Here is a 57,671-nt window from a genome sequence, read left to right on the forward strand (position 1 = left end):
GAGGCGCGCGATCGACCATGTCCCGGCCGCCCGCCGACGGGCCCCCGCGAGGAGATGCTCCCCGGGGGCCCGTTCGCCGGTGGCCCGGTGGGGCCGGGACGCCGGTCGCTGGGTCACGCGCCCCGGTCGCGCAGGGCCGTGCGGGCCGGGAGGGTGACGGCGGCCAGGCCGAGGGCTGCCGCGGTGGCCGCGAAGGCGGCGTACAGCAGCGGCGGGACGTGCGGGAGCTCGCCGGTCAGGCCGCGCATCATCGGGGTCAGCGTGATCATCGCGATGGCGGTGCCCAGGGCCACCCCCGCCGCCGACACCAGCAGGCTCTCCCAGCCCAGCATGCGCAGCACCTGGCGCCGGGTGGAGCCGACGAGGCGGAGGGTGTTCAGTTCGCGGCGGCGGTCCAGGACCGTCATCACCAGGGTGTTGACCGCGGCGACGGCGGCGAACCCGCCCAGGACGGCGGCCATCATGTAGTTGGCCCAGGCGCCGAACTCGCGGTCCACGTTCTGCGCGAGTGCGTAGCCGGAGGCGTCGGTGACCTCGCCGAGGGGGGCGAGCGGCCCGGCGTCGCCGCCGCTGACCAGCAGGGTGTCGGCGAAGGCGGACGTGACGTGCCCGTCCAGGGAGGCACGGTCCATGGTCACGGCCGGCAGGCCCAGACCGCGGCCGTAGACGGCGACGATTTCCGGGGCGGCCTTCGTGCCGTCGGGGAGGTAGAGCGACAGCTTGTCGCCGAGGCCGGTGTCCGTGGCGGTGGCGAGGGTCCGGTCGACGGCGATGCGGCCCGGTCCCACCCGGTCCAGGCTGCCCTCGCGCACGTCCAGGTCCTGCACCTTCGCGAGCTGTGCCCCCGAGCCCGAGATGCCCTGGGTCGCCGTCCCCTGCAGCGACGTCTCGCCGCCGCCCCGGACGGGCACCAGCACCTGCGTGTCCAGCAGGCTCACGGCCGCGTCGACGCCGGGCGCGCGGGCGGCCCGGTCGGCGGCGTCGGCGGGCAGGCCGGCCGGGTCGGTGACCACGTGGTCCGCCGTGATGCCGTCGCGGAGCTGCTCCGAGGCGACGTGGCTCTCGCTGGTGTGCATGAAGACCAGCGTCGAGGCGAAGGCCATCGCCAGCACGATCGGAGTGATCGCGGAGGCCAGCCGGCGCGCGTTGGTGCGGGAGTTGGCGGCGGCCAGCGACGCGGAGGCGTCACCGCCGCGCAGCAGCAGGCCGAAGACGGCAGCGCACGCGCGGGCCAGGATCGGGCCGAGCAGGGCGACGGCCAGCATGAAGAGCATGACCACGCCGAGGGAGGCGTTGGCCGCGTCGGAACCGGCGGCGGAGGCCGCCACACCGGCGAGCGCCGAGCCGCCGCCGACCGCGGCGATGCCGAGGACGGTACGGACGACACCCGGCCGCAGCCGCTCCACCGAGGCCTCGGCGAGCGCCTGGCCCGGCTTGATCTTCGCGGGCCTGCGCCCGGCCGCGAGCCCGGCGCCCAGCGCCGTGAGCAGTCCGACGCCGACGGCGGCCAGCAGCGGGAACCCCGAGACATGCAGTTCGACCGCCTCGGGAACCGCCCCGCGGTCCTGCATCTGCCCGAACCACCAGTGCGCGAGCCCGATGCCCGGCAGGCAGCCAAGCAGCCCGGCGAGCGGGGCGACCAGGAGCGCCTCGGAGGCGACCGCGCGCCTGATCTGCCGCGGGGTGGCGCCGACGGCGCGCAGCAGCGCGAACTCGCGGGTGCGCTGGCCGACGGAGAGCGCGACCGTGCCGGCCGCGGTGAAGACCGCGACCAGGGTGGCGATGCCGCCGAAGGAGCCGCCGATCGCGAAGAGCGTCTCCTTGCCGTAGGCCAGCCCGTGGTCCTCGACCTCACCGCGGTCGTCCCCGGTGAGCGTCTGCGCGCCGGTGCCGGTGAGGGCCTTCTCGACGGCGGCGGCGAGGGCGTCCGTGTCGACCCCCGCCTTCGCCATCACGGCGATGGCGTCGGCCTTGCCGGGGTGCCCGGCCAGCACCGGCGCCTCGGCGTCGGCGAACCAGGCCGTGGCCCCGCCGCCCGCCCTCTCGCCCGCGGTGTCCCCGGCACCGGCCTCGGCCAGCCCGGACACCCGGAATCCGGTCCGGCCGTCGGCCGTCTCCAGTACGACGGTGTCACCCACGCCCGCCTTGGCGGTACGGGCCGCGTCCGCGCCGAGCACGACCTCGCCCGCGTGCGGTGCGGCGCCCTTCGACAGCGCGGTGCCGGTGAAGGCGTGCGAGCCCCAGCCGTGGCCGGTGAGCGCCCCCGACGCGTCGTCGCCGCCGTGCACCGGGAAGGTGAAGTCCGGTACGGCGGCGGCCGCGCCCGGCACCCCGGCGGCCTTCGCCGCGAGCCCCGCGTCCACGCGGGCGGTGTCGGGCAGCGGGTACTCGGTCTCCTCGGGGCCGTCGACGGTGTCGGCGACGACGCGTGCGGACTGGTCGGCCGCCGCGACGACCGGCGCGTTCGCGTACCGCTCGGCCGGCACCGAGGCGCGGATGCTGGTCTCCAGCAGGACCCCGCAGGCCGCGACGATCAGCGCCGACATCATCAGCGCGACGAACGTGCCCGCGAACGAGGCGGGCTTGAAGCGTACGGCCGCGCGGGCCAGGCCGTTGGGCTTGAGGCTCATGCCGCCACCCCCGCCCCGGCCATCGCCCGCGCCCGGCCGGTGAGCGCGGTCATCCGCGCCGCGATCTGCTCCGCCGAACCCCGCTCCAGGTGGTCGGCGAAGGCCCCGTCGGCAAGGAACAGCACCCGGTCGGCCCAGGCGGCCGCGGCCGGGTCGTGGGTGACCATGACGACGGTGGCGCCAAGGGTGTCCACCGCCTGCCTGAGCAGACCGAGGACCTCGGCCGCGGTGCCGGTGTCGAGGGCGCCGGTGGGCTCGTCGGCGAAGATCACGTCGGGGGTGGTGACCAGGGCGCGGGCGACGGCCACGCGCTGCTGCTGGCCGCCGGACAGCTCGCCGGGCCGGCGCCGCGCCTTGTCGGCGAGGCCGACCTGCGCGAGCACCTCGGCCGCCCGGCGGTGGTCCTGGCGCTGACCGGCCAGGCGCATGGGCAGCAGGACGTTCTGTTCCACGGTCAGCGACGGCAGCAGGTTGAACGCCTGGAAGACGAAGCCGAGGCGGCTGCGGCGCAGCTCGGTCAGCTCGTTCTCGTTCATGCCGGTGATCTCCGTGCCGCCGAGGCGCACCGATCCCGCCGACGGCCGGTCGAGCCCGGCGGCGCACTGCAGGAAGGTGGACTTGCCGGACCCGGACGGGCCCATGACGGCGGTGAAGGTGCCGCGCGGCAGGGCGAGGTCGATGCCCGCGAGGGCGTGCACGGTGCCCGCGCCGCGGCCGTACTGCCGCCGGACCCCGCGCAGCTCGACGGCGAGCCCGGGCGTGGCGGCCGGAACCTCGGGGCGCTGGTCACGGGGGTCACGGTGGTCCGCCCCCGCCCGGCCGTCCGCCTTCTGCCGCTTGCCCTTGCGTAGCCTCATGGTGCCGTCTCCTCGTCCGTGCGCTGGTGCGTCCTGGTGACGAGGTGAAGAGTGCGGGGACGGCTCGGCGCCGGGCGTCATACCGGAGAGCCAATGTGGAGGTGCTACCCCGGTAGGGGGCTACTCTCCCGGGGCCACCAGCCCCGACTCGTACGCGAAGACCACCGCCTGGGCGCGGTCGCGCAGGTCGAGCTTGGTGAGGACGCGGCTGACGTGCGTCTTGACCGTCTGCTCGGCCAGCACCAGGGTCCCGGCGATCTCCGTGTTCGACTGGCCGCGGGCGACCAGGGTGAGGACCTCGGTCTCGCGTTCCGTCAGCCCCTTGAGCCGCAGCGCGGGCTTGCCCCGTGACGCGGGGCGCTGCTGGGCGAAGTCCGCGATCAGGCGGCGCGTGACGGACGGGGCGAGCAGCGCGTCGCCCGAGGCCACGACCCGGACCGCCGCGATGAGGTCGGCCGGCGGCGCGTCCTTCAGCAGGAAGCCGCTGGCGCCCGCCCGCAGCGCCTCGTACACGTAGTCGTCGACGTCGAACGTGGTGAGCATCAGCACCCGCGGCCGGTGGGTCACCCCCGGCGGCGGCGAGAGCAGCCGGCGCGCGGCCTCCAGCCCGTCCATCTCGGGCATCCGCACGTCCATGAGGACGACGTCCGGATGCGTACGCCGGCTCAGCTCGACGCCCTGCGCGCCGTCGGGGGCCTCGCCCACCACGTCGATGTCGCTCTGGGCGGCCAGCAGCGCGGCGAAGCCGGCCCGCACCATGGCCTGGTCGTCGACGATGATGACGCGCGTCGTCACGTGATGTCCTCTTCCGTCAGGGGGAGTTGTGCGGCGACCCGGAAGCCGCCGTCCGGCAGCGGCCCCACGTCGAGGGTGCCGCCGACGAGCCTTACCCGTTCGCGCATGCCGACCAGGCCGTGCCCGGTGCCGCCCACTTCGAGCGGCCCGGCGGGCGGTTCGGGCGGCGGCTCGTTGACGACCAGGACGGTGAGCCGCTGCCCGCCGCGCCACTCGTACCGCTCGTCGCCCTGCCGTTCGCCCCGCCCGTCGCCCTGCTCGTCGGCGGGCCCCGACACCGACAACGACACGTGCGTCGCCGCTCCCGGCGCGTGCCGTACGACGTTCGCGAGGGCCTCCTGGACGATCCGGTACGCCGAGAGTCCCACCGCCTCCGGCACCTCGGCGTCGCAGGGGGTGAAGTCCACCGGCCCGCCCGTCCTCGCGGTCGCCTCCACCAGCTGCCCGATCTGCGCGAGGCCCGGCTGGGGCACGAGTTCGCCGTGCGCCTCCTCGTTGCGCAGCACTCCGAGGAGGCGTCGCATCTCGCCGAGCGACTCCCGCGCGGTCGCCGCGATGGACGTGAACTCCTCCCGCACGTCCGGCGGCAGCGCCGCGAGGCGGTACTCGGCGGTGTCCGCCTGCACCGTGATGACGGACATGTGGTGCGCCACCACGTCGTGCAGCTCGCGTGCGATGCGGGCGCGTTCCTCCAGGAGCGTGCGCCGGCCCCGCTCGGCCTCGCTGATCGTCTCCTGCTCGACCAGCCTGCGCTGCACCTCGGAGCGCTCGCGCAGCGCGCCGCCCAGCAGGAGCGCGACGCCCCCGAGGATGGTGAACAGCAGGTCCTTGGCGTCGGTGCCGTGCGGCGGGACGAAGCCCAGGCCGACGTTGGCGCCGGCGGTCGCCAGCCACACCAGCAGCAGCGTCCGGCGCCGCTCGCTCAGGCCCAGGGCGAGGCAGAGGCCGATGTACCCGACGATCTCCATGGGCGGGAACGGCCACAGCAGCCGCTCCTGGAAATCGACGGTGAGCAGGGCGAGCGCACCGGCGACGTCCGCGGCGAAGACCACGTACCAGGCCTGCAGCGGCCGTACGACGGCGAGCAGCAGCGGGGCGGCCTGGGCGACGGCCAGCGCGCTCGCGAGGCCGCCGTTCAGCCCGTAGTCGGCGCTGAGGACCACGATGGTCGTGGGCAGCAGCGCGACGCACAGCACGAACGCCACGGCCCACGGCAGCAGCCGCACCCACCGCCGCGACGCCCCCGCGAGCAGCGCGCGCGGGCGTTCCGCCTCCACTGGGGTCATGGGCACCAGCCTAGGTGCCCGGTGTGCGCCGCGACGGCGTCCGGAGGGGCGGCGTCCACGGGGGCGCACGGCGTCGGCTCCTCAGATGTCGGCACGCAGCGGTTCTCCCACCTCGTGCATGTGGCGCAGGGCCTGCCGGTAGGAGTCGACGAGGCCGGTCTCCGCGTAGGGGATGCCGAGGTCGCGGCAGTGGGCCTTGACCGCGGCCTGGGCCAGTCCGAGGTGCGGGCGGGGCATGCTGGGGAACAGGTGGTGCTCGATCTGGTAGTTGAGGCCGCCGAGGAACCAGTCGGTGAAGAGGCCGCCCCTGATGTTGCGGGAGGTGAGGACCTGGCGCCTCAGGTGCCCCCACTTCTGCGCGTCGGAGTCCGGGTCGGGCATGTCCATCCCCTTGTGGTTGGGCGCGAAGGCCATGCCCAGGTGCAGCCCGAACAGGGCCTGGTGGAGCGCGGCGAAGACGAGGGCGTGCGCGAGCGGCATGGTCGTCAGGAGCAGGGTGACGTATCCGGCGACGTGGGCGGCCAGGAGCGCGCCCTCCACCAGGCGCGCCCGGCCCTGCTGGCGCCGCAGGTCCTGGAAGCCGTGGAGCTTCAGGGCGAGGCCCTCAAGGAGGGTGAGCGGGAAGAACAGCCACGCCTGGTGCCGGGTGAGCCAGCCGCGGAAACCCGCGCGCGTGACGGCCTGCCCGCGGGTGAACACGAGGACGTCGGCGGCGACGTCGGGGTCCTTGTCGATGTGGTTCGGGTTGGCGTGATGGCGGTTGTGCTTGTCGTTCCACCACGCGTAACTCATGCCGAGCAGCAGATTGCCGTGGACCAGTCCGATGCGGCGGTTCACGGCACGGCTGCCGCTGATCTGGGCGTGGCCCGCGTCGTGGCCGATGAACGCCGTACGGGCACACAGGACCGCGAGGACGGGCGCGAGCGCGAGCACCCACCAGGAGCCGCCGAGCAGCGCCATGCCGGTGCCGACGGCGGCGAGACCGAGCGCGTTGACCGTTATGGTGCGCGCGTACCAGCCGGTGCGCCGTTCGAGCAGCTGCTGCTCCTTGACGTCGCGCAGCAGCGGCGTGAACTCGCTGCCGTCGCGGGATCTGCCGGTGTCCGGCGGGGCGGTGTCGCGGGGCAGGGGCATGGAAGGGCTCCTTGACGGTGTGGTCGGTTCGGATCACGTCGGGTCGGATCGCGTCGGGTCTGGCCGCGTCGGGTTGGATCGCGTCGGATCGGATCGGGTCGGATCGGGTCTGGGGGGGGGAGTCGCCGGTTCACGCCGCCAGCGCGAAGTAGCCGAAGCCCGCCGCCAGTACCGCCGCCACCGCCCGCCGGGCCGTGCCGGTGCGGTCCCACGGGGACTCCAGCGGCCGGGCGAACCTCGCGATCGCCACGAGCAGCCCCGCGAAGAGCGGCATCCAGGCCAGCCGGGCCAGGACCCAGCCGCCCGTGTCGGGTGCGGCGGTCAGCCCGGGGATCTCACCGAAGTACGAGCCGGGGACGGCGGCGGCGAGCATCGCCGTCTGGTGCCAGCACAGGATCGTCATCGCCGACAGGTTGACGATCACCACCGGCGCCCACAGGGCGGGCCGCCGCAGCAGCCGGGCCAGCCGGTCGCGCAGCAGGATCGCCGCGCCGGACTGGGCGGCGGCGAGCGCGAGGACCAGCAGGGACGGCGGGTGGGAGTTGGTCCGGGCCTCGCCGGGCACGCCCACCATCGACATCGGGTAGTGGAAGGCGAGCAGCAGCACGGCGAACAGCGCCGCACCGCCGGCCAGCAGCAGCCACGCCCCGCGTCTGCCGATCCGCCCGGCCGCCCAGGACACGCCGAGCTGATAGGCGAACATCCAGCCCGGCAGCAGGTTGAGCAGGCTCAGCCAGGACGGCATCGCGTCCGCGAAGGGCCCGTACCGCAGGAAGTCGACCACCGCGACGGACCCGATCAACGGCACCGCGGCCCGGGCGCCCAGGCGTTCGGACGCGCGGACGCAGTACGGGGTGAGGGCCGTGATCACGGCGTAGACGCCGACGAACCACAACGGCTGGACGACCAGCGTGGCGGCGGTGTGCAGGGTGTCGCCCGGCACCCCGAGGCCGTAGTGCAGAAGAGGCAGCAGCAGCGCCCATACGGCCGTGACACCGAGGACCGGCCGCCCCAGCCGCCTGAGCCGCCCGACCGTCCACTGGCGGACCGACCCCTTGCGACGCCGGTAGGAGAGGTAGGAGGAGTAGCCGCCGACGAGGAAGAAGATGCCCAGCATCTGCAGGACCCAGCTCGCCGGGGCCAGGGCGCCGAACGCGGCCAGCGGACTGGCGTTGTGCAGCCCGCCGCCGCCGTCGAGGGTGAACCCGCCGACCAGCCAGTGACCGGTGGGCACGGCCAGCAGCGCCAGCGCGCGCAGGCCGTCGACGGCGCGGTCGCGGTGGGCCGGGGTCCGCTCGTCGACCCGGGCGCCGAGCCGGGCGAGCCTGGCGGGCAGCCCCCTCATGAGCGCTCTCCGTCCGCGATCGCCGCGAACGCGGCCAGGGTGGAGGTGCCGGGCGCGAAGTACTCGTCGTGCGCCGGGACGTCGTCGGCGGGCAGGACGGTCGCACCGAAACCGGGCGAGGTGGGGTCGGCGCCGTGGCCGAGGCCCAGGAACTCGACGTTGGGGACGCGGTCGATCCAGTCGTCCGGGGACTTCGCCGCCCAGACGTGGGCGGCGGTACGGAGGTCGCCGACGTCGTCGGCGCGCATGCCGGGCGAGCCCATGACGACGATGTTCTTCGCGTCGGTGTCGTCGGCGGCGAGGCCGCAGACCACCGACCCGTAGCTGTGGCAGAAGAGGGAGGGATCGGGCAGACCCGCCGCGTCCAGCCCCTCGGTGAGACGGACCAGCCGCTCGGCACCCGCCTCGGCGAGCCGGCCCGTCGCCAGGTCGAGTCCGATGCCGGAGGGCGTCGTGTACCCGGCCCAGGCGATGACGGCGGTGTCGTCGCCCGCCTCCGCCTGGAGGTCGGCGGCCCGCTGGGCCGTACGGTCGAAGGTCCCGGCGTCGATGTCCGAGCCCGGGACGATCACCGAGACGTGGGCGGCGTTCTCCAGGTCGCCCGCGACCCGCGCGATCGTCCCGCGCCCGCGCGGGTCGTACGCCAGCACCCGGTCCCCCGCGGGCGCGTTGGCCTCGTAACGGAGGTGCACGGGGACGCCGTCGAGGTTGCCCACCACGGTGGGATGGTCCTCGGTTAGTCTCTCCCGCTGGGCGCCGCTCAGAGAGGCGAAGAACGCCGCCACCTCGGCCGGGGTGGCCGTGGCGGGGTCCGGCAGCTTTCGGCCGAGGGAGTCGTCCGCCAGCCAGGCGGCGGTACCGGGGAGCGGCCCGCCGGGCGCGCTCTCACCGCTCGCCGACGCCCAGCCGGCCGTGCCGCCGACCAGCAGCGTGGTCAGTACGGCGGTGGTCAGGACCCTCCTGAAGCGACCCATCCGTCCGCCTCCTCCGTCTCGTCGTGACGCTGACGGAGGGAAGGTAGGAAGCCGCTGCGGGCCGGGACGTCACTCCAGGGAGCCAAGCCGGGGGTAATACCCCGGTAGGGGGTTGTCAACTGCTGGTTCTCGAAGCCGGGTGAGTGAGCGTAACCATGCATGAGTGAGTGTCGTTGCTGGAGTGTGAATCTGACGGAGTGGGCGAAGGCGCAGGGTGTGCATCCGCAGACCGCGTATCGCTGGTTCCGTGAGGGGACTCTTCCGGTACCGGCGGATGGGGGTCCCCCCGGACGGAGTCTGGGGGAGGGTCGGGCCGCGCACGGTCCTGGTGAACATCGACGCTGCCGCGGCGCCGGAGGCGGTCGGTGGTCTGGGCCTGTACGCCCGTGTCTCCTCCCATGACCAGAAGGCCGATCTGGAGCGTCAGGTTGCCCGGTTGTCGCAGTGGGCGGTCAAGGCCGGTCACCGCGTCGTGCGGGTGGAAGCGGAGATCGCCTCGGGAATGAACGGTGCCCGGCCGAAGGCGAAGCGGTTGCTGACCGACCCCGCCGTGACCACGGTCGTGGTCGAGCACAAGGACCGTCTGGGCCGGGTGAACGTCGAACTCGTCGAGGCCGCCCTGTTCGCGACCGGGCGTCGCCTGGTGGTGCTGGATGACGGAGAGGTCGAAGACGACCTGGTGCAGGACGTCGTGGATGTGCTGACGTCGTTCTGCGCCCGCCTGTACGGCCGGAGGTCGGCGAAGAACCGCGCCAGGAAGGCGCTGGAGGCTGCCGGGCATGGCTGAGAAGAAACTGCTCAGGCAGATTGCCCGGCCGTTTGTCGCCGACGGTCCGTCCGGTGTCAGCATCCGGGACCGGCTCAAGGGCCTCGCTGTGCAGGATGAGCAGGTCTTGCGGGCCGTGGGCGCCCACATGGGTCGGCTGGCTTCCGCGGACTTGGCCCGCCGCTGCCGTGACGGCCTGGACCATTCCACCGACAGGTGGGCTGAGCGGAAGCGGGAGCTGACGGCCGCCTCGTCATCGCGGTGGGCGGGTTCGGTCACCTCCAACACCCACGACCAGTGGGGCCTGTCCCGCCGCGCCCAGCACGCTCACCTGCAATCGCTGGACGCCGGCATCGCGACGGTACGGCACCGGCTGTCGCTGCCGATCGGGCAGAGGGGCTGCAAGGGGAAGCCCGGCGGCTACCGCTCCAAGGGCGAGTGGTTCGCCAAGACCCGCCGCCTGGCAGTCCTCGAAGACCGCTACGAGCAGGTAAGCGCCGAGCGTGAAGCCGGGCGCGTCTCGGTCGTACGCGGCGGCAGGCGACTGCTCAACACCCGCCACAACCTGGACGCCGCCGGTCTCACCGAGGCGGCCTGGCGTCAGCAGTGGGAGGCCGCCCGCTGGTTTGTGACCGCTGACGGCGAGTCCGGCAAACGGCACGGCAACGAGACGATCCGCGTCACCCCCGACGGCGAGATCAGCATCAGACTTCCGGCGCCGCTTGCTGACCTGGCCAACGCGAAGCGCGGCCGGTACATCCTCACCGCGAAGGTGTCGTTCCCGCACCGTGGCGAGGAATGGCGCGACCGGATCGAAGAGAACCGGGCCGTGGCCTACCGAATCCACTTCGACGTGACCCGTGACCGCTGGTACCTCGACGCCAGTTGGACCCGCAAAGACCTCCCCGTGATCCCGCTGGACGCCCTGCGCCCCGACGGTGTGATCGGTGTCGACACGAACGCGGACCATCTGGCCGCGTGGCTCCTCGACGAGCACGGCAACCCGACCGGCAGCCCCCGCCGCATCGACTACGACCTCACCGGCACCGCCGACCACCGGGACGCGCAGCTCCGCCACGCCCTCACCCGGCTTCTGCACTGGGCCCAGACGACGGGCGTGCAGGCAATCGCCATCGAGGACCTCGACTTCACCGACTCCGCAACCCGCGAGAAGCACGGCCGGAAGAAGAAGTTCCGGCAGCTCATCTCCGGCATCCCCACCGGCCGCCTCCGCGCCCGCCTGCTGTCGATGTGCACGGAGGCCGGCATCAGCGTGATCGCCGTCGATCCCGCCTACACCTCGATGTGGGGCGCACAGCACTGGCAGAAACCACTGACCAGCAAAAACCGCAAGACTTCCCGACACGCCGCCGCCTCGGTGGCGATCGGTAGGCGCGCCCTCGGACACGCGATCCGGCGACGGACGACACCGCCCCCTGTACACCAGAGTGATGTGCAGGGGCATCGGAGCGCCCAGGCCCGACCACGTGACCGCAGGCGTGAGGAAACCCGCCCCCGCATCCCCGGACCACGGACACGATCCGTGCAGCCGGACGCGGAGCGAACGCGGGCGACCAGGACACCCAAAACCGTTCGGGATGTCCGCAGTGACCAGGACTGGGTCCAAGACTCACTCCTGCTCACTGACTAGGAACGGTCGGCTACGGATCGGCCAAGGATCGGCCACGTCGGCGACCGACCCGTCCGTCAGACGGCGGCCGCCGTCCACTCCCGTAGCAGCGCCAGGCGCTGGTCCTTGGTGGGGGCGACGTCCTCGGGCTCGTCCCGGCGCCAGCCGACCAGCTCCCCGACGGTGGTGGTGCCGTCGGCGAGGCGGGCGAGAAGGGAACGGGACAGGTCGTACTCGTCGGGCGTGTGGATACCACCGGTGACGGCGGCCAGCACGCTCGCCTCGACCGTGCCGTCGCCCTCGGTCTCCACGCACACCGTGAACAGCGGCGGCTGTTCGCCGTCGCCCGTGAACAGCACGACGACCGAGTCGAACGCCATGGAGGCCAGCCGCCGCCCGGCCGACCGCACGGCCACGTCGCGCACGTCCAGCCCCCGCACCTCGTCCCACCCCCAGGACCGACCGCCCTGCCCGTCCCCCAGGATCTCCACCCCCCCCTCGGTCAGCCGCACACCGGGCCCCGCACCAACAGGCTTCGCCCCCAGATACACACACCCCTCAGTGATCCAGAACAGGCCGACCATGGCCATGGGCGTCTCCCCCCGACGGGTACGGATCTCGCTGTCGCTGTCGCTGTCGTGGGTGGAGACGAACGCGCTCACGCCGAGGTTCCCGCGTCAGACCCGCCGGCCGGTGACGTAGAACTCCATCCACTCGACTCCCGCAACGGCGAAGCGGGACCCGGTGTTCGCCGAGGCGACCCCGTCGAACTCACCGTCCGTTCCCGGGGCTCCCAGCGACCAGGGCGTCGCTATCCGTGCCAGCCGGCCGACTACGCGCTCGGCCCCGCGGCGGTCACTGGCGCGTACGTGGCAACGCCACCGGATCGTCTCGAACATGCGGCAAGCATCGCGCACCGGACCCGGGTCCACCGGTGGCCCCCGGCACCGAGCCGACCCCGGCCGTTCGCACGACCGGGGCTCCTCGCCGTCGTTCGGTGATCAGGTCGCCGCGGCGCGTTCCGCCGAGGGTGTCGGTCGTGGAGCCGACCGGTCCAAGGCAGTGACGACGGAGGCGTGGAACCGTTGCACGGCGTCGTCGACGCTCCGGATGAAGCCCGACTCCGTCTTGCCGCGGGAGTTGCCCATGCCCTTGAAGAGGGAGAGCCGGAAGCCGGTGATCTGGGCTCCGTTCTTCGGGAGCATGTCCGCGGGCTCCGGGCGCAACCGCTCCAGAGTGCCCCGCGGTCCGCCCGCCTCGCCTTCGACAAGGGTTTCCACGTGCAGGTCGGCCGGTGCCTCGGCTAGCCGTCTGATGAGCCGCTTCGACCAGGTCAGGGGGTATCCCTGCTCGGGTGCCGGGATGTCGAAGGACGTGCGCAGCTTTCCGGTGCGCAGGTCGGCGGTGATCGCCAGTACGCCCGGGGTGCCTTCGATGCGCAGTTCGGCGTGCAGTCTGCCGTCCGCGCACAGTCGGTCCGCCATGTCCGCACGCCGGGCCCCGGGGTCGGCTCCGCGCTTGGCGCGCTGTACGGGGAGCACCTTGTGCCCGAGTTCGCCGCCGAGTCCCAGGCAGACCTGCCTGATGAGGCGCTCCCAGCTCTCGACCACCTCCAGCAGGCGCGGATCGCCCTGGCACAGGGTCTCGTCGTCGATGCCGCGGCGAACGGGCACCCAGGCGGCGCCCATGTTCTGGAAGCCGTGGCAGCCGGAGTTCTCGTGCTGGAGGTAGTGGAGGAGTTCCTGGAGCAGCCAGGCGTGTGCGGCGTTGCCGACGCCCTCGTGCCGCAGCAGCATCTGTGCCTGGTGGGCCACCTCGGCCCAGGACAGGTGCCACAGGGCCACCTTGTGCTTGCGCCGGCCGTCGATCTTGACGTCGACGAGCGGGCTGCCCTCCAGCGCGACGTCGTTCGAGAGCGTGATGACGGCCTCGTAGCCGCGTCTGGCGGCGATGTCCGCGTAGGCCTGCACCTGTTCGGGCTTGAGCGCGTTGCCGTTGGTCTTGGTCTCGACCAGCGCCGTCCACAACTTCCCGGCCCGCTCCACCCGGATGACGCCGTCCGGGCGGCGCGGGGTGTCGCCGTGCGGCAACGAGACCTCGGTGAAGGTCTCCATGCGGCCGGCCGGAGCACCGAAGGCGGCGGTGAGCCTCCTGCCGAACTCCGGCACCTGCGCCATCACCGAGAGCAGTACCGAGGTGGCACGTGTCTCACGGTCCCGGTCGCTCTTGAGCGCGGACACCGGGAAGAGCCTTGCCTCCCTCCAGGAGTCGTTCTCCGCAAGGGACTTCTTCACCACCTTGGGCAGGGTGACCTTCTTCTTGGCGGTGCGCGGACGGGCGGCGGTCTTCTTCGGCTGCGCGTCCTCCTCCGACCGCCGGGGAGCGGGGACCGCTTCCAACGGCGCGGACGGCACCGGATCGGCCGTCGCCACGGGTGCGGATTCCGGCTCCGCGGGGCGGGGCTGCTGCTCCTCCTCGGTGACGGTCGCGGGGCGGGCGACGTCCTCCGCCTCGTCGTCCGGCTGCCCGTCCTCGCCGGACGCGTCGTCGTCGATGTCCACGCCGAAGTCGGTCGCGAGCCCGGCCAGGCCGTTGTCGTAGCCCTGGCCGACGGCCCGGAACTTCCACTCCTCACCGCGGCGGTACAACTCGCCGAAGATGAAGGCGCTCACCGACCCGGCGTCGTCGATCGCGAACCGCAGCAGGCCGTCGCCGGTTCCGTCGGCCAAGGTCACCCGAAGGTCGTCCAGCTCTCCGAAACGGGCGCCCTCGTACCGGCTCGCGGCGACGACCACCCGTTCCACGTCCGGCGGAATCGCCGTCAGATCGAAGACGATACGGTCCTCGCTGCCCTCCCCCGTGGGAGCCTTGCCCAGGAGCTGCACACTGCCGTCGGCGGCGACCGCGTTGTTGTAGAAGTAGAAGTCGGCGTCGCTGCGCACCTTCCCCTGGCCGCCCAGCAGCAGGACGGACACGTCCGCATCGCCTTCGCCGGTCGGACTGGCCCATCCCAGGCTGACGATCACCGAGCTGACACTGTCGCTCAGAGTCGACAGGGCGACGTTGGACCCCTTGATCATTTCGTACACAGAACCCCCCAAGCACTTGCGTTCCAGCGCGGACGGACTCCCCCAGCCCGTCCCCCAGCCGTCCGCCGTGTCGCGCTGTGACTCACAGCACACTCAGCGCACGGCGGCACTCTAATGCGTGGTGGGGGCAATCGGGGGTCAACCGCACAAGGCGCCTGGAAGGGAACGGAACGCGGCCGACCGGGGGGCGATCGGCCGCGTCGCGTTACGACGCCACCGGCGTCGTCGGGCCCACCAGTTCTGTCAGGACGTCCTCCATCGTGACGAAGCCCAGGACCGAGCCCGTCTCGCCGGTGACGGCGGCCAGGTGGCTGTCCTCGGTGCGCAGGGCGGTGAGGGTGTCGTCCAGGGGGGTGTCGATGCGGACGCGGGTGACGCGGTGCAGGGCCGTGCGCGGGAAGGGGCTCTCGCGGTCGGTCAGGCCCAGGGTGTCCTTGATGTGCAGGTAGCCGAGGACGGTGCCGCCGGGGCCGGTCACCGGGAAGCGGGAGTAGCCCGCGTCGGCGGCCATGCGTTCCAGCTCGGCCGGGGTGACCGTGTGCGGGACGGTGCGCATCTTCTGGGCCGGGACCAGGATCTCGCCGACCGGGCGGGTGCCCAGTTCCAGCGCGTCGCGCAGGCGTTCGCCGTCGGCCGGGGTGAGCAGTCCGGCCTCGCTGGCGTCGACCACCATGCGGGCCAGCTGGTCGTCGGTGAAGACGGCCTCGACCTCGTCCTTCGGCTCCACCCGCAGCAGCTTGAGGAGCGTGTTGGCGAAGGCGTTGATGCCGAAGACGACCGGCTTCAGGGCCCGGGTGAGGGCGACCAGCGGCGGGCCGAGGAGCAGCGCGGTGGTCGCCGGGGCGGCCAGCGCGATGTTCTTCGGGATCATCTCGCCGATCAGCATGTGCAGGTACGTCGCCAGGGCCAGGGCGATGGCGAAGGCCACCGGGTGGACCAGCGCGTGCGGCATGTGGACCGCCTCGAACACCGGCTCCATCAGGTGCGCGATGGCCGGTTCCGCGACCGCGCCGAGCACCAGGGAGGAGACGGTGATGCCGAGCTGGGCCGTGGCCATCATCTGGGAGATGTGCTGCAGGCCCCACAGGGTCATCCGGGCGCGCTTGTCGCCCGTCTTCGCGCGCGGCTCGATCTGGCTGCGGCGCACCGAGATCATGGCGAACTCGGCGCCCACGAAGAACGCGTTGGTCAGCAGCGTCAGCGCGCCGATGAAGAGCTGTACGACGGTCATCGGGCCGGCTCCCGCTCGTCCCGCGCCGACCGCTCGCCGGCCGGCTGCTGCTGGTACGCCGACCGGGCGTCGTCCGGCACGGGGGCCGTGACGCGGAGGCGGTCGGCGCGGTGGTGGTCGACGTCGAGGACGTCGATGCGCCAGCCGTCCAGGGCGACCACGTCGCCCTTGGCGGGGATGCGCGTCAGGTGGGTGGCGACCAGGCCGGCCAGGGTCTCGTACGGCCCCTCCGGCGCGGTCAGGCCGATGCGCTCCAGGTGGTCCAGGCGCAGCGAGCCGTCGGCCTCCCAGGCCGCGCGGCCGTCGGGGTCGGCGGGGGCGGGCAGCAGGTCCGGTATCTCGACCGGGTCGTGCTCGTCGCGCACCTCGCCGACGACCTCCTCGACGATGTCCTCGACCGTCGCCACGCCCGCCGTGCCGCCGTACTCGTCGATGACGACGGCCATGGTGCGGGTGGCGCGCATGCGCTCCAGCAGGCGGTCGGCGGGCAGGCTGTCCGGCACCAGGAGCGGCGCGGTGGCCAGCTCGGTGACGGGGGTGGCCCGGCGCCGGTCCGGCTCCAGGGCCAGCACGTCGCGGATGTGGACCGTGCCGACGACCTCGTCCAGGCTGTCCCGGTAGACCGGGAAGCGGGACAGGCCGGTGGCGTGCGAGAGGTTCGCGGCGTCGGCGGCGGTGGCGTGGGCCTCCAGGGCCTTGACGTCCACGCGCGGCGTCATGACGTTCTCCGCGGTCAGCTCGCTCAGGTGGAGCGTACGGACGAACAGCTCGGCCGAGTCCGCCTCCAGGGCGCCCTCCGCGGCCGAGTGCTGGGCGAGGGCGACCAGCTCCTCGGCGCTGCGGGCGGACGCCAGCTCCTCGGCCGGTTCCAGGCCGAAGCGGCGCACGACACGGTTCGCCGTGCCGTTCAGGTGCCGGATGAAGGGGCCGAAGGCGGTGGTGAAGCCGCGCTGCGGGCCCGCGACGACCTTGGCGACGGCCAGCGGGCGGGAGATCGCCCAGTTCTTGGGGACCAGCTCGCCGACGACCATCAGGACGACGGTGGAGAGCACCACGCCGAGCAGGGTCGCCACCGTCGAGGCGGCGCCGCCCAGGCCGATCGCCGTCAGCGGGCCGCGCAGCAGCACCGAGATCGACGGCTCGGCCAGCATGCCGATGACCAGCGAGGTCACCGTGATGCCGAGCTGGGCACCGGACAGCTGGAGGGTCAGGGAGCGTACGGCCTTCAGGGCGCCGTCCGCGCCGCGCTCACCGGACTCGGCGGCACGCTCCAGGTCGGAGCGCTCGACGGTGGTGAGGGAGAACTCGGCCGCGACGAAGACCGCGCAGGCGAGGGTGAGCAGGAGGGCCAGCAGGAGCAGCAGGACCTCGGTCACCGTGCCACCCCGCTTCCCTCACGCACGTACGGGGGAACTGGCGGGCGGGCCGCGGCACGGCCGGTACTAGGGGGCTCCATTACGGAACGGGACTCCTTAACGGGGTCGATGGGCGCCGGTACCAGCCGGGCACCCGAGGGTTCTCCCTCATGGTAAAGGACGAGCAAAAAGATCGGGAGTCCTGAGACCCCTATGCTTCTACTCGCCTGTAGAGAACGGCCGGGCGGTTCCGGTTGTTCCCCACACGAACGTGAAGGAGAGAACGCCTCGATGGTGTTCAAGCGGCTGCTCGGTTCCCTCGGCGTGGGCGGACCCACGGTGGACACGACGCTCGACCCGGGCGCCGCCCGGCCGGGAGGCACCCTGTCCGGCCGGGTCCACCTCGTCGGCGGCACCACGGACCACGACGTCGAGCACGTCGCACTGGAGCTGGTGGCCCGCGTGGAAACCGAGCACGGGGAGCACGGGGGCGACGGCGAGGGCGTCGTCGTCTTCGACCGGCACACCGTGGGCGGGGCCTTCCGGCTCGCGGCGGGCGAGGAGACGAGCATCCCGTTCACGGTGACGCTGCCCTGGGAGACCCCGGCCACCGAGCTGTACGGGCAGCAGCTGGGCGTCGTGCTCGGCGTGCGCACCGAGCTGGCGGTCGCCGGCGCCCGGGACAGCGGCGACCTGGACCCGCTCGCCGTGGCGCCGCTCCCGGCCCAGGAGGCCGTCCTGGAGGCCCTCGGCGGGCTCGGCTTCGGCTTCCGCTCCGCCGACCTGGAGTACGGCCGCATCGGCGGCACCGGGCAGCAGCTGCCCTTCTACCAGGAGATCGAGCTGTCCCCGCCCCCGCACTACGCCCACCAGGTCGACGAGATCGAGCTGACCTTCCTGGCCGTGCCCGGCGCCCTCGAGGTGGTGCTGGAGGCGGACAAGCGCGGCGGCCCGTTCACCGACGGCCCCGACGGCCACGGCGGCCACGACGCGCTCAGCCGCTTCACCGTCCCGCACGAGGGCCCCGCCGGACCGCAGGACTGGAACGCCCTCGTCGACGGCTGGGTGCGGGAGCTGGTCGAGCACCGGGCGTCGTACGGCTCCCACGCGGTGTACGGCCACGACTCCGGGGTCGGTGCGGCCGTCATGGCCGGGGCCGCGGGGATCGCCGGGGGGATGGTGGCGGCCGAAGTCGTCGACGAGGTGGGGGACTTCTTCGAGGGCGACTCCGACGACGGGGAAGACTGATAGCTTCTACAGTGCTGTAGAGGTTCGGGGCCGGGTCCCGGTCTCCGCGACCAGCCCGATCACCCCTTCCCCTCACACCCCTTCCCGTCACCCCCCTTCCCGTCCGACCGGTACGGAGTACGGAGTTCTCATGGCCCTGTGGGACCGCTTCAAGGAGTCCGCGTCGCAGATGCAGACGCAGCTCGTGGCGAAGAAGAACGACCTCAAGAGCGGCGCCTTCCGCGACGCGAGCATGGCGATGTGCGCGCTGGTCGCGGCGGCCGACGGCACCGTCGACGCCTCGGAGCGGCAGCGGGTCGCGCAGCTGATCTCGACCAACGAGGTGCTGCAGAACTTCCCCGCCGACGACCTGCGCCGCCGCTTCGAGGAGAACCTGGACAAGCTGACCGCCGACTTCGCCTTCGGCAAGGTCGGCATCCTCCAGGAGATCGCCAAGGCGAAGAAGAAGCCCGCCGAGGCGCGGGCCGTGGTCCAGATCGGCATCGTGATCGGCGGCGCCGACGGGGACTTCGACAAGGACGAGCGCGCCGTGGTCCGCGAGGCGTGCTACGCCCTCGACCTGCCGCCGCACGAGTTCGACCTCTGAGAGCCCCTGAAAGCGTCCGAGAGTCACCAGGCCCCGCGGGCGCCGGGCCCGCCGGCCGTGCCGTAGATTCCGTGCGGGCCCGTGCCGCGGGCCCGCAACCGTACGTCCCCAGGAGAGCGCCGTGTTCGGACTCAGCGAGCTCGCGATCATTCTCGTCGTCGTCGCGGCCGTCCTGGCCGTCAAGAAGCTCCCCGAGCTGACCCGCTCGGCCGGCAAGTCGGCCCGCATCCTCAAGTCCGAGGCCCGCGCGGCCCGGGACGCGGACGAACCGGGGACGCCGCGCGTCATCCCGGGGGAGACGGTCAAGCGCGAGGACACCGACCCCGGTACCGACAGCGGTACCGGCACGGGCACCGGCTCCCGGGGCTGAGCCCGGCCCGCCTCACGCGCGGGGCTCGCGGTCCCCGGCGCGGGTGCGGTGCGGGCCCAGTTCGCGCAGCACCTCGCCGAGTTCGGCGGCGGTGAGCGCGGGCGCGGGCAGGGCCGCGGCGACCGGTGCGGCGCGCAGACCGCCCAGGAACAGGGCGAGAGGGCGGCGCCAGGCATCCGGCGCGGATACGTCCGCGGACTCGGCGGCCGCCGTGGCCGCGGTCGCGGCGGTCAGGGCCGGGACGGCGCGGCCGAGCGCCGCGAGCCCGAACAGTACGTCCTCGGTGGTGACGTCGGCGCGGACGGTGCCCTCGTCGCGCAGGCGGGTCAGCAGCGTGTCCACGGTCCGGCGGTTGTGCTCGTGCACCGCCTCCAGGCTGTCGACGCCCCGCAGGTGCGTGGTCATGAGGTCGTTGGAGCCCCGGTCCGCGGCCAGGGCGCCGAAGACCGCCTCCAGATAGCCGGTGAGCCCGGCCCACGCGTCCGGCGCCTTCCTGGCCCGCTCCCCGGCGTCCATCGTGCCGGTCAGCGAGTCCCGGAACACGGCGTCCACCAGAGCGGCACGGGTGGGGAAGTGGCGGTAGAGCGTCGCGTTGCCGACCCCCGCGCGGCGCGCGATCACGTCCAGCGCGGCGTCCAGCCCCTGCTCGGTGAACACCTCGTGGGCCGCCTCCAGCAGAAGCTCCCGGTTGCGCCGTGCGTCACGTCGCTGCCGGGGCGCTCCGTCGCGTGCGCCGACGGTCATCCTCGCCCTCCGGATCGTACGAACCGGGGAGTGCTCCCCGTGCTCCGAACGCCGATGCTATCGTCGGCCGAGGAAATGGGGAGCACTCCCCGTTTAGCATTCTCCGTTTAGCACTCCCCGTTCAGCCGTCTCTTTCACAGGAGGTCCCATGACCGCGCCCACCTCCGAGGAACTGGCCGCCCTGCGGGCCGTGGGCGCCGTGCACCGGGTGCTCGTGCCGGGCAGCGGGGAGAGCCTGCTGGTGGTGACGCGCGACGCGGCGCGGGCCGCGCTCACCGACCCCCGGCTGCGCAACGACATCCGGCACTCCGCGTCCTGGCAGAGCGACGGCGGGCACGCCATCGGCCACAACATGCTCCAGAGCGACCCGCCGCAGCACACCCGCCTGCGCCGGCTGGTCGCCGGACACTTCACACCGGGCCGGACCGCCGCCCTGCGCCCGCGCGTCGAACGCGTCGCGCACGACCTGCTGGACGCGCTGCCGCGAGCGGGCACGGCCGACCTGGTCGCCCGGTACGCGCTGCCGCTGCCGGTCACGGTGATCTGCGAGCTGCTGGGCGTGCCCGAGGCCGACCGCCAGGGCTTCCACACCTGGTCGAACGAGCTGGTCATGCCCACTTCGCCCGAGGCGGCCGGGTCGGCGGCGACCGCGCTGACCGGCTACCTCACCGAGCTGACCGACGCCAAGCGCCGCACCCCGGACGGCACGCTGCTCGGCGATCTGGTCGGCGCCGCCGACCGCGGCGAACTCACCCCCGGCGAACTGCTCGGCATGGCCTTCCTCATCCTCGTCGCCGGTCACGAGACGACCGTCAACCTGATCTCGGCCACCGTGCACGGCCTGCTCACCCACCCCGACCAGCTCGCCCGCCTGCGCGCCGAGCCGGAGCTGACCGAGGCAGCGGTGGAGGAGTCGCTGCGGTACCACTCGCCCGTCCACGCCTCCGCGTTCCGTTTCGCGGCCGAGCCGCTGGAGCTGGCGGGCACCGCGATCGCGGCGGGCGACTCGGTGCTCGTCTCCCTCGCCGCCGCCTCCCGCGACCCGGGGCACTTCCCCGACCCCGACCGCTTCGACATCGGCCGCCGCCCGCGGGGCCACCTCGGTTTCGGCCACGGCCCGCACCACTGCCTGGGCGCCCCGCTGGCCCGCGTCGAGGCCGCCGTCGCCGTACGCCTGCTGCTCGACCGGCATCCCGCGCTCGCCCTCGCCGCCGACCCGGCGACGCTCACCTGGCGCACCAGCACCCTGCTGCGGGGGCTGGTGGAACTGCCGGTGCGGCTCGGCTGATCCGCTCGGTACGGGCTCAGGAAGGGTCCTCCGGTACGGCCGACAGCAGGCTGTGCACGATCGGCCCGGCCGAGCCGCCGCCGGTGACGCCCTCCTCGACGACCACGGCGACGGCGACGTTGCCCCGGTGGGCGACGAGCCAGCCGTTGTTGTCCTGGTCGTCGGAGACCTCGGCGGTGCCGGTCTTGGCGCCGATCTCGCCGGGCAGGTCGGCCAGGACGCGCGCGGTGCCGTCGGTGACGGTGGCCCGCAGCAGCCCGCGCAGCTGGGTGACGACCTCGTCGGGCAGCGGCTCGGTGCGGGTCTCGTTCTCGTTGCCCGCGGTGACGGACGGCTGGTGGAACTCCCCGGAGACCGCGGTGGCCGTCACCGACGCCATGATCAGGGGGTTGGCCTGGACGCGGCCCTGCCCGATCATCGACGCGGCCTTCTCCGTCTCGTCCTTGGGCACCGGCACCGAGCCGTCGTACGTCGGGATGCCGATGTGCCACTCCTGGCCGACCCCGAAGTAGGTGCGCGCGACCTTCCCCAGCTCCCCGTCGTCGAGCTTGCCGCGCAGGCTGATGAAGGCGGTGTTGCAGGACTCGGTGAAGTCCTTGCGGAAGGTGGCACCGGGGTGCTCGGAGGTCTCCACGTTGTGGAACTCCTTGCCCACCGTCAGGTACTTGGGGCAGTCGACCACGTCGTCGGGCGCGACCGCGTCCTTGAGCAGCAGGGCGCTGCTGGTGACGATCTTCCAGGTGGAGCCGGGCGCGTAGGTGCCGGAGGCGGCGCGGTTGAAGCCCGAGGAGGGCGAGTTGGCGAGGGCGAGCACCTCGCCGTTGTCGACGCGCAGCGCGACCAGGGAGGCGTTCTTGCCGTCGGCCTCGCCGAGAGCCCGCTCGGCGGCCGACTGCCAGGTGGCGTCCAGGGTGGTGCGCACGGGCCGGTCCGCCGTCGCCGGGTCGGGCTCCTTGCCGAAGGACGCCTCGGTACGTACGGTCTCGCCGCTGGCCCGGTCGACCAGCTCGACCGCGCCGCGCGGACCGCCGCCGCCCGCGTCACCGGCGAGCCGGCCCAGGAGCGGGGACAGGGACGGGTACTCGGCGCCCACGAGCGAGACACCCTCGCGGTCGGTGACCTTCGGCGGGGCGCTCTCCTCGCGCTCCAGGCGGAACTTCTCCGTCTCGCTCAGCCGCGGGTGCACCAGCGACAGCCGCCAGTCCACCTTCCAGCCGCCGTCGTCCTGCTCGCGCAGCGGCAGCTCCGACTCGTACGTCCAGGTGCCCAGGCCGGTGACCGGCATCCGGGCGGTGAAGGGGATGCCGAGGGTGCCGTCCTCGTCCTCCCGCACGCCGTCGTCCGCCGCCGTCAGCTTCGGTTTCTCGATGTCGAGTCCCGCGGTGAAGCTCTGCAGCACCTCCTGCGCCTTGCCGGGCTCGGTGGTGCGTCCGGCCGCGCTCGGCAGGCGCCCGGCTGCCCAGTCGGCGAGGAAGGCGCGCGCCTGTTCCGTCGCCGCCGGGTCGGGGCCGTCGTCGCCGCGCGCGAAGGGGCCGAACCCGGCGGCGTACGAGCCGCCCGCGGCGATCGCGAGGACGACACCCACGGCGGCGACGGCCCGCACACCGTTGCGGGGCCTGCGGCGGCGGGGAGGGGTGAAGCGGGGAACGTCGGACATGGCGAGGTCCTTGTCGGTCAGCGGCCGGGGCCGGTGAGGAAGTCGAGGATCGTGTCGGTGGCGTCGAGGGCCTTGCTGACGGGGCCGAACCCCTCGGGCGGGGGGACGGTCGAGCCCGGCCAGGTGTGACCGGCGTCGTCGACGACGAGGAGTTGCACGGTGCCGCCGGGCCGCCGGGAGCCGCCGGGGGCCTCGTTGCCGAGCCGCCACACCGTCCGGTCGTAGCCCTTCTCCTGCCGCGTGACCGGCTCGCCCGCGCCCCCGGCCGCCGCGAACGCCGCCGCGCTGTCCCGCGCCGACCGGGTCGGCAGGATCGGCTCCTCCGGGTCCGGCGGCGGGGAGGGCAGGCCCGCGAGGGGCCGTACGGGGTCGTCGGCGCCGTAGACGACCATGACGGGCACCGGCCCGGTGGGCTCCACCGCGGCGTCGCCCGTGGGCAGCTGGCCGGAGACCGAGGCGGCACCCGCCAGCAGGGCGGGGCGGTCGGCGGCCATGCGCAGGGCCATCGAGCCGCCGTTGGAGAACCCGGCGACGTAGACCTGAGCGGGGTCGGCCCGCTCGGTGCGGACCAGGTGCTTGATCAGCGCCTCGGTGAACCGCACGTCCAGGGCGGGGTCCGGGCGCTGCTTCGTCGCCTGTGCGCCCGCGCCCCAGCCGTGGCCGAGGCCCTCGGGAAAGGCGACGAGCATGCCGCGCGCGGTGGCGGCCCGCTCCAGCCGGGTCTTCGCCCGCAGTTCGGCGGCGTCGGCGCCGCGGCCGTGGAAGGCGATGAGGAGGGGCCTCGGGCCGTCGCCGGCGTCCTCCGCGTCCTCGGCGTCCTCGGTGGCGGGGGGCCGGTGCAGGAGGTACTGGCGGACGTCACCGTCCACCCGGAGCTGGGCGCGGACCTCCGGCGCCGCGGTGGCGGAGGGGGTGGGGGCGGGGGCTGGGGCGCTCGACGACGCTCCCGGACGCCCGGAGTCGGCGTCGGCGTCGGTGTCGGTGGCACAGCCGGCCAGGGGGAGGAGGAGGGCGAGGGCGAGCCCGCCGGCCCACCGGCGGGCGCGGAGCGCGGGGTCACGGTCACGGAAGGAGCGCATGGCCCGAGGAGAGCAACCCCGCCGAGCCTCTGTCCAAGACCGATATGGATTTCGGATCGATCAATCCCCGATATGATTACTGGTCGTGGACCTGGTGCGGCACCTGGAGTGCTTCGTGGCTGTTGCAGAAGAGTCACACTTCGGGCGTGCCGCCGCCCGGCTCGGCATGGCCCAGCCGCCCCTGTCGCAGCGCATCCAGCGGCTGGAGAAGGAGCTGGGCGTCCGGCTCTTCGAGCGCACCAGCCGGCAGGTGACGATCACCGAGGCGGGCACGCTGCTGCTCGCCGAGGCCCGTGAGCTGCTGGCCCGCGCCGAGGCGCTGCGGACCGCGGCGCGCCGCATCCGGGACGGCGAGAGCGGTCTGCTGCGCGCCGCCCTGTCCCCCGACATCTCCGGCGAGACCGTCGCCGCGCTGCTGGCCGACTTCCGCCGCCGGCACGCGGGGCTCGAACTGGAGCTGCACGAGCTGACCACCGCCCAGCAGCTCGCCGGGTTCGCCGCCCACGAGCTGGACGTCGGCCTCATCCACCACCCGTGCGACGTCACCGGCCTGGAACTGGGCCCGGTGCTCCGCCGCGACCTCGGCGTACTGCTGCCGCGCGGCGCGCCCCAGACGGAGCTGGACGCCGTGCCGCTCGCCGCGCTCACCGGCTACGACCTGGTCCTCTTCCCGCGCGCCGACGCGCCCGCGGTCTACGACGACCTGCTCACCGCCTGCGCCCGGGGCGGGTACACGCCCGCCGCGGTACGGCACGGCCAGGGCGCGAGCTTCGTCCGCGGCCTGGTCCTGTCGTCCGGGGCCGTCGCCCTCGGCCCCCGCGACACCCGGCTGGTGGCCCCCGGCGACCAGGACCTGGTCTGGCGCCCGCTGGCCGGGGCCCCGCCCGCCTGGCGGCACTCCGCGGCCTGGCCCAAGGGGCGCGGCGACGCCGCCGTCGGCGCCTTCGCGGACGCGGCCACCCACGCCCTGCGCACCACAGCCGGCGCCCACTCCGAGGCACCCGCCCGGCCCCTGCACCTTCGCCCGGCATCGGAGTACTGGCTTTGACCGACACCGCCGCCGTCGGCCCCCGACCGACGCACCCCACCACCCCCGACCGCGCCCGCCCGACGCCCCCCACCCCAACCGGCGCACCCCTCACACCGGCCGCCCGCCCGACGACCCCCAACCCCGGCACCGCAGACCCGGCCCCGACCACCACCACCCCCCACCACCAACCGACACACCCCACCAACCCCACCGACCCCAACCGCGCACGCCCGACGACCCCCACCTCAACCGGCGCACCCCTCACACCGGACACCAGGCCGACGACGCCCGACCCCGGCACCGCAGGCCCGGCCCCGACCGCCACCACTCCGCACCCCCGACCGACGCACCCCACCACCCCCACCCACCCCGACCGCGCACGCCCGACGGCCCCCGCCCGTTCGCACGCCCTCGGCGGCGGCCTGCGGAGTGGGCGGGCCCGGGCCGGGGCGCGCGTCGCCGCGGCCGGGCTGCCGGTGGGTCCCGGCCCGGCACCGGAGGAGCGGTCATGACCGACACCGCCACCGCCGCCCGGCTGGACGCCGCGTTCGCCGACGCCGGGGTCACCGGGTGGCTGCACGCCGTGGACATCGACTCGGGGGCGCAGGTCGGCGCCGGGGCGGACCAGCCGGTCTGCACGGCCAGTGTCCACAAGCTGTGCGTGCTGGTGACGCTGCACGAGCTGGCGGCGGCCGGGGAACTGGACCTCACCGAGCGGATCGAGTGCCCGCCGACCGAACGCACCCCGGGGCCCACCGGACTCGCGGCCATGCTCGACCCGGTCCTGCTGTCCCTGCGCGACGCCGCGTACCTGATGATGTCCGTCAGCGACAACACCGCCGCCGACCTGCTGCTGCGCCGGGTCGGCCTGGACGCCGTCAACCGCACCGCGGCCCGGCTCGGCCTCACCCGGACGCGGGCGGTGTACGGCTTCGGCGAGATGCTGGGCACCATGCGCGAGGACGCCGGGCCCGCCGGTGCCCGGGCGCTGACCGACCCGCACGTCATCACCCGGCTGCGCGCCCTGGACCCGGCCCGCACCAACCACAGCACCCCCCGTGACATGACCCGCCTGCTCGGCGCGGTGTGGCGGGACGAGGCCTGCCCGCCCGAGTACGGCGCCGCGATGCGCCGGATCATGGGCCTCCAGGTGTGGCCGCACCGCCTGGCCTCGGGTTTCCCCTTCGACGACGTGCACGTGGCCGGCAAGACCGGCAGCCTGCCCACCCTGCGCAACGAGGTCGGCGTCGTCGAGTACCCCGACGGCGGCCGCTACGCCGTGGCCGTCTTCACCCGCACCGCCCACACCGCGGCCGTACTCCCGGCGGCCGACGCGGTGATCGGCACCGTGGCCCGGATCGCGGTGGACGCCCTGCGGGCACCCTGACCCCTGACGAGTACCAGCCACCGGCCCGCCCCAATCGCGCGTTCGCGCGTTCACGCGTCAGGACATGGCCAGGATCATGGACAAGGACATATCAGGCGCTTTATCTCATTTGGGGGTACATAATCAGAACATGAGTACGGCAACGTATGTACTGCTGGCCGCGCCCTCGGGCGGGCTCAAAGTGACAGTGGCCTTCATCATCGGGCTGGTGATCGCCGGGGCGTTGGTCTGGGCCGTACGCGTCGGCATGCGAGTCATGGACCGGGAGCCGGACCGCCCCCGCGCCGACGAACAGCCGCACCTCCCGGACACCGGGGCCGTCCACGAGGAGCGCGAGATGCGCGAACCCGACGAGATCCCGCTGAACAACGACGGCAGCCCGCGGCTCATGCCCTACGAGCTGCACCACTCGGGCAGCCGCCGCGGCGAGGACCAGAAGCGGCGCCGCTGGCTGCCGGGGTCGAGCGGGGCCTTCGGCAGCGGTGGGCCGGGACACGTCTGAGGTCGTGGACGACGCCGCCCCCGGCGCCTTCGCGGACGAGGTCTACGCGGCCCGCATGGACCGCACCGCGTACGAGGCCGCGGCCCTCGGGCTCGCCGGGGTGCTGGTCACCCCGGGCCCCGACATGGTGTGGCTGTGCGGCTACCGGCCCACCGCCCCCACCGAACGGCTCACCCTCCTCGTCCTCACCGCCACCTCCCAGCCCCGGCTGCTGGTGCCCGCGATCGACCGCCCGACCGCCGAGACGGCCCCCGGCGCGGGCGCGATACGGGTCTCCGACTGGTGGGAGGGCCAGGACGCCTACGCCGCCGCAGCCGGTCTGCTGCGCCCGCACGGCCGGTACGCCGTCTCCGACGCGACGTGGGCGCTGCACCTGCTCTGCCTCCAGGCGTCCCTGCCGCTGGCCACCTACCAGCCGCTGTCCGTCGTACTGCCCATGCGGCGCGCGGTGAAGGACGAGCAGGAGGTGGCCCGGCTGACGGCCGCGGCAGCGGCGGCGGACACCGCGTACGAGGAGGTCCTCGGGCTGCGTTTCGGCGGGCGCAGCGAGCGCGAGCTGGCCGCCGACCTGGCCGGGCTGCTGCGCGCGCACGGACACAGCCGCGTCGACTTCACGGTGGTCGGCGCCGGGCCGCACGCGGCCGACCCGCACCACCGGCCCGGTGACCGGGTCATCGGGGACGGGGACATGGTCGTCCTGGACTTCGGCGGCCTCAAGGACGGCTACGGCTTCGACATCGCCCGCACCGTCCACGTCGGGGCGCCCACGGACGAGGAGCTGCGGGTCCACGAGACCGTCCGGGCCGCGCAGCGGGCGGCCTTCGAGGCGGTGCGGCCCGGGGTGTCCTGCCAGGAGGTCGACCGGGCGGCCCGCGCGGTGATCGAGGAGGCCGGGCACGCCGGGCACGGCGCGCGCCCGACCGGCCACGGCGTCGGCGTCACCACCCACGAGCCGCCCTATCTGGTGGAGGGCGAGGAGCAGCCCCTCGAACCGGGCATGTGCTTCTCCATCGAGCCCGGCATCCACCTCCCGGACCGCTTCGGCGTCCGCATCGAGGACGTCGTGACCTGTACGGAGGACGGGGGCCGACGGCTCAACACCACCTCGCAGGAGCTGGTGATCGTGCACTGACGGCTTCGCCGGGGCCGGGGAAATCCACTCGCGTCCGCGCCCGGCGCCCCCGTACCGTCGTCCCCATGAAGCGCGTCCGTCCGTTCTTGGAGACGACGCCGGGACTCGTCCCGGCGCGCTGACTGCTGACCAGAAGTCCGAAGCCCCGGGGCGAGCGCCCCGGGGCTTCGTCACGTGGTGCTCGTCCCGTGGACCGCTCCGTCCGAGGGAGACCACCATGCACGACCGGAACCACGACCCGAACCACGACCCGAATCACGACCGGAACCACGACCACCGGCGGCTCGGCCGCGAACTGGCGCTGTTCGACACCGACCCCCTCATGGGCGCGGGCCTGCCGTACTGGCTGCCCGACGGCGCGGTCGTGCGCCACACCCTGGAGGAGTACGTCCGCGAGGCGGAGCTCCGGGCCGGCTACCGGCACGTCTACTCGCCCGTCCTCGGCAAACGCGAGCTGTACGAGATCTCGGGGCACTGGGAGCACTACCGCGACGACATGTTCCCGCCGATGGAGCTGGGCGCCGAGGAGGTCGTGCTGCGCCCGAGCCTGTGCCCGCACCACGCCCTGGTCTACCGCTCCCGCGCCCGCAGCCACCGCGAGCTTCCCCTGCGCATCGCGGAGCTGGGCGCCATGTACCGCTCCGAGCCCTCCGGCGTCCTCGGCGGACTGACCCGTGTGCGCGCCATCCACCTCAACGACGCACACATCTTCTGCACCCCGGACCAGGCCGCCGCCGAGGCCCGCGCCGCCCTCGGGCTCATCCGCCGCGCCCACGCCGACCTCGGCATCCGGGCCACCCGCCACCGCCTGTCCCTGCCGGGTCCCGGCGGCAAGTACGTCGCCGACCCGGAGCTGTGGCGGCGGGCCACCGCGCTGCTGCGCGAGGCGCTCGACGGACTGCCGTACGAGGCGGTGGAGGGCGAGGCGGCCTTCTACGGCCCCAAGATCGACGTACAGATCGAGGACGCGGCCGGGCGCGAGTCCACCTTGTCCACCGTCCAGATCGACTTCCACCAGCCCGAACGCTTCGGCCTGCGCTACCTCGGCCCCGACGGCGCCCGGCACCGCCCGGTCATGGTGCACCGCAGTGTCATCGGCAGCGTGGAACGAGCGGTCGCCCACCTGATCGAGGCGCACGGCGGCGCGTTCCCGGCGTGGCTGGCCCCGGTGCAGCTGGTGGTGCTCCCGGTGGCCGGGGCGCAGCGGGAGGCGGCGCACGCCCTGCTGCGGCAGGCCACCGGCCTGGGCCTGCGCGCCGAGGTCGCCGACCCGGAGCGCGGCAGCCTCGGTGCCCGGGTCCGGGCGGCGCGGAAGGTGCCGTACCAGGCGGTGATCGGCGCGCGGGAGGCGCAGGACGGCGACCTCGTCGACGTGCGCCTGCGCGACGGCCGCCGGCCCGGGCAACTGTCCGGCACCGAGCTTCTGCACCGCATCACCGACCGGGTCGAGGCACGCGGCCCCGAGCTGTGGCCGTCCGGCTGAGCCCGCACCCGCCGTGCGGGGCCACGAACCCGGCGTTCCGCGCCGGGGGTCGCGGCCTCTCCGCACCGGCCGCCGACCGGACGGCACGCGCGGCCCGGGCCGCGCGAACCCCGCCCGCCCGCGCCGGGGGCCGCGGCGCCCGTCCTCCGCGCGCCGGGTGGGAGGGCGCCGTCGTGGTGCCGAGCTGCGGGGACACGGCCGGGCCCGCGTAGGGTCACCGGCATCGGCGTCCCCGCGAAGCAACAAGGAGCCCCGGCCGTGCGCACCGTCTCCGAGCAGCAGCAGCCCATTCCGGTGATCATCGACTGCGACACCGGCATCGACGACGCCCTGGCCCTGCTGCTGGCGGTCCGCCACCCCCGCCTGGACCTGCGCGCGGTCACCTGCGTGGCCGGGAACACGGACGTGGCGGGCGTCGTCCGGAACACGCTGACCGTGCTGGAGCGGGCCGGTGCCCCGGACGTCCCCGTCGCCCGGGGTGCCGGGCGGCCGCTGATCGAGGGCGTGCGCACCGCGCGGCACGTGCACGGGGCCGACGGCATGGGCGACCTCGGACTGCCCGCGCCCACCCGCGCCCCCGCCGACGTGGACGCGGTGACCCTGCTGCGCCGGGAGATCCTCGCCTCCCCGCGGCCGGTCACCCTGATCCCCACCGCGCCGCTGACCAACATCGCGCTGCTGCTGCGCACCCACCCCGAGGTCACCGGCAACATCGAGCGGATCGTGTTCATGGGCGGCGCGGTGGCCACCGGGAACGCGACCCCGGTCGCCGAGTTCAACGTGTGGCACGACCCGGAGGCCGCCGCGATCCTGCTCACCGCCGGGGTGCCGATCACGATGTACGGGCTCGACGTGTTCGAGCGGGTGATCGTGCCCGGCGCCGACGTACGGCGGCTGCGCGCGAGCGCCGAGCCCGGCACCCGGCTCGCCGGGGAGCTGCTCGCCCACCGGGGCCCGGCCACCGACGCCACGGACCCCGGCGGCGGGCTCGGCGACGCGGGCGCGGTCTGCGCGGTGATCGACCCGGCGGGCCTGACCACGCACCGGCTGCCCGTCGAGGTGTCCCTGGCCCCCGGCCCGTCCCGCGGCCAGACCCTGGTCGACCGCAGGCTGCGCGTCGGCGAGTCCGAACTGCACGACGGCATGCGCGAACAGCCCCTGATCGACGTGGCGTTGGACGTGGACGTGGCCCGGTACGTGGACCTGTACCTCGACACGGTCGAGCGCACGGGAGCGTAGCCACCGGCGCGTCGCGGGCGCACGGGTTCGCTTTTCGGGTGATCTGGACAGACGTACCAGATCAGTTCGTGCCGCCCGCACGTACCGACTCGGCATCTCGAAGGAGGCCGCGTGACCGTACGCAGCACCGCCAGCACCCCGGATCTGTCGTCCAAGGACCCCGACTGGTGGCGGCAGGCCGTCATCTACCAGGTCTATCCCCGCAGCTTCGCCGACGCCGACGGCGACGGGCTCGGCGACCTGCGCGGCGTCACCCAGCGCCTGACCCACCTGGCCGCCCTCGGCGTCGACGCCCTGTGGCTCAGCCCCTTCTACCCCTCCGAACTCGCCGACGGCGGCTACGACGTCGACGACTACCGCGACGTCGACCCGCGCCTGGGCACGCTGGACGACTTCGACGCGCTGGCCGCCGAGGCCCACCGGCTGGGCCTGAAGGTGATCGTCGACCTGGTGCCCAACCACACCTCGCACCGCCACGCCTGGTTCCGGGAGGCGCTGGCCGCCGGTCCGGGATCGGCGGCCCGGGACCGGTACGTCTTCCGCGACGGCCGCGGCGCGCACGGCGAACTCCCGCCCACCGACTGGCAGTCCGTCTTCGGCGGCAGCGCCTGGCGGCGGGTGCCCGACGGGCAGTGGTACCTGCACCTGTTCGCGCCCCAGCAGCCCGACCTGAACTGGGAGAGCGAGCAGGTGCGCGCCGACTTCCGCACCACGCTGAGGTTCTGGTGCGACCGCGGCGTCGACGGCTTCCGCGTCGACGTCGCGCACGCGCTGGTCAAGGACCTGACCGAGCCGCTGCGCGACCTGGGCGACCCCGAGCTGAGCGGCGAGGCGGCCCTCGCGCGGTTCGCGCCCGGCACCCACCCCTTCTACGACCGCGACGACGTCCACGAGGTCTACCGCGACTGGCGCAAGATCCTCGACGCCTACACCCCGCCCCGCACGGCCGTCGCCGAGGCCTGGGTCCCGGGCGCCCGGCGCGCCCTGTACGCCCGCCCGGACGAACTGGGCCAGGCCTTCAACTTCGAGTACCTCCAGACCGGCTGGGACGCGGCCGAGCTGCGCGAGGTCATCACCGGTTCGCTGGCCGACGCGCGGGCCGCCGGCGCCTCGGCGACCTGGGTGCTGTCCAACCACGACGTCGTGCGCCACGCCACCCGCCTCGTGCTGCCGCCGGACACGGACACCGACGCCTGGCTGCTCTCCGGCGGCCACGCGCCCGCCGTCGACCCGGCGGCCGGACTGCGCCGGGCCCGCGCGGCGACGCTGCTGATGCTGGCGCTGCCCGGATCGGCCTACGTCTACCAGGGCGAGGAGCTGGGGCTGCCCGAGGTGGCCGACCTGCCCACCGAGGTCCTCCAGGACCCGATCTGGGAGCAGACCGGCCACGTCCGCAAGGGCCGCGACGGCTGCCGGGTGCCGCTGCCCTGGACGCCGGAGGGGCCCTCGTACGGCTTCGGCGCGGGCGCGGCGTGGCTGCCGCAGCCGCCGGGCTTCGCGGCGTACGCCGTCCAGGCCCAGGACGGGGTGGCGGGCTCGACGCTGGAGCTGTACCGCACGGCGCTGCGGCTGCGCCGCAAGCTGCTCGACGGCGAGGCGCTGACCTGGTCGGACGACGTCCCGGCGGGGGTGCTGCGGTTCGACCGCTCGGACGGCTGGCGCTGCGTCACCAACCTCTCCGGCAGCGCGGTCGACCTGCCGGCCGGCGAGGTGCTGCTCTCCAGCGCGCCCCTGGAGGACGGCAGGCTGGGCCCGGACACGACGGTGTGGCTGGGCCTGTAGCCGGTCCGCGCGGCCGCCCGGCGCGCTCACCCGGACGGCCGCGCACGCTGGTGGCGGGGCGGGGACGGTGGTGCCGTGGAGAGGTGACCGATCCTGTACGGCGCCGGTCGCACCGGCCCTCCAGGAGGCACCGATGCAGCACGCCCCCGCCGCCCGACCGTCACGCGTTCCCGCCGCCCGACCGTCGCGCATTTCCGCCGTCCGTCCGCTGCCCGGTGCCGCGCTCGCGGCGGCACTGGCGCTGACGGCGACCGCCTGCGTCGGTGGCGGGCGGGGCGCGGACGGGGCGGACGGCACCGTGCCGCCGACCGCGCAGTCCCCGGCCGCGCTTCCGTCACCCGGGCTGCCGCCGGCGCTCACCCGGGGGCAGGCGCGGGCCGCCCTGATCACGGCGGCCGACCTGGGGGAGGCGTGGGAGCCGACGCGGGGCGCCGCGACCTGGCGCGACGAACTGCTCAAGGCCACCGCCGAACGGCCCGACTGCCGACGGCTGCTGGACGTCCTCTACACCGAGGACCTCTTCGGCTCGGACGCCGCCACCGTGCCCCGGGCCACGGCCGCCCTGGACGACACGCAGGACGGGGCGCAGCTGCACTACCGGGTCACCTCCTACCGCGCCGCCGACCTCGACCGGACGCTGGCGTGGCTCGGGACGCTGCCGGACGCGTGCGGGCACTTCACGGCCCGGGCCGCCCACGGCACCGCCCGGGACGTCCGCGTCACCGGCCTGACCCTGCCGCAGGCGGGGGACGCCAGCCGGGGCCTGCGGGTGACGGTGGGCGGCACGGCGCCGGAGGCCGGCTCCGGCGGGGACGCCCGCGACGGGATCCTCACCGTGGACCTGGTCGCCGTCCGCCTCGGCGACGACGCGATCAGCCTCACCAACGGCACCCTCGGCGAACCGGCCGACGACGCCACCCGGGCATCCGTCGAGATCGGCACCGGCCGCCTTGCGGAGGCCAGGCGACAGGGCCGGGCCCAGATCTAGGGCGCGGGGCTACAGCGGCGGCTGGGCGGGGGCCGGGCCCAGGGTGGTGGTGCCGGGCGCGGTGCGGTGCCCGAGGCCGGTGCGGTAGGCGTCCAGGGCCGCCTCGACCCGGCCGGTGCGGCGCAGCAGGTCGCCCAGGAGGCGGCACAGGTCGGCCAGGTCACCGGCCGCGCCGGCCCGCTCCAGCAGGCTCAGCGCACGGACGTAGTGCTCCTCGGCGGCCTCGGTGTCCCGGGCGTCCTCGGCGATGATGCCGAGCAGCCGGTGCGCGCCCGCGGAGTGCACGGCGCCGCGTTCGGAGGAGAGGTCGTCGAGCACCCCGTGCAGCAGCTCGGCGGCCTCCTCGGACTTGCCGCGCCGGTGCAGTACGTCGGCCAGCTCGACGGCGACCTGGCTGCTGTACAGGGCGGCCCGGGTGGCCGAGAGCATGGCGAGGGCCTCACGCATCTCCGCCTCGGCGCGCGGCAGTTCGCCGTTCTGGGCGCAGACGTAGCCGCGCATCCAGTGGCAGTTGGCCAGCTCGGTGCCCAGTTGCAGGGTGCGGTACAGCTCGGCCGCCTTGGCGAGCGAGGCGTCGGCCTCGGCGAGGCGGCCCTCGGCGAGCAGGGTGCGGGCGACCGAGCGGTGCATCCGGGCCACCAGCGCGGGGTCACCGGCGCTGGGCGCGAGGGCGAGGGCGAGTTCGGCGGCCTGGGCGGCGCGCGCGTGGGCGCCCATGTCCATGTACGGGCCGATCGCGCTGGCGTAGAGCAGCAGCAGCGCGTCGGGGTCGTGCAGACCGCCGCGGTTCAGCTCGTCCAGGGTGGACTCCAGCAGGTAGACGGCGTACCGCAGTTCACCGGCGAGGTAGTGCGAGAGCGCGCGTCCGCGCAGGGCAGGGACCCGGGCGGGCAGTGGGGCCCCGGCGTCGGTGAGGCACTGCTCGGCCCGCTCGAAGTACTGCCGTCCCGCCGCCAGTTCGCCGGTCTCCACGGCGCACTCGCCGAGCCCGAGCAGCGCGGCGGCCCGCTCCTCGGCCAGCTCGTACGTCTCGGCCTCGGCGAGCAGCCCGGTGTACTGCGCGGCCGCCTGCTCCGCGCCCTCGGTGGCGAGGGTGCGCTGCGCCTCGGTGAGCCGGAGCCGCAGGTCGGTGGCGAGGCGGGCGGGGCGTCCGGTGGCCAGCTCCTCGTATTCGACCCCGAGGCGGTCGGCGAGGTGCCGCAGCGCCTCGTCGGAGGGGCGGACGCGGCCGGCCTCCAGGGTGGAGATGTAGGCGGGTGTGTACGCCGGTTCCGCGAGCTGGCGCTGGGTCATGCCGCGCTCGGCGCGCAGGCGCTGCACCCGGCGTCCGATGGCGTTTCGGTCGTCACGGTCCCCCACTGCCAACTCCCCATGAGGCTCTTGCCGTTCGGCGCGGACGGCTCTAGGTTAAACCGCGTATTAAGCGCGCTTAACCGCGCTTGACACAATCCCTCATCCCGCAGAGGACACCGTGCCCGTACGCTTCCGCACCGCCGAACGTTACGCCAGAGCGCTCGCCGCCGCCGTCGCCGCCGTGGTCTGCCTGCTGCTGGCCGCGAACGCGGGCCCCGCGGACACGGCACCGTCCCCGGCCCCGGCACCGGCCCAGGAGGCCGCCCCACCCGCGGACGAGCTGGCTTCGGCGGACGGCTAGGGGGTGTCGTTTGGATCAGGCCGGCTCCGAGCGACGGCGCCTTGTGGCCGACCCGAGCGGGGCATGGTGCGTGCAGCTGCAAGGCGGAGGAGGGCGACAGGGCGGAGCCCTGGCAACCGACGACAACGCCGCAGATGCGCGTGCCAGGGCCCGCGACCCCGGCAAGATCCAAACGACACCCCCTAGGGCCTGTCTGACAATTCCCGTCCGCCGGGCGGGGCGCCCTCGATCCCGCGGCCGGAGCCGGTGCGCTCAGCCCTGGGTCTGGAGCCGGCTCAGTTCGCGCCGGACGTGGTCCAGGGCGCCCTCCCGGCGGCCCGGCACGCGGCCGCGCAGCGCGGCGAGGGCCGCGCCCAGTTCGCGGGCCGGTCCGGCGTCGCGGATCCGCCCCCACTGGTGGTGGGCCCGGTCGACGGCCGCCTCCACGGCGGGCGCCTGCGGGAGCTGCCCGGCGCCGAGCCGGGCCTCGGCCACGGTCAGCCAGGACCGGCAGCTGCGCACCGGGTCCCCCGCGAACATGGCCAGGTCGGCCCGGACCTCCGTCCAGTGCAGCGCGTCCTCGGAGGCGGGCCCGTGCGCGTGGGCCGCGGCCCGCTCGTGCCGGGCGGCGAGCGCGTCGGCGTCCCCGTGCCGCCCGGAGCGCACGGCGACGGCGATGACGGCGTGCGGGTCGCCCGCCACCGGCCCCGGCGCCGTCAGCACCAGGTCGGCGCCGGTCACCGCGCCGCTGACCGGGGCGTCGGCGGCGGCGCGGGCCAGCGCCTGCTGGTGCAGTTCGTCCGGGGGCGGCCGGTGCCCGCTGCGCAGGATCGTCGCCACGCCCCGCATGTACGCCGGGACGGCCACCGCCCGCCGGGTGGGCGGCGGCGCGACGCGACCGTAGACGGCGTTGTTGCGACCGGAGTCCAGCGGGCTGGTCCGCAGCCACTGCCAGGTCTCGTGGTCGGCGTGCAGATCGAGCAGCAGCGTCGTCGCGCCGCTCGGCCGCAGCCGCAGCTCCTCGCGGATCCAGTGCCAGGGCAGCGCCGTGTAGCGGACGGTCGACGGGGTCGTGCGGGCCAGCGCCAGGTGCGGCAGGCGCTGGCGCCGGTCCAGCTGGAGCTGCCCGGCGACGTAGACCGTGAGCGGCCCGGGGGCCGCCGCCGCGGCCCGCAGCCGGGTCAGGACGGCCTGCGGCTCCAGCGGGTCGGCAAGTTCGACGACGTTCGCCGTGTCCGTGCCGGAGAGCACGGCGGGCGGCACGGCCGCGAGCACGGGGAGCACGGAGGCGGCGTCCACCAGGCACCCGCGGCCCACGGGCGACGCCGCGAGCAGCAGCACGGTTCCGGGCATGTCCCTGTCCCCTCCCCCTGTCGTTCACCTATGTCGATCACGCACGTCGATCACGTGTCTCGATCACGTATCTCGATCACGTACGGCAGCACCGTAACCGCTGCGGCTGCGAAGCGGGGCACTCAGCCGCCGCCGGCCGGCTCCCGGCCGGCCGGTGTCCGCCGTACCGCGAAGACCGTGGTGTCGTCGGCCACCCGCCCCCGGCAGTGCCGCAGCGTGCCGTCCCGGACGAGGGACACCAGCCGCGCGGGCACGGCGCTGCGCGGGTCGACGGCGAGGGCGAGGGCGATGTCGTCGGCCGGCCGGTAGAAGACCCCGCGGGGGTCCCGGGCCTCGGTCACCCCGTCGGTGACCAGCAGCAGCGTCTCGTCCTCGGCCAGGTGCAGCCGGCGCGACGGGGGCGTCCCGGACCGGCCGGTGGGCGCCAGTTCGGCCATGCCCAGCGGCAGCCCGCCCACCACCGGCAGCAGGCGCACCCCGCGGGGGCCGACCGCCATCGGGGGTTCGTGGCCGAAGACGACGCAGTCGACCGCGTCCGGCAGTCCGGGCGGGAAACCGATCAGCACGGCGGTGGCGAACCGGTCGCCGTCGGCCCGGCCGAGCGCCGCGGTGTGCTCGCGGTGGCGCACCATGCGGGTCTCCAGGCGCTCGGCGACCGTCGCGAGGTCCGCTTCGTGGTACCCGGCCTCGCGGAAGGTGCCGAGCAGCGCGGCGGCCGTCTCCACCGCGCCGAGCCCCTTGCCCTGCACGTCGCCGACGAGGATCCGGGTGCCGTGCGGTCCGGGCTGGATGTCGTAGAAGTCGCCGCCGACGCGGGCCTCGCTGTCCGCGGCGAGGTAGACGGCGGCGTGGTCGAGGCCGCCGAAACCCACCGGGAGCGGGCGCAGCACGGTGCGGCGGGTGGTGTCGGCGATGTCCCGCATGTGCAGCATGCGCCGCTCGCCGTCGACCCGGAACCCGGCGGCCACCACGGCGATGGCACCGCCCAGGACGACGAGGATCAGACCGGGCAGCCCGGTCTCGTCGCGGTGCTGCCACACCGTGTCGGCGCAGATGTAGACGAGGACCGCGAGCACGGCGAAGGCGGCCGTTCCCCGCACCCCGCAGATCGCGGCGGCGACGCCCGGCACCAGCACGGTCCAGGAGATGATCTCGAAGGCGCCGGTGGTGATGTCGCCCGCGGTGATGCCGACGAGCAGCAGCAGGGGGAACACCCAGGCCACCGTGCGGCCGCGCACGCTGAGCAGTTCGTGCCGTGACACGGCGTCGCCCAGACCGGCGGCCTGCACGAGCCGGCCGAGCGGCCGCCACCGGGCGCGCACCGGCCTTCGGACACGACCCCTCACGGGCCCCAGCGAAACACGCGCCCGACCGGCCCGCATCCCGGCCGCCGCGCGTCCTGACTTGCCAGTCGGCGGGCCCAGGTGTGCGCTGGTAGACGGGGGCAGACGGGGCGAGGCGAGAGGAGTGCTCTCATGGCTCACGCGGTACCCACACGCGGAACGTCCACCGGCGCCCGCACCGGCGGCACCGGTAGCGGACGGGATACGTCCGGGCGCCGGGCGCCCGACGTCTTCGGCGCGCGGACCCACCTGCTGGCGAAGTGGGCGATGCCGCTGGCGATCGGCCTGGTCTACGGCTACTGGGCGGCGTCCGTCCGCCGCCACGGCGGCCCCATCACCGGCTGGAACCTGCTGTTCGGCTTCATGACGGTGCTCGCCTTCGCGATCCTCTGGTACGTCGTCCGCGCCGTGGCCGACCGGCTGCCGCGCGAGGGCCACGCGGTGCTGTGGGGGGCGTTCGCGGGCAGTGCCCTGGGTTTCCTGTACTCGGGCAGCGGCGTGGCGATGTTCACCTGCGTCCTCGCGTCCCTGCTGTTCGCGGCGGCGGTGACGGCCGGGCTGTACTACGTCTACGCCACCCACCAGGACGCCGAGGAGGCCCGGGCGGCCAGGCACCGCGCCCTCACCCGCGCTACCTGACCGGCTCGTCCCCGGGGGCCTCTTCGGAGGGCGTCTTCGGGGGCCATATGCAGTCACGCCGGTCGCCCGGCGGGGGCGCGGGAGTTTGCCTGGGAGGGTGTCCCCCCGCCTCCGGAGCGCCCTGTCGGCCGCCCTGATCGTCCTCGCCAGCCTGCTCGCACCGTGCGCCACGCTGGCGGCCTGGGCGATGCACGGGCCGGCCGACACGGGCCGCTACGTCGCCTCCATGGCACCGCTCGCCGACGATCCGGACGTCCGGGACGCGGCCGCCGACACGCTGGGCGCCGGGTTCGCGGGGCTCGTCGGCGAGGCCGCGGCCGGGCCCGTGAACGGCGCCGTGCGGCTCTTCGTGCGGGACGCGGCCCGGTCGTTCACCCGGACCGAGGCCTTCCACGAGGGCTGGGACACGGCCAACCGCACCGTCCACGCCGCCGTACTGCGCGCCCTGCGCGACGACGGCGCCGCCGGGCGCGCGATCACCGTCGACCTGGCCCCCGTCACCGAACGCGTGCGGGACCGGCTCGCCGAGGACCACGTGCCCTTCGCCCGGCGCATCCCCGTCCGCCACCTCGCGGTCACCGTGCTCCCGGCCCACGCGGCGGACCGGCTCAGGAAGGGCTACCACGTGCTCGACGTCGCCGCCTTCTGGCTGCCGCTGGCGGCCGTCGTCTTCGCGGTCACCGGAATCGCCGTGGCCGCCCGGCGCCGCCGCGCCCTCACGGCCGCCGGGATCGGCACCGCCCTCGGCGGCGCCCTGCTCGCCCTCGCCGTCCTGGTCGGCCGCCGGCTCACCGTCGCCGAACTCCCCGGCCCGGTGGACGGCCCCGCCGCGGGCGCCGTGTACGACGCCCTCACCGAAACGCTGCGCACCGCCTCCTGGCTCCTCGTCGCCCTCGGCCTCACGGTCGCCCTGGCCTCGTGGCTCACGGGCCGGTACGGGCGTCCCCGGCGCCGCCGGTCCACCGCGGAGCCCGCGTCGAAGGCCTCGAAGCCCTCGAAGCCCTCCGCCGAGCCCGGCCCGCCCCGGCCGACGCGCACCCGGCTCTGAAACCCCTTGGCGGGGACCGCGTCCGGGCGGCTAACGTCGCCGCCCATGACCGAGCAGCGGACCGAGAGCGGCACGACGACCCTGTGGCGGCCCACCGGCCCCGAGGAGCTGGCGCTCGTCGAGGCCTCCGGCTGGACGGCCTGGCCGCCGCGCCTGCCCGAGCAGCCGATCTTCTACCCGGTCCTCAACGAGGACTACGCCGTCCGCATCGCCCGCGACTGGAACGTCCCCGCCTCCGGCTCGGGCTACGTGACCCGTTTCGAGGCCGACACCGCCTTCCTGGCCCGCTACCCCGTACGCCGGGCGGGCGGCGAGACCATCCTGGAGCTGTGGGTCCCGGCGGAGGAACTGGCGGAGTTCAACCGGCACATCGTGGGCCGCATCGAAGTCGTCCGGGAGTTCCACGCCCGGGCGTAGATTCGGACATCGCACCGCGAGCGAAGGGCCGGGACTTGGACACCGAGACCGACACGGCGAACGGCACGTGGACGGACGCCGACGACGGGCACAGACCCCGCCGCACCGGACGGCGCCTCGGGGGCTGGTGCGCGGGGCTGCTGTTCGCCGGGGTCAGCGTGGTGGTCGGCTGCCGGACCGCCGACAGCGACGGCGTCACCCCCGTACCGCAGCTCCTCGCCTTCCTGCCCTGGCTGCTGGTGCCGACCGGCGCCGGGCTGCTGCTGACGCTGCTCGCCCGATGGTGGACCGGCGCGGTGTGGGGCGTCGCGCTGCTCGGGCTGCTCGCGTGGTTCATCGAGCCGTACGGCAAGAGCGTGGAGCCCACCGGACCGCCCGTCGCCGAAATCCGGGTGCTGACCTCCAACGTGGAGTTCGGGCAGGGCACCGGCGCGCTGATCGCCGCCGTGCGCCGGGAGAAGCCGGACCTCGTGTTCGTACAGGAGTGCGAGTTCACGTGCGACGCGGCGCTGCGGCGGGACCTGGCCGCCGGCTATCCGCACCGGCGGGCCGTCGAGGGCGACGGCTCCAAGGGCTCCGTGATCCTGAGCGCCTTCCCGCTGAAGGCCGCCCCCGCCGTCCCCGGCACCATGGGCATGCCCGCCGCCGTCGCCGACGTACGCGGCCACGCCGTACGGCTCCGGCTCGCCCACCCGATGCCGCCGCTGGCGGACCGGGTGGACGTGTGGCGCGAGGAGCTGGACGCCCTGCGCGACGCCGCCGCCGGGGACCGCGGGACGCCCACCGTCCTGGCCGGCGACTTCAACGCCTCGCAGGACCACGCCGCCTTCCGCCGCATCCTGGACACGGGGCTGCGCGACGCGGCCCGGCTCGCGGGCGAGGACCGCACGCCCAGCTGGCCCGCGAGGACCCTTCCCGTGTTCGGCACGCAGATCGACCACGTCCTGGTCTCCGGGGAGTTCGCCGCGCGCGACGCCCGGTTCCTGGACCTGGCCGGCACCGATCACCGCGCACTGGTCGTCGACCTGACCCTGCACGCGGCGGCCGGCTGACCGCCTCCCCTTCTGCCGCCCGGCCGGCTCAGACGCCGATGTCGCGGCCGTCCGCCCGCCACACCGCCACGACCGCCGGGCGCACGATCTTCCCGGGCCCGTCGGGCCAGGAGCTGGCCGGCTGCTCCACCGAGGCGCCGTCGACCTCGCCCGGGTGCTGCACGGCGACCAGCACCCGCCGGTCCTGGACGAGCGGGCCGCAGGTCTCCGCGCCGGTCGGCACGGTCAGGAACTGCTTCAGTTCACCGCGCCGGTCGCCCCTGGTCGCCACGCCGAAGAGCCCGTCGTGGGTGCCGAGCGCGTTGCCGTCGGTGGAGATCCACAGGTTGCCGTGGTCGTCGAAGGCGACGTTGTCCGGGCAGGAGATCGGGCTGACCCGGTCCTTGGGGAAGCCCGCGAAGTAGGTCGCCGGGTCCTCCGGGTCACCCGCGACCAGGAACAGCGACCACCCGAAGCGGGTGGCGTCGGCCCGGTTCCAGCGCTCGGTCAGCTCCAGGACGTGGCCGTGCTTGTTGGAGTTGCGCGGGTTGGCCTCGTCGGGGCCCGCGTAACCGGCCTTGCCCCGGTTGGAGTTGTTGGTCAGGGCGACGTACACCTTGCCGGTCGTCGGCGACGGCTCGATGTCCTCGGGCCGGTCCATCTTGGTCGCGCCGACCTTGTCCCCGGCGAGCCGCGTGAAGACGCACACCTCTTCGGCGCTCATCCCCTCGACGTGCGAGACGGCACCGTCCTCGGTGGCGGTCACCAGCGGAATCCACTCGCCACCGCCGTCGAACTCGCCGTCGCGCGGCAGCGTCCCCGTCCCGTCGATCTCGATGGCCGGGGAGTCGCCGTGGAGCTTGGCGACGTACAGCGTCCCCTCGTCGAGCAGCGAGAGGTTGTGCTCGCGCGCCCAGCGGGAGTTGCCGTGCCGCATCCGCTTGCTGCCGACGAACTTGTAGAAGTAGTCGAACCGCTCGTCGTCGCCGGTGTAGACGACCGGCCGCCCGTCGTGCGTCAGCCGCACGGTCGCGGCCTCGTGCTTGAACCGGCCGAGCGCGGTGTGCTTGCGCGGCGTCGACTCCGGGTCGTACGGGTCCAGCTCCACGACGTACCCGAACCGGTGCACCTCGTTCGGCTCCTGGGCGACGTCGAACCGCTTGTCGAACCGCTCCCACTTGCGCTCGGTGGCCCCGGTCCCGATCCCGTACCGCTTGTCGGTGGCGCTGGAGGCGTTGGCGAAGTACTGGTTGAAGTTCTCCTCGCCGTGCAGCGTGGTGCCCCACGGGGTGGTGCCGCCGGAGCAGTTGTTGAGGGTGCCGAGCACCTTGCGGCCGCTGCGGTCGGCGGAGGTCCGCACCAGGTCGGACCCGGCCGCCGGGCCGGTCAGCCGGAACTCGCTGGTGGCGGTGACCCGCCGATTGAGCCGATGCCGCGCCACAGACGTCAGCCGCCCGCTCCTCCGCTCCTCCTCCACGGCGACGACCGACAGCCCGTGCGCGGCCCAGGCGATCTCGACCTGCTCACGGGTCGGGTTCTCGGGGTCGTAGCCGCGGAACATGAGCACCTCGTCGGTGTACTCGTGGTTCGCGACGAGGAGCTGCCGGTCGTGCTCGCCCCGCAGCGGCAGCAGCGCGAGGAAGTCGTTGTTGTACCCGAACTGCCCCGCCTGCGCCTCGGCGCTCTGCTTCTCCGGGTCGAAGGCGGGCGCCCCGCGCAGAATGGGTTCACCCCAACGGATGACGACCTCCTGCCGGTACCCCTCCGGAACGGTCACGGCGTCGTCGGTGTTGGGCGCGACGGGCGTGAACCGCAGCCCCCGCGCACCGGACGCCTTGGCGGGCCTCCCGTGCCCCTTTCCGGCCGCGGGCGCGGCCTGCGCCGACGGCGCCCCCGCCACGCCGACGGCCCCGGCGCCCGCGGCGGCGACGGTCACGACGGCGGCGGCCCGCATCATGGAACGGCGGCTGAGCGCACCGGCGATGACGTCGCCGACGTACTCGTTGGAGCTGGTGTTCGGCACCTCGTGGAAGCAGGCGTCGCCACACCGGAAACGGCAGGTCATCGCGGACCGGCCGCCAGGATGCGAACCGGACGGCGTCCCGATCAACGGCAGGAGCTTGCGCACTGTGTTCTCCCCTTGAGAATCCCTGTATGCCCTGGTGTCTGCGTGACCGTAGGTGCACATACGTGCCGGGACCGGGCGTCGCGGTGAACGCCGGGTGAACCCGCGGAATCCGTGGGGGAATTACGGCGACGACCGGATCCGGCCTTGACGTGTCGCCGCCCGCATGCCAGACCCTGCACATGATCACAAGCCGGGACCGCTAACCTTACGTGTCCGTCCTGGCCAGGGATTGACGGCACCAACTCACTCGAAGGGTTGCGCTCATGGGCATTCTCACTCTCCTGCGGAACGCGTTCGGCCGCTCACGCAAGGAACGGACCGCACAGGCGGAGGGTGCGACGCAGGAGACGGCACCGCCGGTCACCGCGCCGGAGCCGAAGCTCCCGTCCCAGCCCACCGCACCCCGGGAGCCGGCCGAGACCACCTCGACCGAGCCGGAGTCCTCCCAGATCCCCGAGCCCCGCTCGGAATCCACCCCCGACGAGCACGACCTCGTCAAGGCCGCCTTCACCAACATCACAGTCCCCACACCAACGGCCACCCCCTCAACCCCGGAGACGACCCCGGAGCCCGAGCCGAAGCCGGAGGCCGAGCCGAAGCCGGAAGCCGAGCCGAAGCCCAAGCCCGAGGCGGAACCCGAGCCCGAGCCCACGGCCGAGGCGGCGGCTAAGTCCGACCGGCAGCCGGAGGCCGAGGCGAAGGCCGAGGCGGAACCCGAGCCTGAGCCCGAGGCGAAGCCGGAGGCCGAGGCGGAGCCGGAGGCCGAGGCGGAGCCGGAGGCCGAGGCGGAGCCGGAGGCCGAGGCGGAGCCGGAGGCCACCCCCGACCCCGCAGCCGCCGACGGCGAGGACGCCCCACAGGGGCCACCCGCACCCGACAACGAAACCGGCACGGGTGGTGCGGGTGGGAGCACGGACGCCGACGGCGAAGCCGAGGCGTCGCACCCCGCCGCCCAGCCGGAGGCACCCCGCGGGAGCACGGACGCCGAAGGCGAAGCCGAGGCGTCAAGGCCCGCCACAACCCCCGCAAGGCTCCGCTCCCGCGCCCCCGGCCTCACCACCGCCTACAAGGCAGCCGGCACCGCCCTCAAGAAGCACGACCTCACCGGCGCCCGCGCCAAGGTCCACCTGATCCTCGACCGCTCCGCCTCCATGCGCCCGTACTACAAGGACGGCTCCGCCCAGGCCCTCGCCGAGCAGACCCTCGCCCTCGCGGCACACCTCGACCCCGAGGCCACGGTCCACGTCACCTTCTTCTCCACCGAGGTGGACGGCACCGGCGACCTGACCCTCACCGACCACGAGAACAAGATCGACGAGCTGCACGCAGTGCTCGGCCGCATGGGCCGAACCAGCTACCACGCCGCCGTAGCGGCCGTCCTCGCCCACCACGCCAAGGAAGAGGCCCCCGGTACCCCCGCCCTGGTGATCTTCCAGACCGACGGCGCCCCCGACGCCAAGACCCCCGCCACCCAAGCCCTCACGGACGCCGCCGCGAACCACCCGAACGTCCACTTCTCCTTCGTCGCCTTCGGCGACCCGGAGAACAAGGCCTTCGACTACCTCCGCAAGCTCAAGACGGGCAACGCCTCCCACTTCCTGGCCGGCGAGACCCCGAAGGAGCTCACCGACAAGGAGCTGTACGAGGCCGTACTGGCCACCTGGCGCCCGTAACCGGACCGCACGACCGTACGCACGACCCCTCGGGGGGTGGACAAGGGGAACCCCTCCGTCCACCCCCCGAAACGCGTGTGAGCCGATCTCCCCGGGCCCAGTAGGATTTCGACCATGGCGGCCACTGGAACCGAGAAGCAGGGGGCGAAGGCGTACTACGTCTCGACCCCCATCTACTACGTCAACGACGCTCCTCACCTGGGCCACGCCTATACGACCGTCGCAGGCGACGTGCTCACCCGCTGGCACCGCCAGCGCGGTGAGAAGGTGTGGTACCTCACCGGCACGGACGAGCACGGTCAGAAGATCATGCGCACGGCCGAGGCGAACGGGGTCACCCCGCAGGCCTGGGCCGACAAGCTCGTCACGGAGTCCTGGAAGCCCCTGTGGGAGCACCTCGACATCGCGAACGACGATTTCATCCGCACCACGCAGAAGCGGCACACCGACCGCGTCCAGGAGTTCGTGCAGGACCTGTACGACAAGGGCGAGATCTACAAGGGCGGCTACGAGGGCCCGTACTGCGTGGGCTGCGAGGAGTACAAGCTCCCCGGCGAGCTGCTCGACGGCGAGGGCGAGTACGCGGGCCAGAAGCTGTGCCCGATCCACAAGAAGCCGGTGGAGATCCTCAGCGAGGAGAACTACTTCTTCAAGCTGAGCGAGTACAGCGAGAAGCTGCTCGCCCACTACGAGGCCAACCCGGGCTTCATCCAGCCCGAGTCCGCGCGCAACGAGGTCGTGAATTTCGTCCGCCAGGGCCTGCAGGACCTCTCCATCTCCCGCTCGACCTTCGACTGGGGCGTCCCGGTCCCCTGGGACGACAAGCACGTCATCTACGTGTGGGTCGACGCCCTCCTGAACTACGCCACGGCGGTCGGGTACAACGAGAACCCGGAGAAGTTCGAGTCGACGTTCCCCGCCGACGTGCACCTGGTCGGCAAGGACATCCTCCGCTTCCACGCCATCATCTGGCCGGCGATGCTGATGGCGCAGGGCCTGCCCCTGCCCGGGAAGATCGCCGCGAACGGCTGGCTGATGGTCGGCGGCGAGAAGATGTCGAAGTCCAACCTGACCGGCATCAAGCCGCAGGACCTCACCACGCACTTCGGGGTGGACGCGTACCGCTGGTACTTCCTGCGCGCGATCGCCTTCGGCCAGGACGGCTCGTTCTCCTGGGAGGACTTCTCCGCCCGCTACACCAGCGAGCTGGCCAACGACTACGGCAACCTGGCGTCCCGCGTGGCGGCCATGGTCAACAAGTACTTCGGCGGCGAGCTGCCGGCCGCGACGGCCGACGGCGACGCGGAGCAGGCGATCCACGACGGTCTGGCCAAGGCGGTCACGGAGGCGGACCGGAAGATCGGCGAGGAGCTGGACTTCCAGGGCGGCATCCTGGCGGTCTTCGACTTCGTCAAGCAGGTCAACGGCTACATCACCGAGCAGGAGCCCTGGAAGGTGGCGAAGGACGATTCGCCGCAGGGCAAGGCCCGCCTGGCGACGATCCTCTACACGGCCGCGGAAGCACTCCGCGCCGTGGCCGTCCTGCTGAACCCGATCATGCCGGACACCTCCCAGAAGCTCTGGGACTCCCTCGGCGCCGAGCCCTCCCTCGGCGGCCTCGCGGACCAGAAGGTCCAGGACGCGGCGGACTGGGGCCGGCTGCCCGCCGGCGCGACCGTCACCAAGGGCGCGGTGCTCTTCCCGCGTCTCGAGGAGAAGCCGACCGCGTAACGCGCTCGCTACAGCAGGGGCCCGGGAGAGGCGGAAGCTTCTCCCGGGCCCTGCGCTTTGCGAAGATCGGACGAACAGCCAGCTCACGTGGGGGACATCCATGGCACTGTTCGGCAACGCGCACAGCATCGACCCGGCCCAGGCGCAGCAGGAGTACGCGCGCCTGCTCGGCCAGGGCGAGCAGGTCCACGCGGCCTACCTGCTGATCCGCGACACCATCCTGTTCACCGACCGGCGGCTGATCCTGATCGACAAGCAGGGCATCACCGGCAAGAAGACCGAGTACCACTCGATCCCGTACCGCAGCATCACGCACTTCGCGGTCGAGACCGCCGGCCACTTCGACCTCGACGCCGAACTGAAGATCTGGCTCTCCGGCTCCCAGACCCCCGTCCAGAAGACCTTCACCAAGGGCGTCGACATCTACGAGGTCCAGGCGATCCTGACCCAGTTCGTGGCCCGGTAGGCTCCGCGCGCGCTAGATGCGCGAGTTGCGCAGCGACTGCCACACGGCGCCGGCCAGTGCCCGCGTCGCCCGCGGGACCGACAGGTGTTCGTGCTCGCGGTACAGGGCCCAGTTGTACTCCACGAGCGAGAGCTTGTTGGAGGACAGCGATCCCGCCTGATGGGCCCTGTACACCGCGAGCGGCTCGGCCAGCCCCCGGGCGTCGGCGCCGTCCCGCATGATCGACAGCCACAGGGCGTAGTCCTGGCGCTTGCGCATCTCCGGCATCAGCCTGGTGCCCAGCACGTTGCGGTCGTACATGGCGGTGAGCGCACCGATGTGGTCCTGGACCAGCATCGCGCGGTAGTCCACGTGCCCCCGCGCGCGGATCACCCGGCCGTTGGGGACCCAGTCGGTGCTCTCGCCGTCGTGGTCGGCGTCCATCTTGAAGTACGAGGTGAACGTCAGGGGCGCGGTGCCTTCCGCGGCGAAGGCGAGCTGCTTCTCGGTCTTCTCCGGCAGCCACATGTCGTCCGAGTCGAGGAAGGCGACGTAGTCCCCGCGGGCCCGCTCGATGGCGAGGTTGCGGGCCCGGCCCGCGCCGCCCCGCTCCGGCGAGGAGCGGGGCAGGACGCGCTCGTCCTGGGCGGCGAACTCGCGCAGCAGGTCCATGGAGCCGTCGGAGGACTGGTCGTCGGTGACCAGCAGCTCCAGATCGCCGTGCGTCTGCGTGAGCACCGACCGGACGGCCGCGCCGAGGGTGGCCGCCGAGTTGTACACGGGCATCACGACGGACACCAGGGGCACAGCACTTCTCCTTCGTGGTTCAGCAACGGCAGATCAGGACCGGCGGCCGCCGCGGACTACTTGGGCTGCGGCTTGCGCACCGTCAGGTGCAGTTCCCTCAGCCGGGTCTCGTCCAGCTCGGTCGGGGCGCCCATCATCAGGTCCTGGGCGTTGCCGTTGAGCGGGAAGGCGATGGTCTCGCGGATGTTGGGCTCGTCGGCCAGCAGCATGACGATGCGGTCGACGCCGGGGGCGATGCCGCCGTGCGGCGGGGCGCCGAAGCGGAAGGCGCGCAGCATGCCGGCGAACTCGCGCTCGACGGTCTCCGCGTCGTAGCCCGCGATCTCGAAGGCCTTGAGCATGATCTCCGGCTCATGGTTCCGGATCGCGCCGGAGGACAGCTCGACGCCGTTGCAGACGATGTCGTACTGCCAGGCGAGGATGTCCAGCGGGTCCTGGTTCTCCAGGGCGTCCATGCCGCCCTGCGGCATCGAGAAGGGGTTGTGGGAGAAGTCGATCTTCCCCGTCTCCTCGTCCTTCTCGTACATCGGGAAGTCGACGATCCAGCAGAAGCGGAAGACGTTCTCCTCGAAGTGGCCGGCGCGCTTGGCGGCCTCGACGCGGACCGCGCCCATGATCTTGGAGACCTCGTCGAACTCGCCCGCGCCGAAGAACACCGCGTGGCCGGGGGCCAGCGAGAGCCGCTTGGTCAGCTCCGCGACGTTCTCCTCGGTGAGGAACTTCGCGATCGGGCCGGACAGCTTGCCGTCCTCGCCGACGCGGACCCAGGCCAGACCCTTGGCACCCTGCGAGACGGCGTAGTCGCCGAGCTGGTCGAAGAACTTGCGGGGCTGGCCCGAGACGTCCGGGACGGGCAGCGCGCGCACGTGCTTGCCGGCGAAGGCCTTGAACTCCGAGCCCTCGAAGACGTCGGTGATGTCGACCAGCTCCAGCTGGGCGCGCAGGTCCGGCTTGTCGGAGCCGTACTTCAGCATCGCCTCGCGGAACGGGATCCGCGGGAACGGCGAGGTCACGTGGCGGCCGTTGCCGAACTCCTCGAACAGCTCGGTCATGAGCTGCTCGATCGGGCGGAAGACGTCCTCCTGCTCGACGAAGCTCATCTCGACGTCGAGCTGGTAGAACTCGCCCGGCGAGCGGTCGGCGCGGGCGTCCTCGTCGCGGAAGCAGGGCGCGATCTGGAAGTACCGGTCGAAGCCCGAGATCATCAGCAGCTGCTTGAACTGCTGCGGCGCCTGCGGGAGGGCGTAGAAGCGGCCCGCGTGCAGGCGGGAGGGCACGACGAAGTCGCGGGCGCCCTCGGGCGAGGTGGCGGTGAGGATGGGCGTCGCCATCTCGTTGAAGCCGAGGGCGACCATCTTGCTGCGGATCGAGGAGATGACCGACGTGCGCAGCATGATGTTGCGGTGCATGCGCTCGCGGCGCAGGTCCAGGAAGCGGTACTCGAGCCGCCGCTCCTCGTTGACCCCGTCCTCGGTGTTGATGGTGAAGGGCAGCGGCTGGGCGGCGCCGAGCAGCTCGACCTCGCCCACCTCGACCTCGACCTCGCCGGTGGGCAGATCGGGGTTGATGTTGTCGGCGCCGCGGGAGACGACCTTGCCGTCGACCCGAACGGTCGATTCCTTGGTCAGCTTGTCCAGCGCCTCGTACGCCTCGGTGCCCGGACGGGCGACGAGCTGCGTGATGCCGTAGTGATCGCGCAGATCGATGAAGAGGATGCCGCCCAGGTCGCGCCGATTGTGCAGCCAGCCACTCAGTCGGACGTCGGTGCCGACGTCAGAGGAGCGGAGCTCGCCGCAGGTGTGGGACCTGTACCGATGCATCGTCGTTCATCCAGCCTTCGCGGATCGGGGATGGTGTTTCGCGTTTCACGTGAAACAACCCCAGCGTACCGGGCAGCCACGGCTGCCTTCCTCCCGATTGACCCGTCACGAGCCCGCTCCCGGCCCGCTCCCGGCTTGCTCCGGCGTCCCCGCGAGCGGTGGCAGCGTGCGACGACCTCTTCTTAAAGTGGGGCAATGCGCACTGGTGAGCCCCTGCCCGAGGTGGGGGACGTCCTTGCCGCCCTCGCGACCGGACTGTGGCACTGGGACACCGCTACGGGTGAGGTCACGGTGGACGGAGAGGCCGCCCGCCTGCTCGGCCTGCCCGCCGAACCGGCGACCCTCACCGAGGCGCAGGTACGGGCCCGGCTGCATCCGGTCGACTGGAACGAGATCACCGGGGTGGTCCAGCTCGCCGTCGCCGAGGGCACGCTCGCCGAGGTCCGGATCCGGATCATGGACGAGCACGGCCATGTCGTCCGGGTCGTACGCAGCCGCTCCAAGCCCTCCTTCGACCCCGAGCGCAAGGCTTACGTGCTGACCGGCACCCTTCAGGAGGTCGCCGAGCCGAGGCCGGGGACCCCCGCGGGGCGCAGCGCGGTCACCGGCGAGTGGCGGCGCTCGCGGGAGGCCTTCCTGCTGGACGCGGGCCGGGCACTGGCCGAGGCGCGGTCCACCGAGGAGGTGCTGCGGGTCGCGGCGGGGCTGTCGATGCCGGGGTTCTCCCCGGACGGGCTCGCGGTGTTCGGGGTCTCGGGGGACCGCCTCACCGTGATCGGGCACCACGGGCAGCCGGACGACGAGGCCAACCCGTTCGTGGACATGTCCCTGGTGACCGACTACCCGGCCGCCGAGGTGGTCCGCACCGGCCGCGCGGTCTACCTCTCCTCCCCGCAGCAGTACCGGTCCCGCTATCCCATGACGTGGTCGCTCGCCGAGCGCTTCGGCCGCCGCTCCTGGGCCTATCTGCCGCTGACCGTGGCGGGCCGCACGATGGGCGCCTGGATGGCCGCCTTCGCCTACCCGGTCGCGTTCACGCCGGACGAGCGCTCGGTGCTGACCACGGTGGCCCGGATGCTCGCCCAGGCCCTGTCCCGGGCCGGTGCCGCGGAGAACCAGCGGGAGCTGACCGAGGGGCTGCAACGCTCGATGCTGCCCATGCTCGGCCCGGAGATCCCCGGCATGGACATCGCCGCCCGCTACGTCCCCACCGGCGGCGGCCTCCAGGTCGGCGGCGACTGGTACGACATGATCCCGCTGCCCGGGGGCCGCTTCGCCCTGGTGATCGGCGACGTCCAGGGCCACGACGTACGGGCGGCCGGGCTGATGGGCCAGCTGCGCATCGCCCTGCGCGCCTACGCCTCCGAGGGGCACCGTCCCGACGCGGTGCTCGCCCGTGCCTCCCACTTCTTCCACGGACTCGCCGCGGCCGAGGACGACCCCGGCGACCTGCGCTTCGCGACCTGCTACTACGCCGAGGTCGACCCCGCCACCGGCACCGTGGAGAGCGCCCGCGCGGGGCACCTGGACCCGGTGGTGCGGATGGCGGACGGGACGGCGCTGATCCTCGCCACGGCGGGCGGGCTGCCGCTGGGCATCGCCCCGGACACCGACTACCCGACGACGCGGCTCGCCCTGGAACCCGGGGACACCCTGATGCTGTGCACGGACGGCCTGGTCGAGACCGGCGGCCACGATCTGCAGAGCGGCTGGCACCGCCTGCGGGTGATCCTGGAGGAGCACGCAGGCGGTCTGGAGGAGCTGGCCGACGCGCTGGTCCAGGCCGTGCACGGCCCCTCCTCGCACCACACCGTCGGCCCGCTGTCCGACCGCCGGGAGGACGACATCGCGCTGGTGCTGCTGTGCCGGCAGGGCGAGGGCTGCGGTTGCGGCGAATCCACCGCGATCCGGGCGCCGGTGCGCCGCACGATGCTGACGGTCGCCCAGGCCGAGCCGGCCCGGATCGCCACCGCCCGGCAGCATCTGCGCGACCTGCTGCACGACTGGCCGGGCGAGGAGCAGCGCGATGCGGCGGTACTCCTGCTCTCCGAGATGCTGACGAACGTCCTGGTCCACACCGACACCGACGCGCTGCTCGTCGCCGAGGTGGCCGGGGAGCCGGGCGAGCGGCGGATCCGGGTGGAGGTCACCGACAACGGCGACGACCTGCCGCACAAACGCAGGCCGGGCGAGATGGCGTCCTCCGGACGCGGGCTGATGCTGGTCGAGCTGCTCGCGGACGCGTGGGGCGTCGCCCCGCGCGGCGAGGGCAAGAGCATCTGGTACGAGCTCTACGAGTCCGCGGCCCCGGCCGACGGCGCCGGTCCCGCGTCCGGCCCGGATGCCCCAGCCCCGGATGCCCCGTAACGCCCCTGGAGTTCGTGGACGATCCCGAACGCCGCGGCGGTCAGCGGCACGGCGAGGAGCATCCCCAGGATGCCCGCCACCGACGCGCCCGCGGTGAGCGCCAGCAGCACGACGGCCGGGTGCATCTGGACGGTGCGGCTCTGGATCATCGGCTGGAGCACGTGCCCCTCCAGCACCTGCACGGCCAGCACCACGCCGAGGGCCCACAGCGCGATGACGAACCCCCGGTCGGCGAGCGCCACCAGCACGGCGACGGCCCCGGACAGGAACGCCCCGAGATAGGGGATGTAGGCGCCGACGAAGACCAGCGCCCCGAGGCCGACCGCGCCGGGGACGCGCAGGACGAGCAGGCCGACGGTGATGCAGAACGCGTCGATGAGGGCGATCAGCGTCGTCCCCCGCATGAAGCCCTCGACGGCCCCGAAGGCCCGCCGGGCCATGGCCTCGACCGTGTCGGCACCGCCGGGCGGGGCGAGGGCGCGCACCGTGGTGACGGCGCGGTCGGAGTCGCGCAGGAAGAAGAAGACGAGCAGCAGGGCGAGCACGGCCATGGCCATCATCTCGCCGACCACGCTGATCCCGGTCACCACGCCGGAGGCGGCCGTACCGCCGAACTTGCCCAGCAGCTCGCGGGCGTTGGAGGCCACGTCGTCCAGCGAGGTGCCCGCCGCACCGAAGTGGTCAGCGATGTCCCGCGCCGCGTCCCGCAGCGAGGTGACGATCTGGTCGCCGGTCTCGACGAGCGCGGAGACCACGATGTACACCGCCCCGCCGACCACGGCCAGCACGGCCGCACAGGTCAGCCCGGCGGCCAGCGACCGCTGCACACGGGCCTTCACCAGCCGCGCGTGCAGCGGCCTGAGCAGCGCGGTGCCGAGCAGCGCGAGCAGCGCCGGAGTCACCGCGGTGCGGAACTCGACGCAGAGCCGGATCGCGACGTAGACGACACCGCTGGCGAGCAGGACGACGGCGCACCAGGCGGCGAACCGGCGCACCGGACCGGGGAGCAGCTGCACGCTCCCACCCGATCACGCACCGGGCGGGCTGTCCTGCGTGGACGGCCCGCCCGGGTGACGCGCTCGCCGTCAGGCCCCGGGGCCCTCGCCGGACATGCCGTGCACCGCCGGGACGGTCCCCAGACGACCCTTCTGGAAGTCCTCGAAGGCCTGCATCAGCTCGTCCTTGGTGTTCATCACGAAGGGGCCGTAGTGGGCCATCGGCTCCCGGATCGGCCGGCCGCCGAGCAGCACGACCTCCAGGTCCGGGGTGTGCGAGTCCTGCTTCTCGTCCGCGCGGACGGTCAGCGAGCCCCCGGCGCCGAAGACCGCGGTCTGCCCGAGGTGCACCGGACGCCGCTCCACGCCCACCGACCCGCGCCCGGCCATGACGTACGCGAGGCCGTTGAAGTCCTCCCGCCAGGGCAGGGTGACCTCGGCGCCCGGCGCCAGCGTGGCGTGCACCATCGTGATCGGCGTGTGCGTGATGCCGGGGCCGTCGTGGCCGTCCAGCTCACCGGCGATGACGCGCAGCAGCGCGCCGCCGTCGGGAGAGGTGAGCAGCTGGACGGAGCCGCTGCGGATGTCCTGGTACCTGGGGGCCATCATCTTGTCCTTGGCCGGCAGGTTCACCCACAGCTGGAGCCCGTGGAACAGCCCGCCGGACATGACCAGCTGCTCCGGCGGCGCCTCGATGTGCAGCAGGCCCGAGCCCGCCGTCATCCACTGGGTGTCGCCGTTGGTGATGGTGCCGCCACCACCGTTGGAGTCCTGGTGGTCGAAGATCCCGTCGACGATGTAGGTGACGGTCTCGAAGCCGCGGTGCGGGTGCCACGGGGCATCCTTGGGTGAAACCAGTTGGGGGGCCAAAAAATCCGCTAGAGTCCCCCCATGATCAGACCAGGGGTGGTGACCGGCATGGACATCCATGCAGGTGTCTATGGGCGTCAGTCCGTGGGGCGCGCCAACAAGTCCGAGGTCAGCACGGTCACACAGCGCGCTGCGGGTGTGGCCGAGGCGAAGCGGCGCGGGGCCGTCAGCATCACCGAGTACGAGGACCTCGGCATATCCGCGTTCACGGGCGACGGCCGCCCGGACTTCGACCGGCTGCTCAAGGACTGCCACGAGGGCCGGATCAACCTGATCATCGTCTACTACATCAGCCGCCTGTCACGGATGGATCCGCTGGACGCCATCCCCATCGTCACGGAGTTGCTCAACCTCGGCGTGACGATCGTCAGCCTCACCGAGGGCGAGTTCCGCAAGGGCAACCTGATGGACCTGATCCATCTGATCCTGCGCCTGGACGCGGCCCACAGCGAGAGCAAGAACAAGAGCGACGCGGTGCGGGGCGCGAAGAAGACGGCCCGCGAACTCGGTGGCTATGTGGGCGGCAAGCCGCCGTACGGCTTCCGCATGGTCCCCGCGACACGAACGACGGCCGACGGTAGGCCCGTCGTGATTCACGTCCTGGAGCACGATCCCGACGAGGTGCCGGTGATCCGGGACATGTGGGCGCGGATCAAGGAGCACAAGGACATGCCGTACCAGCCGGGAGGTGGCCGTCGGCACCCGGGCTCTCTCACGGGCATCTGCGCCCAGATGACCGCCGATGGAGTCCCGACGAAGGGGCAGCGGGTCGGCAAGAAGACGAAGGACAGCATCTGGGATCCGAAGACGGCTATGCGCATCCTCCGCGACCCTCGCATCGCGGGCTACGCGGCGACCCCGGTGTACAAGCGCCGGGAGGACGGCAAGCTGACGAGCACCATCGAGAGCTACCGCATCGAGCGCGACCCCGAGACCATGAAGCCGCTCCAAGCGTACCGGCCGATCATTTCGCCGGACGATTGGCATGAGCTGCAGAAGTGGCTCGATGGCAGGGGCCAAGGCAAGGGCCTGTCGCGCGGACACGCCGTCCTCTCCGCCATGGACGTCCTCTTCTGCGACTGCGGTGCGGTGATGACGTCGCACCGTGCGACCACTCCCTACAAGGCCGCGTACCGCTGCCGCCGTCGGAAAGCGCTGCCGGGCCAGCACGAGGGCGAGTGCACGATCAGCATGCAGACCCTGGACCTGTACGTCGCCCGGCGGATCTTCGCCCTCATCCAAACGTCCGAGGACGACCCCGAGACGGCGGTCATCCTCGCCGAGGCCGCCCGTCGGTACGCGGCGCAGACAGAACAGCCGGAGATCGTGGGCGAACGCCGCAGTCTCGTCACCGAACGCGCCGATGCCAAGCACGCGCTGGAGGAGCTGTACGACAGGGAAGAGGCCGGCGACTACGACGACCCCGTCGGACGACGCCGGTTCCAGGAGCGCAGGGAACGGCTCCTCGGCCGTATGGAGCGGGCGGAGACCCGTCTCACCGAGTTGGAAGAGGCGTCTGCGCCGACGCTCCCGATCCACCTGTGGCTGCCCCTGAGTGCGGGGGATGTCGATCCGGTGGGCGAGGGTTCGTGGTGGGAGGCCGCTACGACCCAGGAGCGCCGGGACTTCGTCAAGTTGTTCGTGCGCCGGGTCACGGTTACCAAGTCGACCGGCGCGGGAAGGTCGACGCCCGTCGAGAAGCGGGCGACGGTCGAGTTCGTACAACCGGAACAGGCTGAGGGCGATGGTACAGAGGCCTACGAATCGCAGCAGAGCGAGGCGTTGGCGGAAGCGGTCTGACCTGCTGCTGACCCGAGACGAGCAGGGGTGTTACACCCACATCGCCAGCTAGGAGAACCGGCGATTCCCCGGAGCACGACGGTGTCCTCGTGGGCGTCGGGCAGCCACGTCGCGGCTCCGGCGCCCCTGCCCCAATCCATCAGGAGCCGTCTCTTGCACAAACCCTCGCCCAGCCCTTCTGTCACTTCGCCGACTAACGGTGTGCTCCGGCCCGTGTCGTCGGCACCGCAAAACCGCGAGTGAGTGCATCCACCCGCGCACCGCTCGCCACCACCGCAACCACAGCCGCCCGCCACTATGAGCAGGACGTTCGCGCGGCCCTCCCCGAACATGCCGACCGGATCCTCGCCGGCCAAAACCGTCGACGCCTACTGATTGAAGTGGGCACCCAGAGGGAACCCGATAGCGCCCGAGTATCCCTCCGAGGTCCTCAACTGACGCATCACCGCTCAACCGAACCGGCGGATGCAAGCCGCTCGCATAAGGAGCACGCTCACTACCGCGCCCACACCCATCCCGATGAGCAAGTAGCCCACGGTGCGAGGTCGTCACCGATAGCGCGCCAGCTCTCAGCGACAGCAGACAAGAAGGCCACCGAGGCAGGTGATCTCGTACGCCCCGTGCTGGGCGATGTGGTCGGCCACCAACGTGCGGGCGCGGTCGACAGTCGCGTCGAAGGGCACGTCGTGCTGGTCCGCCCAGGCACGGTACGAAGCCAGATGGGCAACCACAGGCTCGGGGTCGTGGACAGTGATGGTTCCCGGCAGTTCGACGACCTCCACGCGGCCGAACTCCTCGCTGAGGAAGGCGGGCGCCTTTTCCAGGGAGAAGCGAGCGCTGAGCGAGATACGAGCCGGGCCCCGGTCGATGCCGAGGACGTCGCCGGCGGCCCGCTGCCAGAGGTCGTCGAGTTCGGCCTTGTCGCGGTCGCTGTTGGTGGAGGCGATCATCAGCCCGTCAGCGGCCACGATCCTGGACAGTTCCCTGACCGACTGGGGGATGTCGGGCACGTGGTAGAGCATGTGGAGCGCAAGGGCGGCGTCGACGCTGCCCGCCGCGAGCGGAAGCCTCGTGGCATCCGCCACGGCGACGGGGCCGGGGACGTCGGCGAGGATGCCGGGGGCGATGTCGAGGCCGAGCGAGAACAGGTCCCCACGGTCCTGACGGAGCCGCTGGATGAACTTGCCGTTGCCGCAACCGATGTCGACGACGCGCCCGCGTACGTTGCCCAACTGCTCGACGACGAGGCCCGGTAGGTCGTACCGAGGCGTCTGCCACTGGTAGAGCGACTGCCGGGCGGCCAGGTCTCGGTCTCCGTTGTAGGCACTGCCCGCCAGGCGGGCCCGGTCGGTCACAGCGGCGTCGTGGGCGGCGGACAAGTCGGTCACGTCGGCAACTCCGGAGGATGGGCGGGAGGTAAGGACGCGCGGACGACCGTGTGCTGGAGCCGGTCACGCAGGTGCACTGTCTGCGCGGCTCCACCGTACTGTGGCCCTCCCAGCTTGCGCCCGAGAACGGTGAGCCGGCGCACGATGCTGGCCGACATGCGCTCCGGCGAGGACTGGAGAACGAAGCCGAGCATCTTTTCCGTGCCGTCCAGGTCGCCCAGGAGCAGGTGCCCGCTGGCGAGGTCGAGGTGCGCGGCGAACAGGTCACCGACCGACTGGTCATCTCCGTCCGCGCTGCGATAGAGGCGGACCGCCGTCTCCGCGCTGACGATCGCCCGTTGGACCTGTTCCTGTCCGCCTAGGGCCAGAAGGGTCGTTCCCGCGTACGCGAACTGCTTGGCCGCAGGGAAGTCGAAGACTCCCAGTGCCTCGTCCCGACCCGAGATCGTCTCACGAGATCGTTCGGCATCCGACAGGGCGGCGAGCGCTCCCGCCGAGTCGCCGACTATGGCCAGCGCCCGCGCCTCCAGGCTCGCCAGCCGTGCCCCGATGCTGCCGCCCTCCCTGTGCTGACGA

General features: G+C 73.3%; 48 protein-coding genes and 2 pseudogenes (1 of these 50 cut by a window edge). 25 read left to right on the forward strand and 25 right to left on the reverse strand.

Annotated elements, in window-relative coordinates; genetic code table 11:
• Positions 1-113: 113 nt before the first annotated feature.
• The 7 genes from ACH4D3_RS35725 to ACH4D3_RS35755 all read right to left on the reverse strand — a co-directional run bounded on the left by ACH4D3_RS35725 (position 114) and on the right by ACH4D3_RS35755 (position 9,021).
• On the reverse strand, positions 114-2,630 hold the full coding sequence (locus ACH4D3_RS35725) for an ABC transporter permease (protein WP_398331225.1): 2,517 nt from the start codon (positions 2,628-2,630) through the stop codon (positions 114-116).
• Entirely contained in the window at positions 2,627-3,487 is an 861-nt protein-coding gene (locus ACH4D3_RS35730; RefSeq protein ID WP_398331227.1) for an ABC transporter ATP-binding protein, read from the reverse strand. Before ACH4D3_RS35730 ends, ACH4D3_RS35725 begins: the two co-directional genes overlap by 4 nt.
• Positions 3,488-3,607: 120 nt before the next feature.
• Positions 3,608-4,282, reverse strand: a complete 675-nt coding sequence (locus ACH4D3_RS35735) for a response regulator (RefSeq protein WP_398331230.1) — start codon at positions 4,280-4,282, stop codon at positions 3,608-3,610.
• Positions 4,279-5,568 carry a sensor histidine kinase gene (locus ACH4D3_RS35740; protein WP_398331233.1) on the reverse strand — a complete coding sequence of 430 codons (1,290 nt, stop codon included), beginning with the start codon at positions 5,566-5,568 and terminating at the stop codon, positions 4,279-4,281. The genes ACH4D3_RS35735 and ACH4D3_RS35740 overlap by 4 nt, the downstream gene beginning before the upstream one ends.
• Before the next feature lie 81 nt (positions 5,569-5,649).
• A complete protein-coding gene (locus ACH4D3_RS35745; RefSeq protein ID WP_398331236.1) occupies positions 5,650-6,702 on the reverse strand; it encodes a fatty acid desaturase family protein in 1,053 nt (350 codons plus the stop codon).
• A 130-nt stretch (positions 6,703-6,832) separates the two neighbouring features.
• Positions 6,833-8,047, reverse strand: coding sequence for an acyltransferase (locus ACH4D3_RS35750; protein ID WP_398331239.1), 1,215 nt, complete (start codon positions 8,045-8,047; stop codon positions 6,833-6,835).
• A complete protein-coding gene (locus tag ACH4D3_RS35755) occupies positions 8,044-9,021 on the reverse strand; it encodes an alpha/beta hydrolase (protein WP_398331242.1) in 978 nt (325 codons plus the stop codon). The genes ACH4D3_RS35750 and ACH4D3_RS35755 overlap by 4 nt, the downstream gene beginning before the upstream one ends.
• A gap of 183 nt (positions 9,022-9,204) precedes the next feature.
• Here ACH4D3_RS35755 and ACH4D3_RS35760 point away from each other — a divergent pair.
• Positions 9,205-9,808, forward strand: a pseudogene (locus tag ACH4D3_RS35760) (IS607 family transposase).
• Positions 9,801-11,438 (forward strand): IS200/IS605 family accessory protein TnpB-related protein, encoded by a 1,638-nt coding sequence (locus ACH4D3_RS35765; protein WP_398331245.1) that lies wholly within the window; start codon positions 9,801-9,803, stop codon positions 11,436-11,438. The pseudogene ACH4D3_RS35760 and the gene ACH4D3_RS35765 overlap by 8 nt, the downstream one beginning before the upstream one ends.
• A gap of 56 nt (positions 11,439-11,494) precedes the next feature.
• Here the strand turns inward: ACH4D3_RS35765 and ACH4D3_RS35770 are convergent, their stop codons facing one another.
• From ACH4D3_RS35770 to ACH4D3_RS35790, 5 genes are all read right to left on the reverse strand, one after another.
• The gene (locus tag ACH4D3_RS35770; RefSeq protein ID WP_398331248.1) at positions 11,495-12,079 is read right to left on the reverse strand and encodes a hypothetical protein; all 585 of its coding nucleotides are present in this window, start codon (positions 12,077-12,079) and stop codon (positions 11,495-11,497) included.
• Between the two features lie 15 nt (positions 12,080-12,094).
• Positions 12,095-12,316, reverse strand: coding sequence for a hypothetical protein (locus ACH4D3_RS35775; RefSeq protein WP_398331251.1), 222 nt, complete (start codon positions 12,314-12,316; stop codon positions 12,095-12,097).
• A gap of 102 nt (positions 12,317-12,418) precedes the next feature.
• Positions 12,419-14,497: a TerD family protein gene (locus tag ACH4D3_RS35780; protein WP_398331254.1), complete on the reverse strand. Its 2,079-nt coding sequence runs from the start codon at positions 14,495-14,497 to the stop codon at positions 12,419-12,421.
• Positions 14,498-14,711: 214 nt separating this feature from the next.
• Positions 14,712-15,737, reverse strand: coding sequence for a hemolysin family protein (locus ACH4D3_RS35785; protein WP_398331257.1), 1,026 nt, complete (start codon positions 15,735-15,737; stop codon positions 14,712-14,714).
• The gene (locus tag ACH4D3_RS35790; RefSeq protein ID WP_398331260.1) at positions 15,734-17,113 is read right to left on the reverse strand and encodes a hemolysin family protein; all 1,380 of its coding nucleotides are present in this window, start codon (positions 17,111-17,113) and stop codon (positions 15,734-15,736) included. Before ACH4D3_RS35790 ends, ACH4D3_RS35785 begins: the two co-directional genes overlap by 4 nt.
• 270 nt (positions 17,114-17,383) lie before the next feature.
• Between ACH4D3_RS35790 and ACH4D3_RS35795 the strand changes: the two genes are divergently transcribed.
• The 3 genes from ACH4D3_RS35795 (at position 17,384) to ACH4D3_RS35805 (ending at position 19,296) form a co-directional block, all read left to right on the forward strand.
• Positions 17,384-18,340, forward strand: coding sequence for a sporulation protein (locus ACH4D3_RS35795; RefSeq protein WP_398331262.1), 957 nt, complete (start codon positions 17,384-17,386; stop codon positions 18,338-18,340).
• Positions 18,341-18,470: 130 nt separating this feature from the next.
• Positions 18,471-18,926, forward strand: a complete 456-nt coding sequence (locus tag ACH4D3_RS35800) for a tellurite resistance TerB family protein (protein ID WP_003975175.1) — start codon at positions 18,471-18,473, stop codon at positions 18,924-18,926.
• Positions 18,927-19,047: 121 nt separating this feature from the next.
• The gene (locus ACH4D3_RS35805; protein WP_398331266.1) at positions 19,048-19,296 is read left to right on the forward strand and encodes a twin-arginine translocase TatA/TatE family subunit; all 249 of its coding nucleotides are present in this window, start codon (positions 19,048-19,050) and stop codon (positions 19,294-19,296) included.
• A gap of 12 nt (positions 19,297-19,308) precedes the next feature.
• Here ACH4D3_RS35805 and ACH4D3_RS35810 read toward each other — a convergent pair whose 3' ends face one another.
• On the reverse strand, positions 19,309-20,040 hold the full coding sequence (locus tag ACH4D3_RS35810; protein WP_398331269.1) for a TetR/AcrR family transcriptional regulator: 732 nt from the start codon (positions 20,038-20,040) through the stop codon (positions 19,309-19,311).
• A gap of 148 nt (positions 20,041-20,188) precedes the next feature.
• Here ACH4D3_RS35810 and ACH4D3_RS35815 point away from each other — a divergent pair, with 148 nt between their 5' ends.
• Complete coding sequence (locus ACH4D3_RS35815; protein ID WP_398331272.1) at positions 20,189-21,328, forward strand: cytochrome P450; 1,140 nt, start codon at positions 20,189-20,191, stop codon at positions 21,326-21,328.
• A 16-nt stretch (positions 21,329-21,344) separates the two neighbouring features.
• Here the strand turns inward: ACH4D3_RS35815 and ACH4D3_RS35820 are convergent, their stop codons facing one another.
• Together ACH4D3_RS35820 and ACH4D3_RS35825 are read right to left on the reverse strand one after the other, a co-directional pair.
• The gene (locus ACH4D3_RS35820; protein ID WP_398331275.1) at positions 21,345-22,985 is read right to left on the reverse strand and encodes a penicillin-binding transpeptidase domain-containing protein; all 1,641 of its coding nucleotides are present in this window, start codon (positions 22,983-22,985) and stop codon (positions 21,345-21,347) included.
• Positions 22,986-23,002: 17 nt separating this feature from the next.
• Positions 23,003-24,064 (reverse strand): alpha/beta hydrolase family esterase, encoded by a 1,062-nt coding sequence (locus ACH4D3_RS35825; protein ID WP_398331278.1) that lies wholly within the window; start codon positions 24,062-24,064, stop codon positions 23,003-23,005.
• 115 nt (positions 24,065-24,179) lie between these two features.
• On the opposite strand from ACH4D3_RS35825, the gene ACH4D3_RS35830 reads away from it, so the two are divergent.
• The 8 genes from ACH4D3_RS35830 (at position 24,180) to ACH4D3_RS35865 (ending at position 33,607) form a co-directional block, all read left to right on the forward strand.
• Entirely contained in the window at positions 24,180-25,112 is a 933-nt protein-coding gene (locus ACH4D3_RS35830; protein WP_356862155.1) for a LysR family transcriptional regulator, read from the forward strand.
• A gap of 490 nt (positions 25,113-25,602) precedes the next feature.
• Positions 25,603-26,481, forward strand: a complete 879-nt coding sequence (locus ACH4D3_RS35835; RefSeq protein ID WP_398331282.1) for a serine hydrolase — start codon at positions 25,603-25,605, stop codon at positions 26,479-26,481.
• Positions 26,482-26,611: 130 nt separating this feature from the next.
• Positions 26,612-26,983, forward strand: coding sequence for a DUF6479 family protein (locus ACH4D3_RS35840; protein WP_398331285.1), 372 nt, complete (start codon positions 26,612-26,614; stop codon positions 26,981-26,983).
• 4 nt (positions 26,984-26,987) lie between these two features.
• Complete coding sequence (locus tag ACH4D3_RS35845) at positions 26,988-28,115, forward strand: M24 family metallopeptidase (RefSeq protein WP_398331288.1); 1,128 nt, start codon at positions 26,988-26,990, stop codon at positions 28,113-28,115.
• A gap of 217 nt (positions 28,116-28,332) precedes the next feature.
• Positions 28,333-29,598, forward strand: a complete 1,266-nt coding sequence (gene thrS / locus ACH4D3_RS35850) for a threonine--tRNA ligase (RefSeq protein WP_398331291.1) — start codon at positions 28,333-28,335, stop codon at positions 29,596-29,598.
• A 258-nt stretch (positions 29,599-29,856) separates the two neighbouring features.
• Complete coding sequence (locus ACH4D3_RS35855) at positions 29,857-30,837, forward strand: nucleoside hydrolase (protein ID WP_398331294.1); 981 nt, start codon at positions 29,857-29,859, stop codon at positions 30,835-30,837.
• Between the two features lie 111 nt (positions 30,838-30,948).
• Positions 30,949-32,619, forward strand: a complete 1,671-nt coding sequence (locus ACH4D3_RS35860; protein ID WP_398331297.1) for a glycoside hydrolase family 13 protein — start codon at positions 30,949-30,951, stop codon at positions 32,617-32,619.
• 133 nt (positions 32,620-32,752) lie between these two features.
• Positions 32,753-33,607 (forward strand): hypothetical protein, encoded by an 855-nt coding sequence (locus ACH4D3_RS35865; RefSeq protein WP_398331300.1) that lies wholly within the window; start codon positions 32,753-32,755, stop codon positions 33,605-33,607.
• Positions 33,608-33,616: 9 nt separating this feature from the next.
• Here the strand turns inward: ACH4D3_RS35865 and ACH4D3_RS35870 are convergent, their stop codons facing one another.
• The gene (locus ACH4D3_RS35870; RefSeq protein WP_398331303.1) at positions 33,617-34,966 is read right to left on the reverse strand and encodes a helix-turn-helix domain-containing protein; all 1,350 of its coding nucleotides are present in this window, start codon (positions 34,964-34,966) and stop codon (positions 33,617-33,619) included.
• Positions 34,967-35,078: 112 nt separating this feature from the next.
• Between ACH4D3_RS35870 and ACH4D3_RS35875 the strand changes: the two genes are divergently transcribed.
• A complete protein-coding gene (locus tag ACH4D3_RS35875) occupies positions 35,079-35,261 on the forward strand; it encodes a hypothetical protein (RefSeq protein WP_398331306.1) in 183 nt (60 codons plus the stop codon).
• Positions 35,262-35,513: 252 nt separating this feature from the next.
• Here ACH4D3_RS35875 and ACH4D3_RS35880 read toward each other — a convergent pair whose 3' ends face one another.
• Complete coding sequence (locus ACH4D3_RS35880; protein ID WP_398331309.1) at positions 35,514-36,593, reverse strand: hypothetical protein; 1,080 nt, start codon at positions 36,591-36,593, stop codon at positions 35,514-35,516.
• 122 nt (positions 36,594-36,715) lie between these two features.
• Positions 36,716-37,975, reverse strand: a complete 1,260-nt coding sequence (locus ACH4D3_RS35885; protein WP_398331312.1) for a PP2C family protein-serine/threonine phosphatase — start codon at positions 37,973-37,975, stop codon at positions 36,716-36,718.
• Positions 37,976-38,068: 93 nt separating this feature from the next.
• Between ACH4D3_RS35885 and ACH4D3_RS35890 the strand changes: the two genes are divergently transcribed.
• The 4 genes from ACH4D3_RS35890 to ACH4D3_RS35905 all read left to right on the forward strand — a co-directional run bounded on the left by ACH4D3_RS35890 (position 38,069) and on the right by ACH4D3_RS35905 (position 41,092).
• Positions 38,069-38,575, forward strand: a complete 507-nt coding sequence (locus ACH4D3_RS35890) for a hypothetical protein (protein ID WP_398331315.1) — start codon at positions 38,069-38,071, stop codon at positions 38,573-38,575.
• Between the two features lie 97 nt (positions 38,576-38,672).
• On the forward strand, positions 38,673-39,623 hold the full coding sequence (locus ACH4D3_RS35895) for a hypothetical protein (RefSeq protein ID WP_398331318.1): 951 nt from the start codon (positions 38,673-38,675) through the stop codon (positions 39,621-39,623).
• 45 nt (positions 39,624-39,668) lie between these two features.
• On the forward strand, positions 39,669-40,040 hold the full coding sequence (locus ACH4D3_RS35900) for an ADP-ribosylation/crystallin J1 (protein WP_387062160.1): 372 nt from the start codon (positions 39,669-39,671) through the stop codon (positions 40,038-40,040).
• A gap of 35 nt (positions 40,041-40,075) precedes the next feature.
• Positions 40,076-41,092 (forward strand): endonuclease/exonuclease/phosphatase family protein, encoded by a 1,017-nt coding sequence (locus ACH4D3_RS35905; protein ID WP_398331321.1) that lies wholly within the window; start codon positions 40,076-40,078, stop codon positions 41,090-41,092.
• A gap of 28 nt (positions 41,093-41,120) precedes the next feature.
• On the opposite strand, the gene ACH4D3_RS35910 is transcribed toward ACH4D3_RS35905, so the two are convergent.
• Positions 41,121-43,199: a PhoX family protein gene (locus tag ACH4D3_RS35910; protein WP_398331324.1), complete on the reverse strand. Its 2,079-nt coding sequence runs from the start codon at positions 43,197-43,199 to the stop codon at positions 41,121-41,123.
• Between the two features lie 263 nt (positions 43,200-43,462).
• Between ACH4D3_RS35910 and ACH4D3_RS35915 the strand changes: the two genes are divergently transcribed.
• From ACH4D3_RS35915 to ACH4D3_RS35925, 3 genes are all read left to right on the forward strand, one after another.
• Positions 43,463-44,872 (forward strand): VWA domain-containing protein, encoded by a 1,410-nt coding sequence (locus ACH4D3_RS35915; RefSeq protein ID WP_398331327.1) that lies wholly within the window; start codon positions 43,463-43,465, stop codon positions 44,870-44,872.
• A 114-nt stretch (positions 44,873-44,986) separates the two neighbouring features.
• Positions 44,987-46,603, forward strand: coding sequence for a methionine--tRNA ligase (metG, locus tag ACH4D3_RS35920; protein ID WP_398331330.1), 1,617 nt, complete (start codon positions 44,987-44,989; stop codon positions 46,601-46,603).
• Positions 46,604-46,703: 100 nt separating this feature from the next.
• Positions 46,704-47,069, forward strand: a complete 366-nt coding sequence (locus ACH4D3_RS35925) for a PH domain-containing protein (RefSeq protein ID WP_398331333.1) — start codon at positions 46,704-46,706, stop codon at positions 47,067-47,069.
• A 12-nt stretch (positions 47,070-47,081) separates the two neighbouring features.
• On the opposite strand, the gene ACH4D3_RS35930 is transcribed toward ACH4D3_RS35925, so the two are convergent.
• A complete protein-coding gene (locus tag ACH4D3_RS35930; protein ID WP_382815929.1) occupies positions 47,082-47,855 on the reverse strand; it encodes a glycosyltransferase family 2 protein in 774 nt (257 codons plus the stop codon).
• Positions 47,856-47,911: 56 nt separating this feature from the next.
• Positions 47,912-49,675 (reverse strand): aspartate--tRNA ligase, encoded by a 1,764-nt coding sequence (gene aspS, locus ACH4D3_RS35935; RefSeq protein WP_398331336.1) that lies wholly within the window; start codon positions 49,673-49,675, stop codon positions 47,912-47,914.
• A gap of 195 nt (positions 49,676-49,870) precedes the next feature.
• Here aspS and ACH4D3_RS35940 point away from each other — a divergent pair, with 195 nt between their 5' ends.
• A complete protein-coding gene (locus ACH4D3_RS35940; RefSeq protein ID WP_398331339.1) occupies positions 49,871-52,042 on the forward strand; it encodes a SpoIIE family protein phosphatase in 2,172 nt (723 codons plus the stop codon).
• Here ACH4D3_RS35940 and ACH4D3_RS35945 read toward each other — a convergent pair.
• Both ACH4D3_RS35945 and ACH4D3_RS35950 read right to left on the reverse strand, forming a co-directional pair.
• Positions 51,967-53,058 carry an AI-2E family transporter gene (locus ACH4D3_RS35945; RefSeq protein WP_398331342.1) on the reverse strand — a complete coding sequence of 364 codons (1,092 nt, stop codon included), beginning with the start codon at positions 53,056-53,058 and terminating at the stop codon, positions 51,967-51,969. The genes ACH4D3_RS35940 and ACH4D3_RS35945 overlap by 76 nt on opposite strands.
• Positions 53,059-53,127: 69 nt before the next feature.
• Entirely contained in the window at positions 53,128-53,907 is a 780-nt protein-coding gene (locus ACH4D3_RS35950; RefSeq protein ID WP_398331345.1) for a pirin family protein, read from the reverse strand.
• 21 nt (positions 53,908-53,928) lie between these two features.
• On the opposite strand from ACH4D3_RS35950, the gene ACH4D3_RS35955 reads away from it, so the two are divergent.
• Together ACH4D3_RS35955 and ACH4D3_RS35960 are read left to right on the forward strand one after the other, a co-directional pair.
• The gene (locus ACH4D3_RS35955; RefSeq protein WP_398331347.1) at positions 53,929-55,707 is read left to right on the forward strand and encodes a recombinase family protein; all 1,779 of its coding nucleotides are present in this window, start codon (positions 53,929-53,931) and stop codon (positions 55,705-55,707) included.
• 254 nt (positions 55,708-55,961) lie between these two features.
• Positions 55,962-56,238, forward strand: a pseudogene (locus ACH4D3_RS35960) (mobilization protein); the annotation flags it as partial.
• 38 nt (positions 56,239-56,276) lie between these two features.
• Here ACH4D3_RS35960 and ACH4D3_RS35965 read toward each other — a convergent pair.
• Positions 56,277-57,095: a class I SAM-dependent methyltransferase gene (locus ACH4D3_RS35965; protein ID WP_398331350.1), complete on the reverse strand. Its 819-nt coding sequence runs from the start codon at positions 57,093-57,095 to the stop codon at positions 56,277-56,279.
• Positions 57,092-57,671 carry the final stretch of a helix-turn-helix domain-containing protein gene (locus tag ACH4D3_RS35970; RefSeq protein WP_398331353.1) on the reverse strand. 758 nt of this gene lie beyond the right edge of the window, so 580 of the gene's 1,338 nt are visible here — the last part of the coding sequence; its start codon lies off the right edge, out of view; the stop codon is at positions 57,092-57,094. Before ACH4D3_RS35970 ends, ACH4D3_RS35965 begins: the two co-directional genes overlap by 4 nt.

The organism is Streptomyces sp. NPDC018026 (assembly GCF_044327745.1).
Lineage (GTDB): Bacteria > Actinomycetota > Actinomycetes > Streptomycetales > Streptomycetaceae > Streptomyces > Streptomyces rubrogriseus.

Bases quoted from the DNA above. Each gene is read 5' to 3' on its own strand.
- ACH4D3_RS35820 (WP_398331275.1), bottom strand. From the start codon at position 22,985: ATGTCCGACGTTCCCCGCTTCACCCCTCCCCGCCGCCGCAGGCCCCGC.
- ACH4D3_RS35730 (WP_398331227.1), bottom strand. From the start codon at position 3,487: ATGAGGCTACGCAAGGGCAAGCGGCAGAAGGCGGACGGCCGGGCGGGG.
- ACH4D3_RS35795 (WP_398331262.1), top strand. From the start codon at position 17,384: ATGGTGTTCAAGCGGCTGCTCGGTTCCCTCGGCGTGGGCGGACCCACG.
- ACH4D3_RS35865 (WP_398331300.1), top strand. From the start codon at position 32,753: ATGCAGCACGCCCCCGCCGCCCGACCGTCACGCGTTCCCGCCGCCCGA.
- ACH4D3_RS35785 (WP_398331257.1), bottom strand. From the start codon at position 15,737: ATGACCGTCGTACAGCTCTTCATCGGCGCGCTGACGCTGCTGACCAAC.
- thrS (WP_398331291.1), top strand. From the start codon at position 28,333: ATGCACGACCGGAACCACGACCCGAACCACGACCCGAATCACGACCGG.
- ACH4D3_RS35925 (WP_398331333.1), top strand. From the start codon at position 46,704: ATGGCACTGTTCGGCAACGCGCACAGCATCGACCCGGCCCAGGCGCAG.
- metG (WP_398331330.1), top strand. From the start codon at position 44,987: ATGGCGGCCACTGGAACCGAGAAGCAGGGGGCGAAGGCGTACTACGTC.
- ACH4D3_RS35955 (WP_398331347.1), top strand. From the start codon at position 53,929: ATGATCAGACCAGGGGTGGTGACCGGCATGGACATCCATGCAGGTGTC.
- ACH4D3_RS35835 (WP_398331282.1), top strand. From the start codon at position 25,603: ATGACCGACACCGCCACCGCCGCCCGGCTGGACGCCGCGTTCGCCGAC.
- ACH4D3_RS35800 (WP_003975175.1), top strand. From the start codon at position 18,471: ATGGCCCTGTGGGACCGCTTCAAGGAGTCCGCGTCGCAGATGCAGACG.
- ACH4D3_RS35885 (WP_398331312.1), bottom strand. From the start codon at position 37,975: ATGCGGGCCGGTCGGGCGCGTGTTTCGCTGGGGCCCGTGAGGGGTCGT.
- ACH4D3_RS35825 (WP_398331278.1), bottom strand. From the start codon at position 24,064: ATGCGCTCCTTCCGTGACCGTGACCCCGCGCTCCGCGCCCGCCGGTGG.
- ACH4D3_RS35725 (WP_398331225.1), bottom strand. From the start codon at position 2,630: ATGAGCCTCAAGCCCAACGGCCTGGCCCGCGCGGCCGTACGCTTCAAG.
- ACH4D3_RS35765 (WP_398331245.1), top strand. From the start codon at position 9,801: ATGGCTGAGAAGAAACTGCTCAGGCAGATTGCCCGGCCGTTTGTCGCC.
- ACH4D3_RS35915 (WP_398331327.1), top strand. From the start codon at position 43,463: ATGGGCATTCTCACTCTCCTGCGGAACGCGTTCGGCCGCTCACGCAAG.
- ACH4D3_RS35745 (WP_398331236.1), bottom strand. From the start codon at position 6,702: ATGCCCCTGCCCCGCGACACCGCCCCGCCGGACACCGGCAGATCCCGC.
- ACH4D3_RS35750 (WP_398331239.1), bottom strand. From the start codon at position 8,047: ATGAGGGGGCTGCCCGCCAGGCTCGCCCGGCTCGGCGCCCGGGTCGAC.
- ACH4D3_RS35880 (WP_398331309.1), bottom strand. From the start codon at position 36,593: ATGCCCGGAACCGTGCTGCTGCTCGCGGCGTCGCCCGTGGGCCGCGGG.
- ACH4D3_RS35900 (WP_387062160.1), top strand. From the start codon at position 39,669: ATGACCGAGCAGCGGACCGAGAGCGGCACGACGACCCTGTGGCGGCCC.
- ACH4D3_RS35775 (WP_398331251.1), bottom strand. From the start codon at position 12,316: ATGTTCGAGACGATCCGGTGGCGTTGCCACGTACGCGCCAGTGACCGC.
- ACH4D3_RS35755 (WP_398331242.1), bottom strand. From the start codon at position 9,021: ATGGGTCGCTTCAGGAGGGTCCTGACCACCGCCGTACTGACCACGCTG.
- ACH4D3_RS35815 (WP_398331272.1), top strand. From the start codon at position 20,189: ATGACCGCGCCCACCTCCGAGGAACTGGCCGCCCTGCGGGCCGTGGGC.
- ACH4D3_RS35740 (WP_398331233.1), bottom strand. From the start codon at position 5,568: ATGACCCCAGTGGAGGCGGAACGCCCGCGCGCGCTGCTCGCGGGGGCG.
- ACH4D3_RS35940 (WP_398331339.1), top strand. From the start codon at position 49,871: ATGCGCACTGGTGAGCCCCTGCCCGAGGTGGGGGACGTCCTTGCCGCC.
- ACH4D3_RS35810 (WP_398331269.1), bottom strand. From the start codon at position 20,040: ATGACCGTCGGCGCACGCGACGGAGCGCCCCGGCAGCGACGTGACGCA.
- ACH4D3_RS35840 (WP_398331285.1), top strand. From the start codon at position 26,612: ATGAGTACGGCAACGTATGTACTGCTGGCCGCGCCCTCGGGCGGGCTC.
- aspS (WP_398331336.1), bottom strand. From the start codon at position 49,675: ATGCATCGGTACAGGTCCCACACCTGCGGCGAGCTCCGCTCCTCTGAC.
- ACH4D3_RS35890 (WP_398331315.1), top strand. From the start codon at position 38,069: ATGGCTCACGCGGTACCCACACGCGGAACGTCCACCGGCGCCCGCACC.
- ACH4D3_RS35780 (WP_398331254.1), bottom strand. From the start codon at position 14,497: ATGATCAAGGGGTCCAACGTCGCCCTGTCGACTCTGAGCGACAGTGTC.